Genomic DNA, 57671 nt, shown 5'->3' on the forward strand with positions numbered 1-57671 from the left:
AATTTATTGAAATCGCTGACAGAGGTCAGCGCTATCACACTTCTCTCCCGCGTACTGGGGTTCATTCGCGATGCTATCGTGGCGCGGGTGTTTGGCGCCGCTATGGCGAGCGACGCCTTTTTTGTCGCCTTCAAAATTCCTAATCTGCTGCGGCGTATTTTCGCCGAAGGTGCTTTCTCCCAGGTGTTTGTGCCCATTTTGGCGGAATATAAGAGCCAGCAGGGAGAGGCGGCAACACGCGTGTTTGTCGCCTATATCGCCGGCCTGTTTACGCTGGTGCTGGTGCTGATCACTATCGCCGGTATGCTGGCCGCGCCTTGGATCATTATGGTCACTGCGCCGGGGTTTACCGATACGCCGGAAAAATTCGCACTGACGATCGCGCTGTTACGTGTCACCTTTCCTTATATTTTGTTAATTTCCCTCACCTCGCTGGTGGGCGCGGTACTGAATACTTGGAACCGGTTTTCAGTGCCGGCGTTCGCGCCAACATTGCTTAACGTCAGCATGATCGGTTTCGCGCTGCTAGCGGCGCCGCTGTTTCATCCGCCGGTGATGGCGCTGGCCTGGGCGGTGGTGGCCGGCGGCGTTCTCCAGTTAGGCTACCAGTTGCCATACCTGAAAAAAATCGGCATGCTGGTGCTGCCAAGAGTGCAGTTTCGCGACGCTGGCGTATGGCGCGTGCTGCGGCAAATGGGATCGGCCATTCTCGGCGTGTCAGTCAGCCAAATCTCGCTGATTATCAATACTATATTTGCCTCCTTTCTGGTGTTCGGTTCCGTCTCCTGGATGTATTACGCTGACCGCCTGATGGAGTTCCCTTTCGGTGTACTTGGCGTGGCGTTGGGGACTATTCTACTGCCCTCGCTGTCGCGCAGTTTTACCCATGGCGATCAAGATGAATACTCCCATCTGCTGGATTGGGGATTACGCTTATGTTTCATTCTGGCGCTGCCCAGCGCGGTGGCGCTCGGCATTCTGGCGCGCCCGCTGACGGTGGCACTGTTCCAGTACGGCAAATTTTCCGCCTTTGACGCCTTGATGACCCAGCGCGCGCTAATAGCCTACTCGGTGGGCCTGGTCGGCCTGATTTTGGTGAAAGTGTTGGCCCCGGGGTTTTACTCCCGCCAGGACATCAAAACGCCGGTGCGCGTGGCAATGATTACGCTGGTCATGACACAACTGATGAACTTGACCTTTATTGGCCCGCTGAAACACGCCGGTTTGTCTCTGTCCATTGGCTTATCCGCCTGTCTCAACGCTGGGCTCTTGTACTGGCAGCTGCGCCGACAAAAACTGTTTCAGCCGCAGCCGGGCTGGCTCGGCTTTTTCTGCCGTCTGATTCTGGCGGTCATTATCATGGCGGCGGCGCTGGTTTGGCTGCTGTCGGTGATGCCGGACTGGGCGCAGGGTGCCATGTTCTGTCGGCTGTTGCGTCTGATGGGCGTGGTGGTGATAGGTGCTATTATTTATTTCGCCACGCTGTGGCTGGTGGGATTCCGTCCGCGCCACTTCGCGCGCTCGGTACAGGTTCACTAAACCCTCTCCCGCAAAAGCCAGCCCGCTTAGTGCGGGCTGGCTTACTCAACGATCACGGCGCTCAGGGGCGGTGCTATCCAGGATTAAACCACGACTACATCCGCTCGACCGTTTCGATCCCCAACAGATCTAATCCTTGTTTCAAGGTACGTGCGGTGAGCAGCGCCAGCTGCAGACGACTTTGGCGTAACGCTTCGTTCTCGGCTGTCAGGATCGGACAGTGTTCGTAGAACGCGGAAAACAGCACTGCCAAATCATAAAGATAGGCACACAATACGTGTGACGTGCCGTCACGCGCTACCGTCATAATGGCCTCTTCCAGCTGCAGCAAACAAACCGCCAGCTGAGTTTCCTGTTTCACCGCCAGTTGAATAGAGCCGCTGAGCTGCTGTTCATTCTTGCCACTGCGTTTGAATATTGAGACGACGCGGGTGTAAGCGTATTGTATGTAAGGCGCAGTATTGCCCTCGAAACTCAGCATATTGTCCCAGTCGAAAACGTAATTTGTGGTGCGGCTTTTCGACAAATCTGCATACTTTACCGCACCAATACCCACCGCTTGTGCCAACCTTTCCAGCTCAGCATCATCTATGGTGGGATTTTTATCGGCAACTAGACGGCGCGCGCGTTCCAGCGCTTCGTCCAGCAGGTCAGTGAGTTTTATAGTTTCGCCGGCCCGGGTTTTAAACGGCTTGCCGTCCTTACCCAACATCATGCCGAACATGTGATGTTCAAGTGATACCGATTCAGGTACGTAGCCGGCCTTTCGCGCGATGGTCCAGGCCTGCATTAAATGCTGATGCTGACGTGAATCGATATAGTAAATGATGCGATCGGCTTTCAGCGTTTCATATCGGTATTTGGCGCAGGCGATATCGGTGGTAGTATAGAGATAAGCGCCATCCTTTTTCTGGATGATCACCCCCATGGGCTCGCCTTCTTTATTTTTGAATTCCTCAAGGAACACCACGATAACGCCTTCGCTCTCTACTGCCAACCCTTTGGCCTTCAAATCCGCCACGATCTCGGGGAGCATGGCATTGTAGAGGCTTTCGCCCATGACGTCTTCGCGCTTGAGCGTCACGTTGAGTCGGTCATAGGTTTTCTGATTCTGCGCCATGGTGACATCCACCAGCTTGCGCCACATCCGCCGACAATGCTCATCGCCGCCCTGGAGCTTCACCACATAGCCACGCGCGCGTTCGGCGAAAGCTGGATCCTCATCATAGTGCTGTTTGGCGGCACGATAAAAGTTTTCCAAACTGGAGAGTTGCATTTCTGCTTCACCGCCGTCCTGCACTTTTTCCAGGTAAGCAATCAGCATGCCGAACTGTGTTCCCCAATCTCCGACGTGGTTGGCACGAATAACGTTATGGCCCAAAAACGTCAGCGTGCGCACCGAGGCGTCGCCGATGATGGTCGAACGTACATGGCCGACATGCATTTCTTTGGCGATATTTGGGGCAGAGTAATCCACCACAATTGTTTGCGGCGTGACCCTTGCAACCCCTAGACGCGGCGAAGAAAGTGCCGCGACCAGTTGATTCTCAAGCCAACGCGTGTCAAGAAAAATATTGATAAAACCGGGACCAGCGATGTCGATTTTGCGCGCGATGCCCTTCAAATCAAGCAAGCCGACGACTTTTTCCGCCAGCGCGCGGGGCGGCAGGCCGAGTTGTTTGGCGATCGCCATAACGCCATTGGCTTGATAATCGCCGAATTGGGTCTTGGTAGAGTGCCGAACCTGCGCTTCACAGTCAGCGCTCGCGCCTGCAGCTATCAGCGCCTGCTGGATTTTTTCAGAGAGAAGTGTGTGGATGTTCACCGGAATACCTTTATTGCATTGGTGGGAGGCAGGCAGAGCGCTGACATTCCCTGGCAAGCTGACTACGCCACCATAACCGGGCGGCCACGGTAGTCAGATCCGAAAAATAAACCATGTTTATACCATAAGCGGCGGAGGGAATCAGTAGAGCAGGTAAGACGGATTTAACGAGCGCAAAAGTAAAACAGAGCGGGATGAGGAGCATTAACAATAGCGGCGGCGATAACCAGCAACAGGCATAAAGTTAATAATAGCATTTTATATATATTCGATTATTTATGTGTCTAAAGTAGTTGAAATAACCTGAACGCACAATCCGCTCGATACGCCTTAAGAATATACCTACATTTTACGCCTATAATCACTTTAGAATATAAGATCAAGCTGATGTTTGTAAGTGTCATGTTGAATTAGGACGAACATTACTCTTTCCATTAAGTATGATAACTATTGCCATTAAACGCCTCTTGCAAATTAACAGATTAATGCTCCATTGTTGCGGTCGCCTGCCGCCCAATCGTAGGGGCGAAGCGGCCTGCAGCGCGATGAGCCAGGCAGGCATGGCGCGATACGGGGCAATTCTGCAATTATTGGATTTACAAAATCGATTTAATGTGCTTTGACGCTGAACTATACGCTTTAACGAATAGATGAGGTATCTTGACAAAAATCTATCAATTATATTGCCGTGCTCTGTCATCAAACCGTGACGGCGCAACACTGGTGTCAGGGCTTATCCCAATACGGACGCGTTTTAAATAAAACGAGAAACGATCGTAACATTGTACCGTTTGAACTGACGACGCCGTTGGTGTTAAAAGAACAAGCAATCCATTACGAGCCAATCTTGGCCGCCGCGCCAGGCAGCGCTTGCTCTAAAAGGCCAGCACATCCACGGCCGGCACCAAGCTCGTGCGTGGCGTGGCGAATTTCACGCGCAGACGTGCATTGGATATGACCGCTACCAATGCCACGAGTCCGGCAATATCGAAGTTTGTCGACGGCGATATGAGAGTAATACTATGTTATGGCTACATTTTCGTCCAGGGACGCGAAGGGGATATACCACAAACCGGGGTTAGCAATAAATTGCAATGAATTTCATCCGAGCACACAAAGCAGATCGTACTCACAGGTAAAGGGTAGGTGCTGTAAAAGCTCTTCGCGACGATAGGCACTTCCCACCTGGGTTATGGGGATTGCGCAGCACCAACAGGCGTTTATTGCCGGTTAGTGCTGGATCAGTGCCGGCGCAATTTACACACCAGCGATTGGTATCGTGTCGCATTGGCGACAGCCGCTGTGCACGGCATCGCCTCGTCTTCCGCGGTCAGCACGTGGACTGCCAGATGCAGGCCACTTATCAGCTTCAGCAGAAAAACGAGCCACTGTGCCTTGACCTCCCATTGATAGCGTTCGCGCTCCTCTGGATGAGAATCTTGATCAGATCCGTCGGCGACGAGCCGTATCCAAACATGTCGCGTTCGACGCGGGCGTGCAACGCCTCAATAACACAAGGAGGGGGCGAAAATCGGTGTCGGCCACCCAGAGTAGATAACGTCCCCTCCGGCGGACTTTTGCCATTTATAGCTATCGCTGTGACGCCAGTCGATACATTCATCGAAATTGTATGTTAAAGTCTTTTCCCTGCACAATTAGCCATTTGTTGGCATAGTGTGCTATGCCAGTAATTCAGGGCCGTTAAGAAGAGTAGGATACCATCCTAAATGGAAGTTTGCTGATACAACTGGAGTGCGCTATAACAGCTGAGCAAGCTTGAGCAGGCCGGATTGAGCTCTGTTGTGGCCCAAAAGAGGTGGGGATTGACACCCGGTTTTGAACGCTACAGGCTGTACGGAGCGCGTTGCGTTTCCGGTTCATCCCATTATTGCCCGCGCGACAGCAATTTTGCTACAGCGCTGACGAGTGTGAGGTGATGCTTAATGCTTAATGATGTTGTACAGGTTCTCGTGTCGGACTTTCCGTGGTTGGTGATTGACCTACTTGATGCGGACGGGCGATGCGGACGGGCACGTTGACCTGACGTGTATGCGGTGCATTATGCACCTTGCCGTCACCATGGCGGTCACTTTCACCGCGCCTTCGATATGTGCCTCAATCCTTATCAGGCGCTGCGGCGATTAATCGATTTAGGGGATGGTACGCGCATCCTAAGTTTCGATCAACAGCAAAGCGCGGAAACAGGTTTGGTGTTGGTTTGGTGTTATTGAGGGAACTGACCGAGTTGAGTCGTGATCCAATTATTAAATCTGCATACATTCATGCAAGGCTGGATCCAAGAGCTGCATAGCTCCTCTGGTCAATTTGTCACCTTCGGCATGCGCTACCAGAAAAGCGCCGACAGTAAAGCGGACGAGTTCAGCCGTTATCGGGTAGACGGTAAAATGGTAACCAACATGAAACATGCGCTGACCGTGTTACCCATCGCGACGCGTCCGGCGTGATAACCGATTTTGCCGCACACACGCTAAAACCCATCTGATGTCTGCAAGTAAGAAGCTCCAACCTCTTGTGGGGCGTCTTTTATCTTGCGTTAGCCGCTCTTAGCGGCTTTACTTGGCCCGACGCTATGACGCTGGTCCTCACACCCTTAGCCCACGTGGGCCACCGAACGCATCAGCACACCTGCCGTTATGATGATGGGGCGCAGAGTCGCGATGAGGGGCGTAGATCGGCGTTGAAGGAGCACTTGGGCCACACGCACTCTTTGCTGTCAGGGTTTCTCCGCCACAATAACCGCCCGCAGCGGAGCGGGGTGGCCATCGATGGTCAATCGTGAGTTGCCGGAGTGCAAGAAATTCGCCAGGGATTCGACATCCACGTCGTACGCCGCTGTTCATCAGTATTGGTCACAGATATATCCACCTGACGCACATTTACAAACCCGCATTTTCCAACCAGCCGATCAGAGCGACGGGTGAAGGAATGAAGTGGGCATTGCGCATTTTGGTATAATGCTCTCTGGGGACTAGTACCTGGCTCTGATCATCTTCGATGACAAGGGTTTCCAATATCAGTTCACCGCCGCTGACTAATTGATTTTTCAACTGCAACAGATGATCGAGTGACGAGCGGCAATGATATAGCACCCCATGGAAAACACGGTGCCAAAAGGTGGCCAATCCGGTAACTGCTCAATGCCCGGTCGATAGTGATACCATGAAGCAAATGGCCTTTACGAAACGGCATCAGCTGGCGCAGCAGGGTTGATTCTGCCTGCTATCCGATGGGCAACGGTGGATGGCTGCCAGCGCTTACGCCGTGCAGCAGATCCAGACACGCGGGGTCAGCGTCGGCGGTTTTTCCACCGCCCTAAACCACTGGGTAAACTTGCCGTGTAACGAAGTGTGCTCCCACTCGATCAGTTGTACAGGAAGAGTATTGAGACAGTGGCTCAATGGCCTCTTGGCGATAAGTTGATAACAAAATCGGCAAATTGACTCACTGCCCGCCTCCGGATTAATGGCAATCAATGAGTCGAAATTGAGGCATTGGTTGGAACCAAACCTCGGCATAACTTGAAACCTGCTTCTTCGGCCAGACGCTGTTTATGCATTTCCACCATGTCTAGCATGCTGCTCGAACAATAGTGCGCCGATCCTGAAAACTGAATTTTCGGAAATTGCAAAGTGAAATAGAGTACCACCAGCGAGGTTTTTTGATAGAGACGGTGCATATATCCCCTTCGAAAATCTCTGTTGGCGCTCCGTGCGGAACGCTTCGATATGGCACCGACAGCGGGCTATTATCGCCGGCGAGTTATCCACCGCGATAATGCGGTAATCGATGTGGTTGATGGCGCGGCGCATTGCGAGCGTCTCGACGCCAAGGGCACAGTCGAGATCGTAAATCTGCGTTCCCGCACAGGCAAATCGGCCGACCAACATTCCGATCATTGAAATAATATTGGAATAGCCGGGGATGGAACTCTGGATCATATCAGGAAAGACTTCGGCGACGCGATCATCGAAAGTCCAGTCGCCCAGACTGGCTATGGGCGCTGAGAAAAGGTCATCACGATGGATCATGGTAAATAGGCGTCGTTGTACAAAATTCCATCAGAAAGCGGCGATAAAGCATGTACCCCGCGCGCTGCCGCGTGCCGTTCTCACTGCCAGCTGAACACTACATCCAAGGCATGAACCAGAGACCAAGCAGCACCATTAGCATCAACGCGTATAAGTGGCACCCATGCCGGTGCGGCGCGCTAGTGATATTTCCGCGTCGTTGACCGTAATAGTGCATTCTCGCCCAGCATCGAGAAGTCATACAGCGTGGTATTGTCCTTCACGCAGTTGAAATGACGTGCGCAGTCTGCCAACATACGCATGGAGCATCATGGTGTCTTTCGCATTGCGGCGCGCGCGGTCAAGGTGTAGGAGACGTGCTAGAAGCTACTGTTATGCTGTACCCTATCGCGGGCTCTGCAAATATCTTCCACCAGCACCAGCTCGAAATCTAGCCCACAGGCATTACGTGCGGTGGGTTCCACGCTAATATTAGTGGAAATCCCACTCAAGACAACGGGTTGAATACCGCGTCGGCGCAGCTGCAAGGTAAAATCCCTGCTTGTAAATTGATGAACACCAAGGCAGTATGGTACGAGAAAGACTGAACTTAAACATGGGATATCCGTGAGTCAATGTTGCAAGATACCCGCGGGTGGAGCTTGGTCGGTCAGCTAAGAATATGCTAGCTTATGCAGGATGCAGTAGTGTCGCGGTGAATTTTATCAATATTTAGAGGAAAATTACTAATTTCAGCGACAGGGCGCTGGCAGCGTAGACGGGCTTATACTGTGTCTGAAATTCCTTTATAATGGCCGCCTTTCAAACGCCGACCCGTTCAGCGCGCACCCGCTGGCCGGTGATGCCGGGCAAAGGCTCGGCACTGGTTCGCCTACGCCCAATTCTGACACCCGCTGACGGGCTGAATTTTAAGGATATCCTAATGCGTAGCGTATATTGCGGACAGCTGAACCTGTCACATGTTGGCCAGGAAGTGACGTTATGCGGTTGGGTCAATCGCCGTCGCGATCTTGGCGGTCTAATTTTTGTCGACATGCGTGACCAGGAAGGCTTAGTACAGGTGTTTTTTGATCCCAATCGTCATGACGCCTTCGTCCGCGCCGCTGAGTTGTGCAATGAATTCTGTCTGCAACTGACCGGCATCGTGCGTGCCCGACCGGACAGTCAGGTCAACAGCGATATGGCCACCGGTGCCGTAGAAGTCCTGGCCACCCAACTAACTATTATCAACCGCTCGGAGCCGCTGCCGCTCGACGCCAATCAGAACAATACCGAAGAGCAGCGCCTGAAATTTCGCTACCTCGATTTACGTCGTCCTGTCATGGCGAAGCGTCTCAAAACGCGAGCGCGTATCTCCAGCTTCGTGCGCCGTTTCATGGATGCCGAAGGGTTTCTCGATATCGAAACGCCGATGCTAACAAAAGCGACACCGGAAGGCGCTCGCGATTACCTGGTACCTAGCCGGGTGCATAAAGGCAAGTTTTACGCCTTGCCGCAGTCGCCACAGCTGTTTAAACAGCTGCTGATGATGTCGGGTTTCGACCGCTACTACCAGATCGTGAAATGTTTTCGCGATGAAGACCTGCGCGCCGATCGTCAGCCAGAGTTCACCCAGATCGACGTGGAAGCGTCATTCATGACTGCGGCGCAGGTGCGCGAGGTGATGGAGCGGCTGGTGCGCGATTTGTGGCGCAACATTATCGGCATCGACCTTGGCGTTTTCCCGCAGATGACCTATGCCGATGCCATGCGCCGCTTCGGTTCCGACAAACCCGATTTGCGCAATCCGATGGAGCTAGTGGATGTAGGGGATCTGGTTAAGGACATGGCGTTCAACGCGTTCTCCACGCCCGCCAACGACGCCAATAGCCGCGTGGCGGTGCTGTGTGTGCCAGGGGGCGCACAGTTGAGCCGCAAGCAGATTGACGAATACGGTAAATATATTGAAATCTATGGCGCCAAAGGGTTGGCGTGGATGAAGGTCAATCAGCGCGGCGTCGGCGCGGAAGGGGTGCAAAGCCCGGTGGCGAAGTTCCTGGAACCGCAGGTGATTGAACAAATTCTGGCACGCACCGACGCCGCCGATGGCGATATCCTTTTCTTTAGCGCGGATCGCAAAAACGTTGTAACTGGTGCGCTGGGCGCGCTGCGCCTCAAGCTCGGCCTGGATCTGCAGCTCACGCAAACTGACCGCTGGGCGCCACTGTGGGTGGTCGACTTCCCGATGTTTGAGGAAGACGAAGACGGCAGCTTGGCCGCAATGCATCATCCCTTCACTGCGCCAAAGGAGATCGATATCCATACCATTGCCGCCTGCCCGACGGCTGCAGTGGCCAACGCCTACGATATGGTGATCAACGGTTACGAGGTCGGCAGCGGCTCGGTGCGCATCCACCGAGGCGACATGCAACAGACCGTGTTTAGCATTCTGGGTATCAATGAACACGAACAGCAGGAGAAATTCGGTTTTCTGCTCGATGCGTTGAAATATGGCACGCCACCCCACGCTGGCTTGGCCTTCGGCCTGGATCGTCTGGTGATGCTGCTGACCGGTACCGACAATATCCGCGATATTATTGCGTTTCCGAAAACCACCGCGGCGACGGATATGATGACCGAAGCTCCTAGCTTCAGCAATGCCAAGGCGTTAGCCGATCTGTCGATTACGATCGTTGGTAAGGAAGCGATGAAAAACGATCGGTCTTAATGGTTTACAAACGCCCAATTTCGGTGCTGGTGGTCATCTCTGCCGCCGACAGCGGACGGGTTTTGATGTTACAGCGCCGGGATGACCCGGAATTTTGGCAATCGGTTACCGGCAGTATAGACGCCGGTGAACGTCCGGCGGTGGCGGCGCGGAGAGAAGTGCGCGAAGAAACCGGGTTTGATACTGATGCTTCGGGACTGACGCTCACCAATTGCCAGCGCTGCATTCAATTTGAGATTTTTAGTCATTTTCGTCACCGTTACGCGCCGGGAGTAACGCACAATACAGAATATTGGTTCTGTTTGACGCTACCCTGTGAGCAAGCGCCCGTGTTAAGCGAGCATCGAAGCTGGCGCTGGATGGCCGCCGCCACTGCCGCCTCGCTGACCAAATCCTGGAGTAACCGGCAGGCGATTGAGGAATTTGTTATTTATCCGGCCTGAGAAGGCTTTTCGGAGAGAAATATGGCAGGCCATAGTAAGTGGACCAATACTAAGCATCGTAAAGCCGCACAGGACGCCAAGCGTGGGAAAATTTTCACCAAGATTATCCGCGAATTGGTCACCGCCGCCAGATTGGGTGGCGGGGATGTCAGCTCCAACCCTCGATTGCGCGCGGCGATGGATAAAGCCTTGGCGAATAACATGACGCGTGACGTGCTTAATCGCGCCATCACCCGCGGCGTAGGGGGGGATAATGACACCCAGATGGAGACCATCATTTATGAGGGTTATGGCCCCGGCGGCACCGCGGTCATGGTTGAGTGCCTGAGTGATAACCGTAACCGTACCGTGTCCGAAGTACGTCACGCCTTCACTAAGACCGACGGTAATTTGGGCACCGATGGCTCCGTCGCGTATCTGTTTACAAAAAAAGGGGTGATTTCGTTTTCGCCTGGCCTGAGTGAAGATACCATCATGAATGCGGCGCTGGAAGCCGGCGCCGATGACCTTATTACTTATGATGGCGGTGCGATCGATGTGTACACCACGCCGGAGGCGTTCAGTGGAGTCAAAGACGCTCTGGAAGCGTCTGGTCTGACGCCGGAAGCCTCAGAAGTGACGCTAGTACCGTCCACTCGTGCCGATCTGGACGCTGAGACTGCGCTCAAACTATTGCGCCTTATCGATATGCTAGAAGACTCCGATGATGTGCAGAAAGTCTACCACAACGGTGAGATTTCCGACAATGTGGCGGCGACCCTGTGATGACCGGTTTCTCGCGGCATTGCGCAAGCTAGGCGGCAGCGGTATGACCGTGATATTAGGTATCGATCCCGGCTCGCGTATTACCGGCTATGGTATCGTGCGCCAGGATGGACGTAGACTGGGCTACCTGGGTAGCGGCTGTATCCGTACCAAAGTGTACGGCCTGCCCGGTCGCCTGAAGCTTATCTATGCCGGCGTCAGCGAAATTATCACGCAGTTTCGACCCGACTGCCTGGCAATTGAGCAGGTTTTTATGGCCAAAAACGCCGACTCGGCGCTAAAACTGGGCCAGGCGCGCGGCGTCGTCATCGTGGCAGCGATTAACCTGGATTTACCAGTGTTTGAATATGCCGCCCGTCAGGTGAAGCAGACGGTGGTGGGTACGGGGTCGGCGGAGAAAAGCCAGGTACAGCATATGGTGCGTACCCTATTAACACTATCGGCCAACCCGCAGGCGGATGCCGCCGATGCGTTAGCCATCGCCATCACCCATTGCCACGTCAGCCAGAATGCCTTGCGCATGGGCAGCGAGGGACTTAATTTGGTGCGCGGCAGGCCAAGCTGATGTCGGACAGGTGTGTTTACCTTTATTATGTTATAAGCATAATCATCAAAAGCAATAACCTGACGCGTAAAGGAAGGTCGAGGTGATCGGACGTCTCAGAGGTATCATTCTGGAAAAGCAGCCGCCGCAGGTGTTGTTGGAAACGCATGGGGTTGGTTATGAGATGCAATTACCGATGACCTGTTTCTATGCCCTGCCAGAAACCGGTCAAGAGGCCATTATCTTCACCCATTTCGTGGTGCGCGATGACGCCCAGTTGCTGTTTGGTTTTATCCATAAGCAGGAACAGATGTTGTTTCGCGAACTAATTAAAGTAAACGGCGTCGGGCCGAAGCTGGCGCTGGCAATTCTCTCCGGGATGCCGGCGCAGCAGTTTGTTGGCGCCGTGGAGCGCCAGGAAATTAACGCATTGGTGAAATTGCCCGGCGTCGGCAAGAAGATCGCGGAACGGCTGGTGGTGGAAATGAAGGACAAATTTAAAGGACTGTCCGGCGATCTGTTCGTCTCTCATGGCGTGGGTGATATCCCACCAGCCATCGCCGCGCAGGTCAATCCGGCCGATCCAGAGAGCGAAGCGGTTGCCGCGCTGGTGGCGCTGGGGTATAAACTGCAGGAGGCAAGTCGGATGGTCAACAAAGTAACAAGCGCTGGCGCCGATTGTGAAATGCTTATCCGTGATGCGCTGCGCGCTGCGCTGTGAGGTAGAGGATGATTGAAGCCGATCGACTGATAAGTTCCGCGACGGTGACGGAAGAAGAGGTAATCGACCGCGCTATCCGGCCGAAAACTCTGGCGGACTATATCGGCCAGCCCCACGTGCGCGAGCAGATGGAAATTTTCATTCAGGCGGCGAAAATGCGCGGCAACGCGCTGGATCATTTGCTCATCTCTGGGCCACCCGGGTTGGGTAAAACCACACTCGCGAACATTGTCGCTAATGAGATGGGGGTCAATCTGCGCACCACCTCGGGCCCGGTGCTGGAAAAAGCCGGCGATCTAGCGGCGATGCTGACCAACCTTGAGCCCCATGACGTTTTATTTATCGATGAGATCCATCGGCTTTCGTCGATAGTCGAGGAAGTGCTTTATCCGGCGATGGAGGATTATCAGCTGGATATCATGATAGGCGAAGGACCGGCTGCACGTACAATCAAAATTGAGCTCCCGCCGTTTACTCTAGTGGGCGCCACCACCCGCGCAGGTTCACTGACGCCGCCGCTGCGCGACCGCTTTGGTATCGTGCAGCGGCTAGAGTTTTATCAGACGGGAGATTTACAGCACATTGTCAGCCGCAGCGCTGCCCATCTGGCACTGAACATTACCGAAGGCGGCGCGCGGGAAATCGCGCGACGGGCACGCGGTACGCCGCGTATCGCCAACCGGCTGCTGCGCCGGGTTCGTGACTTTGCCGATGTGCGGGCCGCGGGCCACATCAGCGATGAGGTGACGGTGAACGCGCTGAATATGCTGAATGTCGATACCGAAGGGTTCGACTTCATGGATCGAAAACTACTACTCGCCATCATTGATAAATTTGTCGGCGGACCGGTAGGGTTGGATAACCTGGCGGCGGCAATCGGTGAAGAGCGCGAAACAATCGAAGATGTGCTGGAGCCGTTTTTGATCCAGCAAGGGTTTATACAGCGAACGCCCCGCGGGCGTATCGCCACCGTCCACGCCTATCGCCATTTCGGGCTTGAAGGACGCGGCGGCGAAAACGCATAAACGCCGTCGGCGCTGAGCGCATCAGCAGCCGCGCCCCATCGCGCCGCAGTGGCTTCAGGCGGCGATAGCAGGGCGCTCTGCACCGCCATCGGTGGTCAAGTGCGCACTTTGACGCTCAGGCTGAGCATGAATAGCACCCAGGCGCACAGCACGACAGATGGGCCGGCCGGGGTATCGCAGAGCGTGGAAAAGGCCAATCCGCCGGTGACCGCCAGCGCACCCGCGAGGGTAGCGTATAACGCCATCTGCTCCGGGCTACGCGCACAACAGCGTGCCGCCGCGGCGGGAACGATAAGCAGCGAAGTAATAATCAACGCACCGACAAACTTCATCGCCAGTCCGATGGTCAGCGCGGTGACCAGCATCAACAACAGCTTAACGCGGAGCAGAGGGATGCCGTCTACGTGGGCCAATTCGTGGCTGATGGTCACTGATAACAGCGCGCGCCACTGCCACAAGATAAGCGTCAGCACTACCGCGACACCCGCACCCACCAGTGCAATGTCCTGCGGCGTGACCGCCAGCAGATCTCCAAACAGATAGGCCATTAAATCAACCCGCACCCTCTGCATCAGGCTTACCACGACCAAGCCAAGGGAGAGCAAACCGTGCGCCATGATGCCCAATAACGTATCGATGGCCAACTGGTGGAAGCGTTCCAGCCATACCAGCCCGAACGCCAGCGCCAGCGTAACTGCAATCACCGCGTAAAACGGATTGATGTTCAACAACAGGCCGAAAGCGACGCCTAAGAGTGAGGCGTGGGTGAGGGTATCGCCGAAATACGACATTTTGCGCCATACTACGAAGGCGCCGAGTGGACCGGCTGCCAGCGATAACAGCACGCCGGCGAACCAGCCTGGGAGTAATAATTCAATCATGGCGACAGGCTCTCTGTGCGGGCATCACGACTTCACTCTGCAAGTCGTGGCAGGGTTATGATGATGGTGATAGATCGCGAGCGGCGCTGGTCCGCGCTGGCCGAACATGGCAATAAAAGTCGGGTGGGCCGAGACGACATCCGGCGTGCCGGAACAGCAGATGTGGTGATTAAGGCACAGCACTTCATCGGTTTTCGCCATCACCATATGTAAATTATGCGATATCATCAACACTGCGCAACCAAGGGTCAGGCGAATGTTGTCGATTAAATCATACAGCACCACCTGACCATTGACATCCACACCCTGCATCGGCTCGTCAAGCACTAATAGCTGTGGTGAATTGAGCAGGGCGCGCGCCAGCAGCACCCGCTGCATCTCTCCCCCGGAAAGTTTCTGCATGGGTGCCGTCTGCAGATGTTGCGCCTGCACTTGCGCCAGCAACGGCGCTATATCGCTTTTCTTGACGCCCGGACGCAGACGCATAAAGCATTCCACCGTCAGCGGCAATGTCGGGTCCAGATGTATTTTTTGCGGGACATACCCCATACGCAGTTTTGGCTGGCGCTTAAGAGTCCCTTCGGTAGGAGCGATAAGCCCGAGTACCACCCGCACCAGCGTCGACTTGCCAGCACCGTTCGGGCCTAGCAGTGTAAGAATATGGCCGGTGCGCAGGCTGAGAGAGATATCGTGCAGCACCGCTTTACGGCCAAAGGCGACGCCGATGTGTTTCAGAATTACCAAATCGGTCATGATAATTACGGTTGTTAAATTACCGCGTTATTATAACATAACAATTTGCTTCGTTGCCGATGAGAATATTGCCGTGCCTGTATCCTATCCCGCCGTTTTTCTTCGCGCCGTTGGTCGTACCTGCCGTTTCGTCGGCCTTGGCGCCGCGTTAGGGATGGCGGCGGGCATCAACGCGCAGGCGGCGATTGTTGCCTCGCTCCGCCCGCTGGGATTTATCGCCGCTGCCGTCGCCGATGGCGTTATGCCGGTGGAGGTAGTGTTACCCGATGGCGCTTCACCCCATGATTATGCTTTGCGGCCAATGGATGCGCTGCGGTTAAAAAGAGCCGATGTGCTGGTGTGGGTAGGGCCGGAAATGGAGGCGTTTCTCTCTAGATCAGCCGCCTCGCTACCTGCTGCGCGTCGCATTACCCTGGCTAATCTGCCATCCGTTAAGCCGCTATTGCAAAAAGCCGGTGAAGAAGTGCATGAAAATCATGGCCATCACCACGGCGAATATAATATGCATTTGTGGTTGTCGCTGACCATCGCTCGGCGCACGGCTGAGGCAATCCATGACCGTCTGCTGGAGTTAATTCCAGAAAAGAGACAACAATTGGATGATAATTTGCGAATTTTCAACGCCGTCTTGACAAAAAATGACAAAAATATCGCTACAATGCTGGCGCCTGTTCGCGCTAAAGGGTATTACGTATTTCACGATGCGTATGGGTATTTCGAAACATACTATGGCCTGACGCCATTAGGATATTTCACCATCAATCCGGAAATACAACCCGGTGCCCAGGCTTTACACAAAATCAAAACACAGTTGGTTGAGCAAAAAGCGACCTGTATTTTTGCTGAGCCACAATTCAGGCCAGCTGTTATCAACGCCGTCGCCCATGGGACATCCGTGCATATTGGCACCTTGGATACGCTTGGGATGGGTATCGCCTTAGACAAGGGAAGCTACGCACGCTTTCTGTCGCAATTGGCCAACCAGTACGTGAGCTGCCTGGGGAAGAACACATAAGGATAATTATTAGTGCAGCAGATAGCCCGCTCTTTCGCCCTGGCGTTTGATCATCTGCAGCGACCCCACCGTGTCATGCTGGGGTCGCTGACCATAGTCACTTTAGCCGTCGCCGTTTGGCGGCCCTATATCTATTCCTCGGTAGTGGAACGGCCCGCTAGTCGCATCATTCCGCTGGAAGACCATCAATTACATGAGCTGACGCCAGAGGCCAGTGAACCCCTCGACCAGACCACCACGAACAGCGATGAAGATATTCCAAAGGATGAATTGGACGAACGAGTGGTAGGGGAGGTCGGCGTGCATGAGTATGTTATCTCCACTGGCGATATACTAAGTAGTATCCTCACTCAATACGGCATCGATATCGCCGACGTCGCGGCGCTGGCTCAGCAAAACCCCGTGTTGCGCAATTTGAAGGTAGGCCAATCCCTCTCTTGGACGCTGACCGCCGAGGGCGATTTGCAGCGCCTGACCTGGGATGTTTCTCGCCGTGAGACGCGCACCTATGATCGCGTGAATGGCGGGTTCAAGGAAAGTATCGCCAATATGACAGGAAAGTGGCGAAACACCACCTTGACCGGCCAGCTCAATGGCAGTTTCGTTACCAGCGCGCGCGCAGCCGGTTTGACGTGCAGTGATATCAACGCGGTGATCAAAGCCTTGCAGTGGCAGCTGGATTTTCGCAAGTTGCGTAAAGGGGATCAGTTCTCGGTTCTAACCTCGAGGGAGGTGCTGGACGGCAAGAGCGCCCAAAGTCAACTACTCGGCGTACGCCTACGGACTGGCGGGAAAGATTATTATGCGTTCCGCGCGGATGACGGTAAATTCTATAACCGCGATGCCGCTATTCTCGCCAGTGGTTTTATGCGTTTTCCTACCGCGAAACAATTCCGCATTTCCTCCAATTTCAATCCATGCAGGCTTAACCTCGTTACCGGCCGTATCGCGCCACATCGCGGCGTCGATTTTGCCATGCCTGTCGGTACGCCGGTACTAGCGGTGGGCGACGGCGAGGTGATGGTTAGCAAAAGAGATAGCGCCGCTGGTAACTATGTGACCATCCGCCACGGCCGCCAATACATGACCCGCTATATGCATTTGAAGAAATTGTTGGTGAAGCCGGGACAGAAAGTGAAACGCGGTGATCGCATCGCCTTGTCCGGTAATACAGGGCGCTCAACCGGCCCCCATTTGCATTATGAGGTCTGGATCAACCAGCAGGCGGTTAACCCACTGACCGCCAAACTACCGCATACCGAAGGGCTGATCGGCAGCGATCGCGCCGAATATCTCGCCCAAGTCAAACAGATGTTACCTCAGCTGCAATTAAACTGACATTCCTGTATCGGCTGCTTGTCTTTACAATGCGGTTAGCCATGGTAACAACTGCGCGATGACAAGCATTAAGAAAGGCAGGCATGGAAAATAAGCGAAACGGGATAGATAGAGTTCATCCCGACATTCAAAATGCATCACATACCCTGCATTATTGTGGCGTCTGGCTGGGGATGGGCGCCATCGCCGTCACCTGGACCCGCCACGGCTGCGAGACCGTGCTGGGCGCGTTTGGTCGCGTTGCGCACAAGGCGCGCCTTCGCGTAGAAGTCAATTATGAAATCGCCCTAGAAAACCATTATAGACGACATGTTCACCTGCGTGACTTGCCGCAATCCAAAAGCCAGCGCTGGCGCGCGAGCGGTGGCATGGCACAAATTGCTAAATCGGCTTCAGAAAGAGAGGAGCGCAATATCATTTTTCTGGTGCCTCACGGTTGGGCGGTGGATGTGTCAAGGATGCTAATGACGGCGCGCGGCCAAAATGGCGCCATGCAAACTCTTTATTAGCTCGGTGCGCCAGGGGTACTGGGATATTATTTACTAGATCAGGTTCACGGTACCGAGCACAGTAAGTTTGTGGATTTCTTTGCCACCCAAAAAGCAATGACGCTACCGACTTTCAGCCATCTAATGAAAGTCTGCCGTGCCACGGTCGTTCCGCCATTCCCGCTCTACGACGGCAACATCAGCCTGTTGCATATTATTCTTTCGCCAATGGACGCATTAAACGGATACAAATGATGCTACCGTTGGCGTGCCGCATGAATGAAGCGGTGCACTAGTACGTCAAAACCCTGAGCAATATACCTGGGTGCTAAAACTGCTTAAAACCCGCAAGCCTGGCGCGATCCCAACCCCTATAAGCGCCCCTCTTCGCTGAGAACTCGGAGCAAAAGCGCGAAAACTAGCGTGCTGTCGCGTTTGGCTTGGCATTGTTATGGGATTCACTTTCACTTGAACACGCTCCTCCGTTGCACTATATATATCAGCTGCGCGCAATGCTGCAGCCACGCTGTTGCGCAACTGAATCTGGCCTATCCACAGCAGTGTTTCTCAGCCGAACAGCATATGCACCGTTTCGATGATGAGCTGGAGATTTAAGACCACTAACACTGCTGTGGCCAGCCAGCCGAGTATCATAAAAGGTTTGCAATTGACAAATCTGCCCATTCGCTTTCTGGATGAGGTTAAATACAGCAGCGGAATCATTGAAATCGGTAAGGCGATGCTCAAAAAGACCTGGGTATAGACCAGAAGTTTCTCAACCATATCCCCTTTATCTCCCCATAGGTAGATGCAGGCCACAACCGGCAAAATAGCAATCAGACGCGTAATCAGGCGTCGCTGCCACCGCGGGAGACGGAAATTAATGAAGCCTTCCATCACAATTTGCCCGGTTAAGGTCCCCGTAATAGTGGCATTCTGCCCGGAAGCCAGCAGCGCAACGGCGAATAATGTTGCCAGGGTGGCGCTGGCAATGGCACCAACCATGCTGTGATCCTGCAGGGCATCGTATAGTTGGGCAAAACGGCCGATATCGTCCGGGTCTTTACCAAAAAATAGCGCGGCGCCGAGAATAAGTAGTAAACAATTAATGATAAAGGAGAATCCTAATTGGACATTGGAATCAATTGTCGCGTAGCAGATAGCTTCTTTCACCGCCCGCTCGTCACTGCGGTTGTATTGACGCGATTGCACGATGGAAGAGTGGAGGTAGAGGTTGTGCGGCATCACAGTGGCTCCTACGATCCCCAACGCGATGAAGAAAGCGGAATCACCGCCCGCTACATGCGCGGTGAGGATCTCTCTTTGTGGGATTAACGCGTGGGCAATTTGTGCCAAGTCTGGGTTAGCAAGTGCCACCTCATAGGCAAAAATAATAAAGATTGCGGCAATGAGCGTAAAGACCAGCGCCTCGATTTTTCTGATACCAAACTTCATCAATACCAGCAGGAGAAACACATCTAGCACGGTGATCATCACACCCAACAACAGCTGGATCTTGAAAAGTAAATTTAACGCGATAGCACTACCGATGACCTCGGCAATCTCCGTAGCGATAATGGCTAATTCGGTGGTGACCCAGAGCGTGGCGGCGGTGCGCTTGCCGATCAGGGCTTTCGTTGCCTGCGCTAAATCCATTCCCGTGACTATACCCAATTTGGCGCACATGACCTGGAGCAGCATTGCAATCAGACTGGAGATCAGTATTACGGACAGCAGAAGATAGCTGTAGAGGGCTCCGCCTTGAATCGCAGTTATCCAGTTGCCTGGATCCATATAACCGACCGCGACCAATGCACCAGGCCCCGAAAAAGCAAACAGTTTTCTAAAAAATCCGCCCTTTCCCGTCGGAACGGGGATCGTACCGTTAATTTCTTCCAGACTGTTCTTTTTGACTACTTCCATCTTTTTTCCAAATTAACTGAGAGCGGAAAAATGATTTTATTATAAATAGGAATAAGATTTGTTATCAATTAAAAGCTCGTTTAGGCTCGGTTTACTTCAGGCGGGTAGCGACCTGCGCGCCGCGCCAGTCCTCTCCTCAGCGCTATGGGCTTAATGGCAGACTGCCCCAACGGGCAGGGGAACCTCTACGTCTTGTGAAGAGCCTTGGTGCCATATCTGCCCACTTGTCGGTGGTCGTTTGCAGGACAGCGGCACAGCCATGCGATCGGCGCCTACGGCCATGGCGCTGATACCTCAGCCTACTGGCCTGCGCGCAAGTCGCAGTGTCGTATTGCGCTAGGCGTTCGGCTTTGAGGCTCTCGCTCGCCGATCCGCTTGTGTCAGCCGCCCTCTGTCGGCAACGGCGCTGACGCTAGAAGGGAGGGCAGCCGCGTGATCCTACACTTCCCTGTACAGGCTTGGCGAGACAGGAGATCGCGCAATCCGCTTGTGAGAGGGGCAATCGTAGCGGCCCGTCTTCGGCACAGGCCGTTTGAACGAGTGTCAGCCGGCCTGTGCAAGGCAGGGTCGTTACGGTGACTTGTTTTACAATGCGCGCAAAACCACAATACCAGGTTTGCTTTGCATATTATTCTATAAAGGGCGTACTACCACTCTGCGGTTACGCTACAAAGAAGATGTATTGCGATAATAGAGTTCGTCTCCTTTTTGACATTTAGCGCGGCCTAATCCAAGTCTAGGAATATAGGTAATGTCGCGCTCCAATTCCTCGATAGCGGGAATAAATTTACCGCCGTCCGCTTTCAGATTCAAGTGCTTATAAATCACCTTAGCCATCAGACCAATGTGCGCGCCAATATCCACTGCATTGTGTGGCTGACTGGTAAACCAATACGTGAAGAAATATTTGTGGTTAACAAAAGGACACCTGGCTTTCTCTGTAGCGGGTTTTCGCTAGTTGAAATCCGTTCTGTTTACCGACTGGCTTGAAACAGTCGACGCCGTTAAAATTTACAACCAGCTTTCGGGTTCCGTCGTCGGAGAAAAGATTGCGAAACCTGTCCAATTAATTCTCCGTAGCTATTCACGCTGGCAATCCTGTGGCAATAGGGCTAGGAAATCGCGTTCTCGGATCAATGACTCGATGGCGGCCATTTATTGAGGTCTACTTTATCTTTGGCGCAATAGAAAATTCATCGAATTTTGCGGACGTGTGTTTCCGGCAAAGTCGAATGGACGATTACAAATAGATACATCAGTTATTTTATTATGAAAACCCTGCTCTTTGTAGAATTAAACGCTAGAGAGTTATTGGCGGCTGCTTGTTAGTATGATAAAAATGATGGATCACAGTCAGGTGAAATATTGACAACACTACCGTATCGTATGACAGATTGACGGTAATGACAACGTTGACGTTACTGTATGCCGATAAACCGCTCGCCAGGACGATATTGGATCAGAAAGAAATCGATTTCTTAGAAAGTCGCGTTTTTAACGAAATAATGGTGAAATATACCCAGAAGAGAATAGATCCTCGCTAAGATGTATTACACCAGGTCATTATTAAGGCGCCACGAGTAGTTATAGATAGGCGAGGGCCAAAGCGAAGAGCGCATCCGCCTCAGCCATCCTCGTGTCAAGCAGCGCCGCACTGACTTCCTATGCTTTTCCGACGCGGACGGCGTGTACTCTGTCAGAGGGCAACACCCTCTATAAGCCATTGACCGTTTTGGTACGTATTGCGTGTAAACCGATTGAACAACAGGTGATAGCCAAACGCAAAGAGATTGGGCAGGGATCTTAAGGATGGTGTCTGAATTAATTTTGTTTGCATGCCGAACGCCAACCCCATACGGGCTCAACATTATCTGAACAAGGTCAATAATCAGCCTGATTTTCCCGCGTCAGCGTGATGAGTGACAAACACAGCGATCCGGTGGACGTTCTGATCACGAAATATACTGCCAGCAGTACCTTAGAGGATTTATCCGATAAGGGAAAAGCAATGTGCTGAGAACCATGGCGCTACTGCTTACTGCTCGGTTCACGTGGACTCTATATACATCACGGTGAAATATTCTGATCCAGAGTGACGGTCGCATCTATTTGATCGATGCCGATCAGGTGGTAATTGTGCAACGACAGCGTCTAGCACGCGCGCTATTGGAAAATGCGCTGGAATGCGCTGGAAAGATACTCTAAATAATGATCTAACTGTCGTTAGAAGATGGCTGTTGCGATGACGAATATCGGACCCGTTTATCTGCATTACGTGCGATCCGCGGACGGTCCGTTACGGACGGTCCGTTACGTACGAATAATACCGTGATGCGCTTGCCTTGGGTTATTCCACGCGCAGGATGCGGCTGGTATTGGTGGTGCCAACCATGTCCATCACGTCGCCCTGGGTGATAATCACCAGATCCCCCGAGGCCAGAAACCCCTTATCACGCAACAAATTGGTGGCGTGGGTTGCCGCCGCCACGCCGTCGCAATCGCCGTTAAAGTACACTGGCGTCACGCCACGATAAAGCGCGGTTAGGTTCAGGGTATGTTCATGACGTGAGAGGGCAAAAATCGGTAGGCCCGAGCTAATGCGGGACATCATTAGCACGGTACGGCCCGATTCCGTCATTGAGATAATGGCAGTGATGCCCCTAAGGTGATTGGCGGTGTACATCGCCGACATGGCGATGGCTTCTTCGATATTGTCAAATTGCACGTCCAGCCGATGCTTGGACACATTGATACTGGGAATCTTCTCCGCCCCCAGGCAAACGCTGGCCATAGTCGACACCGTTTCGGAGGGATACTGCCCCGTAGCAGTTTCGGCCGACAACATCACCGCGTCGGTACCGTCAAGCACCGCGTTGGCGACGTCCATGACTTCGGCACGCGTGGGCATTGTGTGGGTTATCATTGATTCCATCATCTGCGTGGCGGTAATTACGGCGCGGTTCAGGGTGCGGGCGCGACGGATCAGTTTCTTTTGAATACCCACCAGTTCAGAATCGCCGATTTCAACTCCTAAGTCGCCGCGGGCCACCATCACCACATCCGAAGCGAGGATGATATCGTCCATAGCTTCCTCACTGGCCACAGCTTCGGCACGCTCGACTTTCGACACGATTTTGGCATAGCTGCCTGCGTCACGCGCTAGGCGGCGCGCATAGTTCAGATCCTCGCCGGTGCGAGGAAAAGACACTGCCAGGTAATCGACGCCGATTTTGGCGGCGGTAATGATGTCGGCTTTGTCCTTTTCGGTCAGCGCTTCAGCAGACAAACCACCACCGAGCTTGTTGATACCTTTATTGTTGGATAGCGGACCGCCCACCGCCACTCTGGTGTAAACCCGAATACCCTGCACCTCCAGCACTTTGAGCTGCACGCGGCCATCATCCAGCAGCAGGATATCGCCAGGCACCACATCGTCAGGCAAGCCTTTATAGTCAATGCCCACCCGTTCGCGGTCGCCCTCGCCGCAGCCTAATGACGCATCAAGTAGAAATTTGTCACCGACGTTCAAGAAAATTTTCCCTTCCCGAAACGTCGAAATGCGGATCTTCGGCCCTTGTAAATCGCCGAGTATCGCGACGTGCCGGTCGAGACGGGCCGAGATTTCGCGCGCTTTCTGCGCGCGCTGGAGATGATTTTCCGCGCTGCCGTGTGAAAAATTGAGACGAACGACATTGGCGCCGGCGGCAATCACTTTTTCGAGATTATTATCACGATCGGTTGCGGGGCCAAGAGTGGTGACAATTTTGGTTCTTCTTAGTCGTCTGGGCATGGATAACTCCGTTAACTTGGGTAAATGGTGTTGTTGCAACAAAAGAGTCTCCGGAGGGGCGCCAGACCGTTGGCCGGTCCACGTAGCAGCCAGACAGCCGGAGAAGGCGCTAAAATTCCCTGGATACCTTCGTTAAGGTCCTAGTTCCGTTTTATTAAAGCGCGATTCTTTAGGGCATCCTTGACCCGTTTTAAGTTACCCTGGAATTTTGCGCCGTGCCGCAGCATAAAGCCGGTTGCCAGGACATCGATCAGGGTTAACTGCGCCAAGCGTGATTTCATTGGCATAAACATGTTGATATCTTCCGACACATCCAGCGCTAGGGTCAATGACGCTTCCAGCGCCAGCGGCGAGCACGGCGAGGTGATGGCGATAACCGTAGCATCATTCTCTCGCGCCAGCACCGAGAGTTCTACTAACATCTTGTGTGGCCGGTATGAGAAATCAGCACCACGACATCGCCTTTGCCGGAATTCATGCAACTCATGTGCTGCAAGGCGATGTACTTCCGAGTACACGACCGGGATATGAAACGGAAAAATTTGTCCATCGCATCATGCGCTACCGCTGCCGAAGCGCCAAGACAAAAGGAGTCTTCTTAGCTTGGGTAAGCAAGTCCACCGCGCGGTTCACCGCGGCGATATCCAAGCTGTTTTAACCTGTTCCAGACTTGCCATCGCAGACTTGAAGTTTTTGGGGTATAGGAATCCACGCTATCATCTTCATCCACGTTACGATTTACACCAGACTCTAGGCGAGATGCAATTCAAAATCAGGATAGCCTTTGCTTCCTAAACGGCGGTAAAAACGGTTGACGGTTGGTTCACTGACCTCTGCCGTGCGCGCAAGGATGGCGATGCTGGAATGGATGGCGGTTTGTGGCAGGATGACTTCTGCGACCTTACGTTCGGATTTGCTCAGTAACTCCAAGTGAGTATTGATCTTTTCCAGCATGTTCATAAGTGTATAGCTCATGGATTTTGCCGATTTCACATAAAGGAGAAATCATGACCGATTTAATGAAATATACTACGAGCCGGTAGTCAAAGACAGCGAAACCGGATGGCCTTAGGTGTTTTGCCAAAGTATGACTCTAACTTTCAAAGCGGTAAAATAACCATAATGTTGTTAATTAATTACACTGTCGAAAACAAAGTCTGCCAAAACACGGGATTCTGGCGCGTTATTTTTGACGTTTCTGTCGATGTCAAAAACACCCTAACTATTTAATAAAATTACCAATCCTGCAAGGAGAAGAACATGGCGGTAACATCCATAGCCCAGGCCTGCGATCTGGTTATTTTTGGTGCGAAAGGCGATCTGGCGCGGTGTAAGTTGTTGCCCTCGTTGTATCAGCTGGAAAAGGCAGGTTCACTTCATCCGGAAACCCGTATTATCGGCGTTGGTCGTGCGGACTGGGACGTCAAAGCTTATACCAAGGTGGTGCGTGAAGCGTTAGAAACCTTCATGAAGGAGTCTATTGACGACAAATTATGGAAGAACCTGAGCGCGCGGCTCGATTTCTACAATCTGGATGTCAACGAGACCAAGCATTTCAGCCGACTTGGTGAAAAATTGGATCAGCAGGCGCGGGTGACGGTGAACTACTTCGCTATGCCCCCCAATACTTTTGGAGCAATCTGCAAAGGTCTGGGCGAAGCTGGTCTGAACGCCGAACCGAGTCGTGTCGTAATGGAAAAACCACTCGGCACCGATCTTGACTCTTCTAGAGCGATAAATAATCAGGTCGCGGAATATTTCAACGAGAGCCAGGTTTACCGCATTGACCATTATCTTGGCAAAGAGACCGTGCTGAATTTGCTGGCGCTGCGCTTCGCCAACTCGCTTTTCGCTTCGAATTGGGATAATCGCACCATCGATCATGTGCAGATTACGGTCGCCGAGGAAGTCGGCATCGAAGGCCGCTGGGGCTATTTTGACAAAGCTGGCCAAATGCGCGATATGATCCAAAGCCATCTTCTGCAGATCCTGAGCATGATAGCCATGTCGCCGCCATCGGATCTGACCACCGACCGTATCCGTGATGAAAAGGTGAAAGTGCTGCGCTCGCTGCGCCCCATTGATCACAGCAATGTCCGTGATACTACTGTGCGCGGGCAATATACCGGTGGGTTCGTGCAGGGGAGAAAAGTCCCCGGCTATTTGGAAGAAGAGGGCGCGAATAAAAACAGCCGCACCGAAACCTTCGTTTCTATACGTGTCGACATCGACAACTGGCGCTGGGCTGGCGTGCCGTTTTATCTGCGCACCGGCAAGCGTTTGCCGACAAAATGTTCCGAAGTTGTGGTTTATTTCAAAGACCCGGCGCTTAACCTATTCCGGGATTCCTATTATCAGCTGCCGCGGAATAAATTGACCATCCGTCTGCAACCTGACGAAGGAATGGATATCCAGATCCTGAACAAAGTACCGGGTTTGGATCACAAACACCGTCTGCAGACTACAAAATTAGATCTGAGCTTTACGGAAATTTTTAACCAGGATCATCTGGCTGATGCTTATGAACGGTTGCTGCTGGAAACCATGCGCGGTATTCAGGCGCTGTTCGTTCGCCGTGATGAGGTGGAAGAAGCCTGGAAATGGGTTGATTCGATTATGGAAGCCTGGGAGGCGGATAATGATACGCCGAAACCCTATCAGGCCGGGACCTGGGGTCCAGCAGCTTCCGTCGCGATGATTACACGCGATGGGCGGTCGTGGAATGAGTTAGAGTAACGGCCGGCGTTAGCCCGCCGTCAGACAACCGTCAGGCAACGTTCCAGCCGCACGCCTTCACGTGCGCGACGTGGTAAATTTATTGAAGGTAAACGGGAGTTAGCAAAACATGAATAACTGGAAAACCAGCGCGGAAACCATCCTGACTCCGGGGGTCGGTTGTGCCCGTCATCATTCAAACAGCGCGCAGTTTGTCATTAGCTCGGTCTGACCGAGCCGCCGCTAAAGGGCCGCCAACTCCGGATCGATTCCATTAATTCCCTAGATTATCACCGTATCGGAGTTGATGCTCGACATGGATTATGGTCTGCATGAGTTCAAGTTTTCCCCGGCGGAAGCCAACGGCGGTGTTAAAGCTCTGCAGGCGTTGCCGGTCCGTTCTCACGGGCGCATTTCTGCCAAACCGGCGGACATTGCGCCAGCAAACTTACCATGATTTCTGATCCTGAAGAGCGTACTGTGTATCAGCGGATCCTGACGGGTGCCCAATGATGCGTTGGAGAGGGGCGACTCTATGTTCATATCACGCAATTGGCAAAAAACGCGGTCGTTTTTCCCGAGCATGACCGCCAGTGCTTTTCGCTGTCGTCCTGGCTGCGCCATCGTCACCGTGACTCTTTTACCCTTAACCAGCGGCATTGACACAGTGATTCATTTCTACTTAACCGCACGCTCGTTGCGGCGAATGCCCTTCCCGACGCCCGTTACCTTTGTATGGCACATTAACCAGTGTAAGTGCTTGTTAATCGCATGGTATCTAGGGCTAGCCACCGGGAGTCCCTTAGCCCTCTGGCGACTGTCGGTGAAATGCTGTCGCGTGGTTTACCTAGCGCCTAAACGTCATTCCAGTTTTTAAATAAACAGTCTGGCCAAGGAACATTCACTCATGCCGACATGAGGGCCTACTCGGGCGGCGTTCGATGCTCGCCGGGAGACTGGTTTAACGTATCGGTAATGTGGCGAATGCGCGGATGCGAAGAGAATGGCAGCGGAAGGTTCTCCATCGGCATATTGCCAAACTGTTCCAGCATGACGATAACAAGGCGCCCGTTGGCGAATCCAGCGCATAGTCCGCCAGGCCGCTCTGACCAAATGCAAATAAGCTGTTGCAGCAACGGAATAATGAATAACGTACAGCCGTGTGCCGACATCCAGGAAATGTGGGCTCCACGAACACGAAACAGAAGTGGGCATTAACGGTGGCGCGATTACTGTGCGGAGTATTTCCCGAGATCCACACTGCGCAATGGAGCAGTATACCATTAAAGCGCATCGGTGAGTTCGCAGGTCATACCGCCCCGCAGAGACATGTCAATTACTTTCTACGGTGATGATTATTACTGGTTATGCGATGCTGGTTATGCGATGATAAGTGTGAAGATCCGGTGGTGCTGAATTATCTCAAGCGGGAAAATACCTACGGCGAAATGGTGATGGCCTGGCATGAAGCGTTCCGGGATCAACTATTCACGGAAATGATGGAGCGCATACCCTTCAGCAAGGCGAGTGAGAGATGGCGCTTGACGGCAATCAATACGCCGCCATATACAATGGGTGCGTTGAAAATCATCCCAGATAACTGCATTATAGCCGTCGCGGAAGATTTTATCCAGCCGCCTCCAAGTATGGCGCCATGTGGTGGGCAGGCCACGCAGGACGAGATGATCTATAAAGAACAAGATGACAACTTTAGCGTGCTATAAGATCACGTTGGAGCGCTATATTCTTATCGCCCTCGGCAGCACCACCTCCGGTGAAATTCCACCGCTCGACACAGACGATCCAAAGGCGAAACCGCACAGGTTTTTGCCACGGCGGCACGAGAATATCCATTGGATCATTATCAGGGCCACGTCTACATCCGCTCCAATCGCGACGGAATGTCGCACTATACGCGGCGCAACCGGAAAACTCTGGCAGGCGTCAATCCCGGTGCGCAAGGACCGTGGTACTGGAAAACTTCACGCTGTTTCGCGATTGGCTGGCGCTAAAGGGACGCCATGTGTGGCTCACCAGCCTGCGTCAAATCCCTTGGTCGACAGGCGAAGAAAGGGATCGCGTTTGATGATCCTACCTACGTAACCTAGCTAAAAGCGCGCAGATGCGTTACGGTTATTCCCCCATGACGACGCCGACGACCTCAGTCAAGAGTGGTACGAGGACGGCAAATTATTCAACAAGATGAATACGTTTAATGATTTTATCGACATCAGCCGCGAACTATTAGGGTATGGCTATGCCGAGCAGGACTTTGCCATGAGCGGCAGCGCTGGCAGGCTGTTGATGTGGCGGTCATTAATTGGCGCCGTAGCTGTTCAATGTGTGGTAGCCCAGGTATCCATTGTAGATATGGTGACCACTATGCTGGATGAATCCATTCTGCTGACGATCTGGCGAATATGAGAAGCGGGGAAATCCGCAGGATGGAGCCTCCTATATTCAGCCATTATGACCAGGTACGTGCGCAGGCTTATCCTCATTTGGGTCTGCATGATTCGCAGGTGCAGTATTGAGAGCCGGCGAAGTGGGTTACCAGACTGCGTAAAGTGAAAACTGACAATCATTGCTATTGCTGTGCACCAATATGTATTCCGGCCACGGCAGAAACCGGTCGCTTCAAAGATTATGAAGGGGTATCGATGGAATATACTTTTATCTGATGCTCACCAAAGGCGGTGTACTTCGCGGGCCGTTCAGGAGAGATGATAGTTGAATCAGCGGAGATAACCGGGGCATCACGAGCGATCTGTGCCAGATACTGGCTGCGGTAGTTACCAAATTTCAGGCTAAAGAGTAACATAGCTTCATTACTTATCGCCACAATCTCCTCAGGGCTCTAGCTGAAATCCTACCATATCTTCCTGTGGCTTAAGCGCATAACGCAGATATTGATTGTCGTACTGATACCAGGGTGCAATTTGCGCGCCAGTTTCAGGGTGTGAAGATTCACGCCGCTCGTCTCCGGCAACATCCGCCTGTCGAATATGGTGTTATGCGCGACTAATAGGCGCTGCTCTGGTAACGGCCGATACGTGCGCGATGCGGGGTTTATCCGCCACCATCTCTTCGGTGATATGGTGGATATCCATCGCGTCCAGTCTAATGGGGCGTCCCGGATTCACCAGATCGCCTATAACATTGCTGATGCCCATATCGCTAAGGTCCAGCGACACAATTTCCATGACGCCTGCATCAAGGCCTCAGGTTTAATCACGCTAAAGGTAATAATAGGTTTTGTGCTGGCACAGTTGCCTTATTATGACGCTTTAAATAAAAACCAGCTGGGAGAGCGGGTTGATAAGAAAGGAAGCGGCGAGGCATTACACAATGCCGGCAGACGTTTTTGCTGTGCTTTTTAGCACGCTTTTCTTGTGGGGTTTTTAACGGTTTCTTCCCTCTCAGTGGCAGACCGGAAATGCTGGATTTATTAACTGCCGATTATCGGTCGTTAGCAACACAAAGTATGCTATTTTGTGCCGCAACAGAATAACCGACATTGCGGTGCCGGGACTGCCAGTAAAACGCGGTGCATGGTGCGCTAAGTTTTCGCATGACGCACATCGCCCTTACCAATTCGGGCACATAGGCGAGGGTTTTGCCTTCAGGAATAGATGACGATGAGACAACGCATGTGGCACATGGCGCGCAGCCCTCTGAAGAGGTTACTTGTGCGGCTTGTAGGGGAGGCGTGAGAAGTTGAGTGAAGCTTGTCGGTAGAAGGCTACGCGAGTACGGAAATAGTCGCGCAACTGTGCGGGTTGGTCCTGCTCCACCTGTTCCTCCACCACCGGCATACTATAGCGTTCTTTGAACGCCACACCAGACGCCGCCAGATCTACGTTAATTTTATCGCGCGTTAACTCATCAAGATTGGCCAAATTGTACGTCATCGTGACTCCTCCCCTCCCGGTTCATTGCAGCTCGGTATTCAAAATAAAGCAGCCGACGACGGTTTGCAAGCCGATGGGGGTGGAATGGTGAATAATAATAGTTTTTATTTTGTCTTTGGCATCTGCGCGGTAATACAGAATGGCGGAATAATAATTAATTAAGCATGCAAATAATAAATCCTTATCAATACAAAATGTTGGTATAATAGCGGAGTTAAACAAATGAGCGCATGGTATAATGATAAAGGATAAGGGCGCTAACCAGTAAACCCACTGCTAGACATACGCCTCCTGTTTGATTATCTCAATGGCACCGGCTGGAGACTATCGAAGCGCCAAACATGCTTACCAGCATAAGCAAATGATTGCACAGAAGATTAAGACGCTTATTCTACATTCCAGATTCCACCTCCTGCGGTGGTATGTCACTGAGCAGCACGAAAAGATGTTCAAGTCAATCCTCGATAAGCTGGCGCTGGTGAACACTAACGCCAGTTGCCTGTCTTTATCAATTAGGATCTTAAGAAAATGAATGGCGATAACAGCGTCAATAACCACAATGTAAACGCCTGCCTCTGAAGAATATCCGCTTCGTGGATCAGGCATTGGATCGATATGCGCTACGCTTTTAAAGCGCGGATAGGGTTCAAGCAAGTTAATGGTGCCATGGATGATCAATTCATGATCATCCATGAGCGGTATTTTATAATTATTCATAATAGATATTTGTCCAGGGCATGACGTAATTGACTATCTGTTACCCAGATAGCGGGAGGCCCATTCTTGACCAGATTGTGAGTTATGTGCTTTGGCGCAGCAGATCGCTGCCTGCTGACAGAAAGGACGTGGTTAATCGACTGTCTTGTTCGTTCAGCAAAATGTCACGCTGAAGTTGATATTCTACGGCGTAGCTCATGCCGTCAGCGGCGGCGAGGAAGGTGATATCTCACCAAAGAGAGTGCAACATCTGCCGATAAACTCCCGATTAACCATCGCATTATCCACCGGCAGAAGACGCAGCCGCCAGAGCTGTACCGGAATATTGCCAGCAGTTTCTGGCCATACGGTTTGCCTGGTAGGAAAAGTAGTTCGGCGGCGGAGAAGGGCTTGTCCTCGTGACCGAACTGCCCATCATCTTCGCTAGATTGGCGGCGATGGCGAGTCCAAGACCAGTGCCCTGCATAGTTATCTCTGGAGAACGGGGTAAACACATCCGCCTGATCTTTCAATTGCCGGACGGCGGTGAAGGTTGCTCTGACTGACTGCGCTATCACCATCCATTATCGTAGGGCGCTAATCAAATATCCCTATGATTTCTAGACGGAGGCTGCTACGCCCACCTTAACCCTTATCGAAAACGGCTTACGCGATTTACCTGTGCAGGCCGAGCAGTGGCAACGCCGCCTTCGCGCCATCCAGTGTCACCTGCGGTAGGCGATGATCTCGCCACAAGGCGAAGATATTTTCAACAACATTTACTTTCGTTATCACGATGCCCCATTGAGTTGCTGACATGACGACGCCAAATATCAAGTTATAACGCCACAACAATGATGTCTAACGGGAAGGGGAGCAGTGAAAGGCAAAAACTATTGCTGATTGTATGGGTAATACTAAAACTGCTAAAGGAGAGCTATCGTCAATTCGATCCGGTCTCGATCACTTATTTGACCATTGAGATCGTCGGCAAAGCTGGCTATTTGTCGAATAGTTCAGTGTGCGGCTGGCGGTTCTTAAGCCTCTTGGGATATTGCAGGAGACATCATGGAATGAGATTTGGTTACTGAACGGAATTTATAACAATTCATCCAGTTGGCGATCTAGACGACTTGCCCGGTGTCAGACGCTATGTGCTGGCGTCATGCGCACGGCGAAACTTATTTGCACCACCGCGGAGGCCGTCTCCCTCCGCCGCCGACGCCTTGTGACGGGGTTACAGCGCTGGACTCTGCCTGTTCACCGCCCTGCCCGCGGCTGTACGCTCTGTTTGCGGCGCTACCGCGGTTGCTGAAGCGTGCCGGCATGTGAACGGTTAGCAGCATTACCGCCTTCTATACCGTAATTGATGGATAATTGATGGAAGGAGACAACATCAATGAGCCACTTGCCGACGAAGTCCGCTCCCTGCTGGATGGGCATTCTGGGGGATAGCTACTTCCCGGCGATCGATGTCTTTGGAGGCTTGAGTCGCATCATGCCGTTGATCGTAAGCGAGGTGTATCTATCGCTTGCGGCGGTGCTGCGTCACTTCTATCGGTTTATCGATTTACCGCAAGGTGGAGTTACTGGTGCGGGTCGGCGAGTACCAGCGTGACTATGATACGTTGTTGGAGGCTGGAGGCGGCGCTATGCTGCCTTGATGCTCTGCAGCGGCACTTATGTGGCTAACCGAAGCAGCAGACGCGGGTAACGATAATGAAACCGGGTAACGATAATGAAACAGCAAGAAAAACTCGTGCTGGTACTAACGGATGAGTCAGCGGACGGTCTGCAATATGTATCGACGATGCACTCTATGACTGCGGCTACCGACGACAGTATGGCAGGACTGGCGTGAATCCGTGTTGAGTCGACCGATTGGACGGCGATCGCAAAACCGCGAATGGCGTCGATTGTCGCCTGGGTCCTCGCGCCGTTGTTGGCGCAGGAACTGATGCTGTCTCTATGGATGCCGCCCCGATCGTGCAGCGTCCTGGGTCGTAACCTGACCGCCAACAGGCCCTTCAATGGGTGTTAATGGTGTTGCCGGCGTGCGTATGGCGCAGGCTGGTCGCCGCAGCGACTCCCGCACGCGGATTGCCGACGCATCGTTCCCGTTTAGGGTGACGCTGAATCTCGGCGAGAGTAATCTGACGCTAAAAGAGCTGCGTCAGCTTGGGCAGGGTGCGGAAATACGACTATACATCGCGGGCTGAGAAATATGCGTTAATCCTGCCAGTGCCATGGTATTACGCATTACATGGAAAGGGGAAAGGATCGTGGAAATAGACGCGCTCATGCAGGATATCGCGTGTAGCTAGAGCAGGACGCAGCCAATGATGCCCAGATGCCCTCGCCGGATTGTGCGGACCCAGAAGTAGGCGATGACGGTGCAGCTCAGTCGTTACCGCCTGACGTCAGCTTCACCTTGACACGCTACCGCAGCGAGTGCGGGTAGGCGTGGGTCAGGTGACGCTGACGGTTGGTGCGCTGCGCTAGTTTTCCACTGGAGATGTCATATCGGCCGGGTGACCGGCTGGTTTTCCACTGCGTCTACAGGAAAATCCCGGGTCAGGGGAACTCATTCGCTGCGAAGACATCCTGCTGATGACACCCTCTGGTATCCTGTGGATCAGGCTAACATTGTCTCATTAACTCACTCACCCTGCTAGCAATCGATCATCCTGCTGGTGGTCCTTTTCCTACTGCTGCTGGCGATGGTGTTATCAATTTTGCGCAATGCGCTGGGGATCCAGTATAGGCGCCACCCAACATGGCGTTATACGGCCTGACGCTTATCATATCGCTGTTCATCATGGCACGCCTTAGCAGTGAAAGCCCAATAGTATCCGGTGGCCGCGCCTGACGACCCGCCGTGGACGCGCGGTTACGACAGCAAAGTGCTGGGCGCCTATCGCCAGTTTTTCTGCAACGCTGATGAGAAAGAAATTCGCTATTTCCACGACCTGACTCTAGCCAAACTTGACCGGAAGAGGTGCGCCGGCGGGTCAGGCCGGACTCGCTGCTCTGCTAGCGGCGTTTACCGTCAGCCAGCTCAGGCAGGATTTTCGCATCATGTATTATTGGCGATGGAAATGATGATGGTCTCGTCGATGACGATTTCACCGCTGTTCAACCTCTTTATTTTTCTGCTGACGGGCGGTTTGGTTGGGACTTGATTCTCTTGAATCTGGTGAAGAGCTTTTATTGGCGTTAGTGGCGTTAGTGGCGTCAGCCGTTGGTATTCTGGTCAGCCTGTTTCGGGCGTTAACGCAAATTCAGGAGGGGGCTATATGCCAGGCCTTGCCGCAAAAGGATCCGCTGGCGCTGCTGCACGCTGCGCCATTTATCCGTTATGATCGCACATTGTTTAGCGGCAGGATGGTCAGTTAATTTTTGCGGCTCGAGTGTGCCGCTAGGGGAGTTGTTGACCTTTACCGTGAATGGATTGTAGTAATGCGTTACAATTGGCGTTAATCGCTACTGCATTAGGTGGTAATCGGTTTTTTGTGTGCCGCGACGGTGGCCTAATTCCCACCAGGTAATGCTGCATATGCTAGTGTCAGCTCGAAGTACGGGCTGTCGCCGGATTTGCGCTACTCCAGCCGGGCCAGATCGCGCGAATTACGGTGGTGATTTTAGGGTAACAGCCGATCTCGTCTGGCGGTCGTTCATGGAGATAATCGACTATCCGTTACCGGGGATCCTCTATGTTGAATCTCTGCACGTGGGGCACGGGCGGCCCACTCAAGCGGTAGCCCATCCGAGAGAAACACGCTAGCCCGGGCCTGACCAAATATAGCCCCGCAACCACCAGCGCTTGGCCGGCGCTCGCGCTGGGCATGAGCCGCTGCGCCAGCCGGCTAGCTTGACGAGGAACGGTGTCTGGCATTGCCACCAGCGGCAGATAGTCTCCCTTTGCAATAGTCTGCAGTCCGCCGGCTAAACCGCCGAGCGCGGAACGCGCCAGGGTGGATACGCCACCCATCACCGGCGCGATGGCAAAACCACCCACCACCGCAAGCGCGCACCACGCACAGCGTACTGCCCGGCAGTAGGATGGGCAGTAGTGGGTCGTAAAGCGTCAGTTGTATATCGCCGGTCATGGCGATGGCAAGGGGTGGTACCGATTAGGAGCAGCGTTGCACCGGTCAGGGTGCCCAGCGCATCCGTCGAGGATGGATTGCCCACCAGGGCATTGGCGATGATGAAACTCATCTCACGCCGCAAAACCAAACTGTTCCTCGCCTTGTGCGGTGGTATAGACACCGGGGATTAGTGCTGCTAAACCATTCTCCATTATTGCCATGTCCAGCCGGCGCTCCTACCGAACCGACGGCGGTCTGCATACCGCCAATGCTGATGCTGCCAGCGGGGTTGCTCATATACCCCGGTAGCTGGCTTCGCTGTGTAAATCCATCATCTGCTGCGGCGTGAGATGGCACGGCGTGGCTAGGTCCACCAGATTCACGCCGTACTCGCCCCGTAACTGACCGGGATAGTCCAGCACTTCGCCAGGTGGCCCGCCGCCTGGCTGTCTCAGAAGTTCCTGCAGCTTCGCCACCAGCTGCGTCTGTCTGATCTGTCTGGAAATCGTAGGCGATGGTCAGCGTCCGATAATTGTTGGTCAGCGAGAGGACGCCGATCAGCGCCCGCGCCCATGACTCTAGCCGCTAGCGCAATGATCCGTTGATTCATCTGTTCATCGATGACTTCCCTGAAGTCCACGTAAACCGCCTGATCGACAATGGGCAAATGCGCCACAGGGAGTATTTAGGCTTGTTGCAGGCGAATATCCTGTTTGCGGGTGTTTTGGAATACTTTTGGCATACTGAAAAGGCTGTCAATGCACAGCGTTTTCCTGTGCCTAGTAATAGGCATGCCAGCGTGCCGCATACGGCTAACTGAAAAATAAGCGAGAGCTTTGAGGCGTGGGAAATGGGGAATGGTGGGCGCATGCTGGAGATCGTTAGCTAGGCAAACATCGCCCGCGGCTTCCTGCCTGGGATCCGGAAGTGATGCATAGCACGCTCAGCATGGCCCACGTCAAGGCGTCGCTGCGATACCAATCCCGATTTTTATGATTCAAATTCTTTGAGATAGTCCAGCGCAGATAGAACGGCGGATCGTTTATTAAATCGGCGCCCTGCGCCGATTTGCACTGTCGTCTTGGTCATGAATAGGCCTCTTACTACTGTGAGATAAGAAAGACGCACTCCTACGACAAAGAGTTATTGCAGTATGGCGCAAGTAGCACGAAAAGCTAAATCCTGCCTTAGCATCTTAGACTTCTATCCCTTTAGCATCTTAGCGCTCGCTGCCGACTAACTTTCCTTAATCGCTTCGCGCCATACTCTTCACTCGCTAGCTGCCAAGGAGGGGCGGGCACCCACGCCAGACCGTCATGCCATCAGTTCGACGGCGCCGCGGTTTTCCATTCTTTTTTATTTTTCGCCATAGAGTAGAAAATGCTCGCTCTCAGTCGCCTTCGCCGCCAGCGGCGGCGAAGTAGCAAACGCGATGCCGACGCGGACGAATTGCCAGAAAGTGCGAACTTGATGTCGTAATCGGAGGCGAGTCAAAAACGGAGTTTGTGCGCACCAGTTGTTGATACTGGCGGCTTGATGCGTAGCGCCACATAAACTCGGTCAGCCAGCGCGTCGAGGGTCAGACCATGACCGTACTCATCTCGATGCCGCGATACAGCACTGGCATTCCAACCTCTAAACTGCTGGTTTCCCGGGTATCTATGACGACATTCAGCCCATTCAGATAACTGGAATCGGTGATGGTGGTCTACTGCAATTCTAATGCGCGCGCGGCCGCCCCTTTGCCCGGCTCAACGTTATAATATACGGTTGTAGCTGCCTTTCTAGATGGTTTACCTAGACGGCGGAGATTTCCGATATCACCACTGAAAACCACGTGCTGTTGACGGTCTGAGCCAGCGCTAGGTTATTGCAAGTGGAAAGCTTTAGCGTCTCCATATTGGCCGACGTTGATACCCAGATAGCGAATAGGTATGCCGGGGAGAGCTGGCGTCGTAGGTGCGTAGCACGTCTGGCTGCCAACCGCCGGCGCGGCGTTTTCAGAACAGCAAGGCTCACGAGATACACCTTTCACCACAGCGGCGCCCGCCAAATTGTTGAAACTCACCACCCTTGATGGCGAAACGCATTTTATCGTTGTACTGACCAACGCCAGCGCTTTACTTTATAAACGTCTGGAGGGGTAAGCTGGGCCGGTTTTTATTTACTCGAGGGTGATATACTTGTGCTCGGACCCTTTTGAGGAAATGTCTTATGCATGCGCACCTCGCTGTGTAAAGCGTCTACGGCGCCGTAGCGGCGGAAAACCGGATTTCGGCGATGTGCATGCTTTCTGGGCCATATTGCCTGCGACGCTGTGCCAATAATTCAGCAATCATAATGCCTATCACAATCGATGAACGCGCGGTAGAGGTTTTTGATATCGATAGCACGATTTATCAACGCTTCGATCAAAATGATGAAGATGGACTGAAAGCGGTTGTGAATTACCTCTGCCGGCGGTTGGAAACCACCAATCTGTGCAAATTTATCACTAATATTTGATAATGATATAATGTGGCATTTGCTGATGGCATTATTATAATGGCGCCTGTTCATACCTGCGCTGGCTGGCAAACCTGTTGTAATCAGGAAAATTCATGGAAAATCAACTTAAGTTGAACAGCAGCAAAGAAGTCATTGCCTTTCTGGCGGAGCGTTTCCCGCTCTGTTTCACGGCCGAAGGTGAAGCCAAGCCGCTTAAGATCGGTATTTTTCAGGACCTTGTTGAACGAGTTCGGGGCAAAGACAATATCAGCAGGACGCAACTGCGTTCCGCATTGCGCCTTTATACTTCCAGCTGGCGTTATCTTTATGGGATAAAGCTTGGCGCGCATCGCGTTGATCTCGATGGGAATCCCTGCGGCGAGCTAAAAACGCAGCATGTTGAACATGCGCGCAAACAATTAGAGGGAGCCAAGGCCCGCGTTCATCTTCAGCACGCTGCCCAGCAGGCGAAGAAACGTGAAAACGACGAGGCCACTGCGACTAAGCGGCCCGTTAACAGTGACGCTGTCATGCCTCGAAAACCACCCCCCGAGCAAGAACGTCCTGAGTCTGCCTCCAGGCAGCCGGCACCGACCGTCAAAACCGTGCCTGTCACCGATATTTCCACTTTGCAAATCGGCCAGGCCATCAAAATCAAAGTGGGTAAAAATTCCATAGACGCAATCGTCATGGAAATCGCCAAAGAAGGGGTACGAGTGCGGCTCTCTTCCGGGATGGCTTTGATAGCACGCGCAGAACATCTGCAGTTCTGATACGGAGGCCACCAGGGTTGAGCACATTTGTCAGAGTCGCCATGATGGCGGGGGTGCTACTAGCAGGCGGGACAATGGCGAGCGGTGACATCACCCGCGCCGATCAGATCCCGGTATTAAAGGAAAAAGCACAGCAGAAAACAGTGAGCCAGCGGGTCAGTGCGCGTTTTACGCGATCGCACTATCGCCAGTTCGATCTGGACATGGCATTCGCCGGCAAAATTTTCAGCCGTTACCTCAACATGCTCGACTACAGTCACAATGTGTTGCTGGCATCAGATATTGTGCAGTTAGCCGCCAAAAAATCACAACTGGCCAATGAGCTTAAAAGCGGTAAGCTGGATTTGCCGTATGCAATGTACAACCTGGCGGAAAAACGCCGATTTGAGCGTTACCAATATGCGCTGGCGCGGTTGGCGAAGCCGCTGAATTTCAACGAAAACGATGCCATCGAAATCGATCGCAGCAAAGCCCCCTGGCCTAAGACCACCGCTGAGCTCGACGCGCTATGGGATGCCCAAGTGAAGTATGACGCACTGAATCTCAAGCTTACCGGCAAAGATGAGCAAGAGATCCGCGACATTTTAACAAAGCGCTATCAGTTCGCCATCCGGCGCCTGGCGCAAAGCAATAGCGAAGATGTTTTCCAGCTGATCATGAACGCTTTCGCCCATGAGATCGATCCACATACCAATTATCTTTCCCCGCGCAACACTGAGCAGTTCAACGCAGAGATGAGCCTGTCGCTGGAAGGCATCGGTGCGGTATTGAAAATAGATGACAATTACATGGCGATAAACTCGCTGGTGCCAGGCGGCCCGGCGGCCAAAAGCAAAGCTATTACCGTCGGCGATCGCATAGTGGCTGTAGGCCAGGCCGGCAAACCGATGGTGGATGTGATTGGCTGGCGACTGGATGACGTGGTGTCGCTGATAAAAGGGCCGAAGGGCAGCAAAGTGCGCCTGGAAATCTTGCCTGCCGGCAAGGGCACCAAAACCCGCATCGTCACCGTTACCCGTGAGCGTATTCGGCTTGAGGATCGGGTTGTAAAGATATCGGTGAAAACCATTTGCAAGGAAAAAGTCGGCGTTTTGGATATTCCCGGTTTTTATGTTGGCCTGACCGATGATGTCAAGGTGCAACTGCAAAAGCTGGAAAAACAGAACGTGCAAAGCGTCATTATCGATTTGCGCGCTAACGGCGGCGGTGCACTAACAGAAGCCGTATCGCTATCTGGGCTGTTTATTCCTAGTGGGCCGGTGGTGTTAGTGCGCGATAACAACGGTAAAATCCGCGAGGACAGTAATACCGATAGTATTGTCTACTATAAAGGACCGCTGGTGGTGTTGGTGAACAGGTTCAGCGCCTCTGCATCGGAGATCTTCGCCTCGGCGATGCAGGATTATGGCCGAGCACTGGTGGTCGGCGAGCCGACCTTCGGCAAAGGAACAGTACAGCAATACCGTTCACTGAACCGCATCTATGATCAGGTGCTGCGCCCGGAATGGCCGTCGCTGGGGTCTATCCAATACACTATCCAGAAATTTTACCGGGTCAACGGCGGTAGCACGCAACGTAAAGGTGTGGTGCCAGATATCATCATGCCAAGCGGCACCGAAACCGTCGAAACTGGCGAAAAATTTGAAGATAATGCGCTGCCCTGGGACAGCATAAACGCGGCCACTTATACCAAGGTCGGTGATTTGAAGCCATTCTCAGCCGGGTTGCTCAAAGCACATCAAGTGCGCATCGCCAAAGATCCTGAATTCCAATATATCCAACAGGATATCGCGCGTTTCCACGCTATGAAGGAGAAACGCAATTGGGTCTCCCTCAATCTCGCCCAGCGAAAGAAGGAGAATCACGAGGATGATATTATCCGGCTTCAGCGGACCAACGAGCGGCTGGTGCGGCAAGGTAAAAAACCAGTGAAGAATCTGGAATCCATTCCTAAGGATTATAAAGAACCGGATCCCTATCTGGATGAAACAGTACAAATTGCGCTGGATCTCGCCCATGCCGAGGCCGTCTACTACGCTACACCGCCGGCAGGGTAGCAACGTCATCAGGCGTCTTAACCGGTGCCCTTTGCCGCATCTCAAAGAAGGGGTCGAAAAGTTTAACAAAATGTAAAGTTATGTCTTTTAGCAATTTATCGACGCGTAATGCTTGAAAAACGCCGCCAAAACTCTAGATTAACGTTGCGCAATGGGCGTGATCATTTCCGAGGGACATGACATTTTATGATGCGTATCGCTCTTTTCCTACTCACTAACCTAGCGGTGATGGTGGTGTTCGGTATTGTGCTTAACCTCACCGGGATTCAGTCCTCCAGTGCCGCCGGATTAATAATAATGGCCGGGCTGTTTGGTTTTGGCGGAGCTTTCGTTTCGCTGTTAATGTCAAAATCCATGGCGCTGCGCTCGGTCGGCGGCGAAGTGATCGAGCAGCCGTGCAATGAAACCGAACGTTGGCTGCTCACTACCGTCCGCCGGCAGGCGCTGCAGGCCAATATTACCATGCCGCAGGTGGCGCTTTATCACGCGCCCGATATCAACGCTTTCGCCACCGGCGCCAGACGTGATGCCTCGCTGGTGGCCGTCAGCACCGGTCTACTGCAAAATATGAACCGCGATGAGACTGAGGCGGTCATCGCTCATGAAATCAGCCACATAGCCAACGGCGATATGGTGACCATGACCTTGATCCAGGGCGTTGTGAACACTTTCGTTATTTTCGTTTCGCGGATCCTAGCTCAGCTGGCGGCGGGGTTCATGTCATCGGATCGCGACGAGGATCAAAGCGGCAATGGTAATCCACTGGTCTATTTTGCCGTCTCCATAATGTTGGAATTGGTGTTCGGGGCACTGGCAAGTATTATCACCCTGTGGTTCTCACGTCATCGCGAATTCCATGCCGATGCCGGTTCAGCCAAGCTGGTGGGGTGTGAGAAAATGATCGCGGCGCTACAGCGGTTAAAGACCAGTCATGAACCGCAGGAAGCCAGCAGCATGATGGCGTTTTGTATCAACGGCCGCAATAAGACATTCAGCGAACTGTTCATGTCCCATCCCTCGCTGGATAAACGGATTGAAGCACTGCGTTCTGGCGCCTACCTGAAATAAGGCGTATCGCGCCTTGCGGTGGCGGGCTGCAAACCACAGAACGTTGGTCGGTTACCGCTCATACTGCTCATGAGGCGGTCGGGAAATGACGATGCTTCAAATCCGTGCCGCGCTGGATTTTCAACACGCCAATCCGTTCGGGATTTGAGACGTCGCGTTTATTTCCTAACACGCCCACCAACACCAGCCTGGTGTGCGTGCCGCTGTCGCAGAACAGGTTAAACATTCACGCCTTCATCAGCGCGCTGACGGTGTTAAAGCGCTGGCCACTACTGTTTGGTCAGCGGCGCGCTGCCATCAGGGTATTGATTGCTATACCGCGGCTCAATTAACGTACCTTGATACTCATCACCGCTGCGGCGCAGAGCCCTGTAGGACACGGGCGTCATAGCATCAACAAACTGTCAGACAGCGCACACAGCAAAGACATCAGACAGAACACCGCAAGGCCACATTGATAGACGCGCCAGTGCCTGTACACCTACACATCGCCGAGGCTGGCGAAGGAGAGCAATGAAACGATGACGCCAGTTGATAGGCATTGGCCACCCAAATCGATGCAGTCGGACTAGCGTGGAATTCACGAGCAATCGTTGGTAAAGTAACGTGACGTCATCCAAGACCGCATAAGACACTCAGCACAATCGGTAGCTCCGTAGCGCTGCGGCAGGGGAACTGCGTCATAGTTGATGTAGGTTATTAAGGTTCGTTCGTCTGTAAAAACACTTTTATTGCAGCCGGCGAGGGTGCGTTTCGCACGGGAAATGCAATCCAATACTAACTAACGCGTGACGACGCAGCCGAACTGCTATTGCGAATTTCACAAGCCGCGGCCTTGTCGCTATACTAGACTGCCATTACAGGATACTTATTAACATAGCGATAGTAGAAGTCGACCGGCAACCCGATTCGGTGTCGTCAGTACTGAGCGGGTCATGATGTCGAAAAGTACCGTGTACCGCTTCCTGCAAACGATGAAATTCCTTGGTTACGTCGCGCAGAATGGCGAATCGGAAAAGCACTCCTTAACGCCCAAACTGTTTGAGCTCGAAACCTCACGCTCACCTCGGCGAGTTGGATGAAGACGGCATCGTCTACGTCCATAATAAAATGATTTGCAGTAAAATTTATGCGCGCGTTGGCCGCCGTAAGCCGCTCTACAGTGCCGCGATTGGAAAAGTGTTGCTGATCTGGCGTGACGTCACTGAGGCAGCGGCATTTCCACTCGTAGCACGTCCCGCGCCGCGGCGCCAGGCGAGGATAACAGGGAACAGGGTGGCCGCGCTGTATCGCGGTACCGATTTTTAATCTCCTTGGCGTTATCATTTGCCGGCATGAGCATCTTGTTTCCAACGATCCGCTTTTTCGAAGCGGCCAAAATGATTATGTCAAAATACTGCACAACGTGGCGCGCGCCATCTCCTGTCGATAGACTATCACGACCATTGTTTTAGCCCCCAAAGACAGAACCGGCTCGCTTAATCCTCCCGTTCGGGTGCTCACGCATATAAGGAAACGATCTTTTCCTATAAAACCAGGAACTGGTGTTCGATCTAGTCGCCTGTCAGCTGGTAATCAAGCAGATTCTGGACATTATCGATACCATTGTGCCGGCGGAGATGAAAATGTCCGCGCAGTTGAAAACATTAACTTTGGCGCCCATCCTGCCTCTCGCGATTGAGAAACCTCCTGCCCTTATCGACATGAAATTCGAGCACGCCTCTCCCCGTTAAAGCCGCTACGTGAACGGGTCTCGCCAAAGGTGAAACTTGTTTAATTTACAAATTTAGTTTAAGAGGATAACATTAGTCGATTATGCATTTCAAGAATAGGGTTTTGAAAAGAGGTAAAACAAATTAAACTGGTCGCGATCCTGCTGCTCTGTTTGGCTCTTTGGCTGTCGGCGCTGAACAGTTTTGCGATCAGGGAGAGGATTTTCAGCGGCATGTACCTGGTGACCCAATGGATGCCTTGGTGCTGTTGTTAATAAGTAAGGTAGCCACTAGTTCAATGAGTGGCAGGTCAGTTCATGAATGCGTTAGGGGTTAACAGCTTGCACAATCGCTATGGCATCCATCCCGGTATTCGTCATCGTACTGGTGGTCTGTTTTTGAACCGTGCCAGTGCCAAAGCAAACGAGCAGATAGCTCTGCTAACCGATCAAGCAACAAAATCAACAAACCGAGCTGAAGGGTGAGCGCGGGCAACATATTCTGCGTGATCCAGCGCTGAGGAACGCACCTCACCGCTGTCGTTTGCCGCCACTACGCAGCCCCTACGCAAAACGCAGTTGGCGGCAACCATCGCCGAATTGCCAAATATTACGGTCATCTTGACCGCGGCACGCTGAGGCAGCTGTTAAAACGCTTTTCCGCGCTGGAGGGTCGCGGCGCCATTGTGTATGGGCGCTTGGTTGTGCCGGCACGGCACTTGAGCATGTGCTCGCTATGAGATCGCAACCGAAGTTTATGGTGCGGCTGTGTGCTATCCACGTCGCGCTGGCACTTCTTCTTTCCCTGCGACAGTGGCTATATCCGCGGTTGTCGGAGATTGGCCCACGCCTTGGGCCGTTTGACGCGGCGGCGCCGGTGTTTATGCACCAAAATGCATGGCGGCAAGTCACATGAGTCCCACCGAGGCGGTGCGTTTTTATCAGGAACTTCAGCAGCCCAGGGTGATCCCGATTCATTTGGGTGTTCGAGCTAGCGGATGAATCCCTTGACGAGTCGCCGCACGAGTTATCGCGTGCCTAGCGCGAGGGAAGTGTCAATAATGCCGGTTTCGCTGTGCTAAAATCGTCGTCAAGATTACGCTATAATATTAGCCCAGGCGTCGGCGGCAATAAAGTTCATCGGTGCTGCGGCCTGAGGTGCAAGGCCACAGGACGTATCTGTGGCGGACAGACGGCCGTTTAGAGCGGGTAGTATGTGACTTGATGGCCCGGTTTCCCGGTTTGACCGCCACTTGGATTCAGTAGAAACGGTTTTGCTTCGTCGCCGGTGCAAACCTGCACGTCAACCTAGACGTGAAAACTTTAGTCGATATCCTGGTCGCCAATTAATACCAATCTGTCGGGCGTTCGACTCCCGCAGATAAATTAGATGAAGCTGTGTAAGAAATAATCTCAAAATCGCAACATACTGGCCGAGCACAGGTTATTTTAAATTTATTAATTGACATATTAGCAGATTGTTCGCATAAAGATTGCACAACATTGGCGATCCTTTATAACACAACATCAGCATCGCGCTGGGGCAAGAGGCGGGACTAATAAGCAGATGCTATCCTGGCATAAGGGCGAGCTGAAGCCATTTGGTATGTCATTGACGTGGTCATACAAATTTAGCACAATATTTCGTTATGTTATGAAAAGAGGTTATAAGTGGAAGGGTGAAAATTGTGAACTAGACGCCTTGATTTCTTACAGTGATGCATAATAGTTATTTCTGAATAATGCATTGGACGTTGGTATGGGTTTTCGCTAGTATTACCGCTATCTGATAATTGTAGACTGTAGCGCTATGACTCCGTAGCGCCATAGCCACGCAGGAATGTGGCCCCCGTACTTTATTGTGGTGGGGTTAGTAGCCCAATGTCTTGATTATGTGCGACATAGCCCGGCCCTGATTAAAAATGGCTTGCCATTGTTTACAGAATATGTAATAACGCAATTGGGTAAAACGAGGTACAGTTCTGTATATGAGTGGCATTTTCAGTAAAGAAGTATTGCATGTAAACGATTTTCGTTGCATACCGCTTCTCTGCCGATCCTTATCTTAGTGCCTCAAGCAGTAACGAATCCAGTTTGTCTCTGTATCGCCAAATGGCGAATTAAACACTCCAAAGGAAATATGCAAGATGGCAAAGATCAAAGGTCAAGTGAAGTGGTTCAATGAGTCTAAAGGTTTTGGTTTCATCACTCCGGCCGATGGCGGCAAAGACGTGTTCGTTCACTTCTCCGCTATTCAGGGTAACGGTTTCAAAACTCTGGCCGAAGGCCAGAATGTCGAATTCGAAATCCAGGATGGCCAGAAAGGCCCTTCAGCGGTTAATGTAACTGCCCTGTAATCCAGTTTGAGTCATTTTACTAACGGGTAACACTAAGTCCCCCTGCCGGCCCGCGTCCGCGGGGGGAGGATTTAACATTGTGGTCGCTACGGGCTAATGCGGTAAACAATTTTCGCCCACCCCTTTCTTGCCAACCCATTAAAAATCTTCTGCACCCTTGATATCTACCGCGTAGTATCGTCTCACTGTTGCTGCTTTTCCCCGGCGCGATGCTCTCCATGTGTAGGCTAGCGGTCTCCGCTGTACCCAAACGCCTGGCCTGTGCTTGTGACCTACGCTACGCCGTGATCTGGTAGAATCATCAGTCCGCTATGCTGATTGCGGCCCGCTGATGGCCGGATTGATGGGATCCCGTTCCTGCTACTTGCTACTGCAGCGAACGCGCTGAACCCCAGCGCCAAGAGCTGTTGTCTGGGCGATGGCCGCAAAATCCAGATAGCGTAGGCAGGGGATATAATCGCCGCGACCCAGCGTGACGGGGCTCGCTCGCGGCATTAAGCGTGGCAGCGAACTGCCCAAGTATTCCAACAAGACTGCGCCAATCAACGTGTACTGCACCGATACGCCGGCCGTCGCGGCGGCAGAATAGCACGGATCAATCTGATACAGTACCGTCACAGTTGGTAACGACGCTATCAAGCTCTCCCAGGACCTCGCTCGCCAGGCCGGCTTATCCAGCCAATTCCACGCTTGAAGCATCTCCTGCATCAGCGACGCTTTGTCGTCAAAACCGTGCGCTACCCCATGTATCGTGGACAGCAGGAATGGGTAAGCTATATCAATGGTGTATACAAATCGGTAAATGAAGCGTCCAGTGTAGCGCGTTTTTACCGCTAGATGGCTTACTGCGCTCTAAATGTTTTCCAACCGGAATCGCCATGTCTTGTTTCCAGTGTCCGCTTTTCCATCTTCCGCTCGTCCTGCACGATAAATACTATCGCTGCGTCAGGGCAGCACTACTTCGATTGTGCTAAAGATGACTGTGTCAACTGCTTGCCGATGCAGTTTAAACGCGGGCAAAGAGCCTAGCGACGCACCATTGATGATGGCAGTGCAGCGCGCCTTTATCAGCCGCTGCGCGATAACGTGATAGAATAGAGCCGATCGCCGCGCTCACGCCGTATACGAGCCCACGCTGGCTGGATATCGGCCGCGGCGTATAAGCGCCGCGCTGGCGGACCTGCTCACGCGCCAGCGGTTAGAGAATGAGGTGTGCGGGATGCGCCGCGCCGCAAAACGCCATGCCAAGGTTCGCTTTTAGCCAGCGCCTGTCGTTTGCCGACATACGCCGAGCAATCCCGCCGAGCTACGACGTACGCTGCAACCGTGTGGCGCACTGCTGACGATAGCGCCCGCCGCACGCCCACCTCTCTCCTCTGTCAGCTCAAAGCGCTCGTTTATCGCGATGTGCAGCTGCACGCGCCAAAGGGAGAAACCCTCGCTGCACCGCCAAGGATAGTGCTCTTCGCTATCCGCTGTGACTGACCGGTGCGGAAGGTGTGGCGCTGCTGCGCATGACGCCTTTCGCTTGGCACGCCACCCAGGAGGTGCTCGAACGGTTGTGGGTCGCGCGTCGTTTGACATCGAAGAAACGGATTTTATCCCGGCGTGGCGGAGAGTCTTCCGTTCGATTAGCGTGACAGAGGAGAGGCCCTGCGTTATTGGCACGGGTGGGGGAAATATTCACTCGTTAAACGCAGTCCGTGTAAACGCAGTCCGTGGAGATGACGGCGCTGTATTGGCGCGGACAACGCCGGGATTACCCCATCAAATTGGCGAGCATGGCTTCGCCGATATGGCTGTAAAGAATTGTTGAGGCCAATGCTAATCAGGATGAAACTACCGATGATTTCCGATTTATTGCCAAGACAAGCCCCCACAAAACGCCACAGTCATATACCGATGGTCGACATAAGTAGGGGACAAGACTGATTAGCAACGCGGTATGAACAATATTGACCTATAGTATCGCCAGACTCACGCCGATAACTAGCGCATCAAGACTGCTGGCGATGGCGGTGGCCGCCAGCAGTCTAAGCTGTATTTACCGACTATGGCCGTCTGCACCGGCTGTACTTTCCGACCCCTTATCACCATTCAGCCGCCCAGAAACGCCAGCCCAACACCACACAATGACCCCAGCGCATAATATGCAGCCCCATCCGATAAGCGGAGTAATGGCTTCTATTACTCCGCAGACCGGTACTCAGCGCTTCTCGCAGCGCGGGCTTATGCAGCGTGCGGGTACCTTGGCCGACTGAAGCCGTAAAGGCGTCCATCTACATGCCAAAGGCAAGAATAAGTGTGGCGGAAATATTCATTGTTAAGACTTAACTTGGCGCCAATATCCACGCTTTCTGCTCTCCTAACCTTACCAACAAATCCGCATATCTATAGTTTCGCCAGCCGATGATGACCGCCCGCGCTACGTTCGCTATAAAGCAAAATAGGCTATTCCCAAATCAATTTAAACAGAATATTCCCCTGTAACAACAACTATAAAATAACAGTGGTAAATATCCTAATGCTTGCTGTTGATTAATTGCGCTCAGTGTGAGGATAATGTCGAGATTTCGCCGTGAACTGACAAGAAAATAAAGAATAAAGTATTTCATTGCGTTGACTAATCTATTTATTCAATACTAAATAATTAATTTAGCCTACCGTAACTCAAAATGGTAAATATTCTAAATATTATCTAATTTGCTGACCTGGATCAACAAACGCTGTTTTTCCATGTCAATAACCGAATAACTATCTTCCGATAAATTCATATTTTGATACGGGAATAACGAATAAATACATTGCCGTAACTTCTGTCTTAAACAGCACACATGGACGACGAATATAGTCCAGATAAAACACCATCAATCCCAGAATTAAAATCAGGATAGAGATAATGATTGCGCACCGGTTGTTATGTTTTTGTACAGCAGTACCAGCAGCCGAACGATGAAAATCAAATCGTCCAACCTACCTTGGCAACGCAGAGATACCCGTAGGGCACAGTGCGTAAGTGACGACTGAGGTATAAAGAACGGCATCAAATAGCTTGCGCGCATCATGTTGATGACCATCGCATAACCAACTACCACAATCATGCCGTCGGTGATATTCAGGCCGTTGGTGACGACTTCTGGAATCGAACTGAGCATGTTGTGTAAGGCGCTTGTCCCGACCGACACGTCCACGATAACCACCGGGATGACGATGCGCATCGCCTGCAAGACCAGTGCCAAACGGTGGATCCAGCTCATCGCCGTTGGGTTGCCGCGTTCGGCGGCATACTGGAAGGTGACGGTGATGGCACGCACGATGATGGCCAATACTTGTCCAGCGGCGGGTTCGCTAGTGCGATACAGGCGCCGATACTTTAATTACCGGCGATAACCAGAATTGTAGAGATGATAGGTGTCAGCGCGGCATCGGGCGCCACTGCAGTCACCAATATTCATCCAGCCTAGCGCGATATTTCCAATACCCCACCGATGATGATACCGGTTGCGAGAATCGATCCCATGCCTGAATACAGGCGATGACGCATATCAGTACAATTTGAAGCGTGGTGATTTCCATTGTATTGCTCCTCTCACCTTGCGTAGTAGAGCGATGCATCCGTTTCCAGGCAAACTTTACACTCTTGGGTAATACGGCGTATGGCTTAATTGCCGAGTTTTTAATTAAGTCCATCATCTTTAAGGGGGAATCTCTGGACACTTTACGAACTTCCAGCTCAATACCGCGTTCGTTAAGCCTCTTCAACGCCTCGATGTCTTTTCGTCTACTGATACGGAATTGTTCATCTGAGCTTTACCTTTGTGGCAGGCCATGCGATAATGTCTATCGGGGTAATGCCGACGACAGACCTCAACCAGAGCTGACTACGATAATGCATTTAGCGCTGGTCTCTTTCATCCAGCGTACCTGGTTGTGGATTAGACTGTCTACACGCCAGATCCATGCTCATATGGTCACCTTGACCAGTTGCCATCGGCGCAGCGGCTGGCGGAACCTGTTCCTCTCACGGACTTCATAATTCTTTATTGATGACAATCCGACTAGCGGCATTAAACGGGCTTGCCTCCAAAGGCATCAACTAGAAATAACACGCCTGCTGCGATGTCAAGATCCACCAGACGGGTGGTATATTTTCAATAAATGTTTCTTCATCTGAGACGCAATCAATCCACAAGTGAATTGTAATTTATTTTAGTGTGTAAAAATAAAAATTGTGACGATGCTCGGTACAGCAAAGTGTAGCTGAGCATAAACAAACAGCTTGAAGTGAAAAGGTTTTGTGCCGAGCAGTGATTCCCTGATACAGTAAGGTGTTTAAATTATAAAGGAGCAAGCAACCCTCCGATGGACTGTCACCGAAGCCATTTCATCATTGTTTGTCCGCTTGCGCGGCCATCATTGTCCTCTCACTGACGCTTCGCGCTGGATCCTACTTTCGTCATGTTTGACACGCTCCCAAAGAAGTATGCCCCTTGGCGGCGCTTGTCCCTGCGCGTTTGCCGGCAAAGATGCGGTTTAACCCTGTAATCTCTACAGCCTAAATACTTTACGGAGCCTGTGATGGAATTCTTAATGGACCCATCAATTTTGGTGGGGTTATTAACCCTAATCGTATTGGAAATCGTTCTCGGCATCGATAACGTGGTCTTTATTGCGATCCTGGCGGATAAACTCCCGCCCCAAAAGCGCGATTGCGCGCGGATGGTAGGCCTGTCGCTGGCGTTGATTATGCGCCTTGGGCTGCTGTCGCTGATTTCATGGATTGTCACGCTGACGTACCCGCTGTTTCATTTGGGCGACTCTTCCTTTTCCGGCCGCGACCTCATCTTACTGCTGGGTGGGATTTTCTTGTTGTTTAAGGCGATCGTGGAGTTGCACGAATGTTTGGAAAATAAAAAGCACGACAGCAGCGTCGGCCGCGGCGGCGCCAGCTTTTGGGCGGTAGTGGTGCAAATCGTTATTCTCGACGCGGTATTTTCCCTGGATGCGGTTATCACGGCGGTAGGAATGGTTAACAATCTGCCTGTCATGATGACTGTCGTGGTAATTGCTATGGCGATTATGCTATTGTCTTCTCGTTCACTGACTCGTTTTGTTAGCCGCCATCAAACCGTGGTGGTACTGTGCCTCAACTTCCTGCTGATGATAGGTCTCAGCCTAATTGCTGAAGGTTTTGGTTTCTATATTTCGAAAGGCTACCTGTATCTTGCCATCGGCTTCTCGATCCTGATTGAGATGTTCAACCAGATAGCGCGCCGCAACTTTATTAAAAACCAGTTCGCCAAGCCGATGCGCGAGCGTACCGCGGAAGCGATTATGCGGTTAATTGAGGGGCAGGACGCAGCGCGAAATCGGCGGGGATGATTCTTTACAAGCGTTCAAGCAGGTGGGTGCATTTGCAAGGAAGAGCGCCATATGATCACCGGCGGTGCTGTCGCTGGCTTCGCGCACCCTGCGCAGCGTGATGGCGGCGATGAATAATGACGAACAAATCAAAGGTAGGCCGCTGGCGCGCAGGCGGGATAGCAACGTCGCCCTCATTGGCCGGCTTGTTGTTATCACGGTGCGATCGAATAGCGGTGGAGTAGAGGATATGCTAACGCTTGACAAAGGGCGCTTTACCATTCGCCAAACGGTGGGATGTCGCATTAAGCATGTGTGGATTGTAAGCAGGCGTGGATTGAATGCCTGGCGTCGCAGCACGGAGAAGAGGAGGAGTAAACCGCTAAACGGCGCCGACGTGGTGCTGAGCATGCGCCTTCGCACGGATCCCACCGTGCGACAATAAGGATGCATTATTCGCAATGCCGCCGCCGCAGTTCTATGTTGCGGCCGCCGTGAAGGATTGCAGATAGCGGACGGCAGCGCCGACGGATTTCTGGTAGGTGTAGGTCACTCTTGACCTTTCAACTGCACCGTGGCTGGTTGCATGCCAGGTCCGCGGCGCATCTCGACTCAGTCGCATTGCACCTTGATGGCCAGGCCGCCAAGGGAGGTTTCGCGGTATTTGGCATTCATGTCCTTGCCAGTTTCATACATGGCTTCAATCACTTTATCGAGGAACACCCGCGGCGCGCTGGTGCGGCGCAGTGCCATACGCGAGGCGTTGATCGCCTTTACGGCTGCGATCGCGTTACGTTCGATGCACGGCACTTGTACCTGGCCGCCTACCGGATCGCAGGTTAGTCCCAGATTGTGTTCCATACCGATTTCTGCCGCGACACACACCTGTTCGGGACTGCCGCCCATCAGCTCCGTCAGGCCGGCCGCCGCCATGGAGCAGGCGACCCCAACTTCGCCCTGACAGCCGACTTCGGCGCCTGAAATGGAGGCATTCATCTTGTACAAAATACCGATTGCGCCGCTGGCGAGGAAATACCGCAGCCAGATATCGGCCGAGACCGGCTCGATGAAATGGTCATAATAGGCAAGAACGGCGGGTACGATCCCGCAGGCGCCATTAGTTGGCGCAGTTACAACACGGCCGCCGGCGGCATTCTCTTCATTGACCGCCAGGGCGAACATATTAACCCAGTCCACCGCTTTCATGGGATCGGTTGAATGCTTATTCCCGGAAATCAACATCCTTCTGAGCGCGGCGGCGCGGCGCGGTACCCGCAGCGGCCCCGGCAGCACGCCCTCCGTATTTATGCCGCGATCGATACAGGCACGCATAGTCTGCCAGATGGCGGTAAAATAGCGGTCTATCTCCGCGCGCTCATGCAGCGCGAGTTCGTTACGCAACACCAAACCGGATACCGACATGGCAGTATCGTGGCAGTGTTCTAGCAATTGCTGAGCGCTAGTGAACATGAAGGGAACGCTGACCTCATTCAGCATCGCTTGGCCAAACTGTGCTTCCTCGACGATAAAACCGCCGCCGATAGAATAGTAGGTTTGCCTGTAAACGCAGCGATCGCCCGCGTACGCGTGGATGCGCAGCCCATTTTCGTGCCTCGCCAGGTTAGTGTGGTGAAACACCATGCCCCCTTCGTGCGCAAAGTCCACTTCATGGGAAGTACCGGCCAACATCAGCCGCTGACGCTGGGCGACGTCGTGTAAAAATGCCGGCGTGGCGTCTATAGCCACCGTATCCGGGCTATTACCGGCCAGGCCAAGGATAATTGCCTTGTCGGTGTGATGTCCTTTTCCGGTCAGGGCAAGGGAGCCGTAAACCTCGACGGCGATTCGCGTGACGGAGGTCAGCAGATGCTTTTCGACCAAATCGTCCACAAATTGTTTAGCGGCTTTCATCGGGCCAACCGTATGAGAACTTGAGGGACCGATACCAATTTTGAACATATCGAAAACGCTGATCACGTTTGCTCTCCTGTAAAATTTTATAAGGCAACAAAAATGACACTGACCTGATTATAATAGTTGAATGGGGTGCGCAGGCGCGTTTTCGCATGAAATAAACTAATGTTAACGACGTTGACGATGCCACGCGTCATTTGCCCCGCTGCGCCAACCATCAAGCGATATTTTTAAGTGCAGTAGTAAGTTAAATGCAATAACATGAATGTATTAATATTATGTTCTGCTTAATGTCGCTTGCTTGGGATTTAGCCAGTTAAATAGAAAAGAACTCTATGCCGTTAAGGGAAGCTAGCTCCCATTATTCGATTGGCAGACGAATGTGTTGGCCGATACAAGATTTGAGCAGTCATGCCCAAGGCCATGGTTCCGGGTGCCAGGAAATAACTTTCCTGGTTCGCGCTTGCCGTTCAATGTCCAGCGTCCAGCCGGATATAGCTCGCCAGCGACAAGGCCTCGGTCAGCGGTATTTTAAAAATTCCTGCCACTTCGGCCTCGCTGGCGACAAAGCGGGCACCTAGAGCCAACAGCCCCATGATCGGGGTGGCCTGAAACAGCTGCTGCTGTTCAGCAGCGATAATTTCGATGGCGATCGCGAAACGTCATCCGCATCCGCGCTTGCCTCTAGGAAACGTCATCTGACTGGCGTGGTTGCTCAGGGACGCGACGCGGCGTGTGAGCAACAATGTGGGCGTGGAATGACAAATAATCGGAATCAGCACCGCCGTACGCCGGTTGTGGTAGGTTGGTGAGTATCTCCGGCAGCACCAGTTGAATCGGGTAATAAATTCCGTTGGCGACGGTGGGTGCTCGATCACGGCGTCAGGTATGCAACTGTACCAGCAGCGGCAGTAGCGAGGCGGCCTTTGCCAGGGTTTCTTGATATTCCGCCTCTTCGTCGCTGTCGGCGATAAGACCACCACCGACGGGGCAGTGTATATGTTGGTCCGCCACCAGAAGGGTTCGAATGGCGATATTGGTATCCATCGTACCACAGCAACTGACATAGCCGATGCTTCCACACCAGGCACTGCGACGCTGGGGTTCGAGCCTTTCGATGATTTCCATTGCTCGCACCTTTGGCGCGCCGGTAATGGAGCCGCCGGGGAAGCAAGCGCGCAACAGATCGCAAGGAGTGCGATCGGCCGCCATGGTGGCGGTGATTGTGCTGACCATGTGATGCACCGCCGTAAAAGTCTCTATAGCAAATAGTGAGGGCACGCGCACGCTGCCCGGTTGCGCTACTCGGCCGATATCGTTACGCAACAGATCCACTATCATCAAATTTTCCGCCTGTTCTTTAGCGGAAGCGGCCAGCCGCCCCGCCTGCTGGCGATCGGCGTCGGCATCCACCAGCCGCGGCAGCGTTCCTTTAATGGGCCGGGTCTGAATTTTGCCGGCGCGCAGGTGCAGGAAACGTTCCGGCGACAAGCTCATCACTGCTTTGTCTTCCAGACGGATGAAAGCTGAAAACGGCGCTCGATTATGGGCTAGCAAATGGCGAAATGCCTGCCATTCATCCCCGTCGCAAGGGGCGCTGAAGCGCTGTGCTAAACAGACCTGATAGCAGTCTCCCGCCAATAAGTGTTGCTGGACCTGGCGAAATTTTTCGCCATATTCGGCGCGGGACATATTGGATCGCCAGGGGCCGAGCAAATGAAACGGCGCCGATGTGGGCGGCGTCGCGGCGGTCAACCGGCTAAGTAAGGGCGCCGGATCGTCGTAGCTCACCATGGTCACCGTATGGCGATGGTGGTCGGCTATCACAGCCCAGCGATAAATGCCCACCGCCATTTCCGGCAGAGGGACGTCCTGTTGCGCCAGCGTAGGCAGAGTTTCAATGCTGCGGGCGAGATCGTAGCCAAAATAGCCTAGCGCCCCTCCGAGGAACGGCAACGACGCGTTGGGCAAATTCGTCATGCCCGTCGCTGCCAACGCCTGCTGGACTAGCGCGAAAGGGTCGTCACGGCGAGACTCGCAGTCATCTCCCCGGCGAATTTCGGTCATACCGTCGCGCGTTACCAGCGTAACCACGGGCGCCGCCACCAAAATATCATAACGACTGTCGGGATGACTGCTGTTGCCGGAATGCAGCAACATCGCCCAGGGCTGTCCGGCCAGCGGAGTAAAGTAGTCCAGCATGGCATCCGGCCGATAGGGTAATGCTGTCAGGTGTGGTTGCATGGTAAGTGCCTATTCCAGAATGATGCGGCAACGGTAATCTGTCCGCGTATGTGGTGATATATAATGATGCGATCCTAGCACACATCCTCGCCATAGCGTAACCACCCGCGTCATGAGATAATCGATAGTTTGTCGCTACCGAGAGAAACTGATGTTAAACGATATGCCCGTGTTAAGCCATGAGCAACAGCAACAGGCCGTCGAGCATATTCAGTGTTAACGGCCCGGGGAATGAGTAGTGGCGAGGCCATTGCGCTGGTGGCGCGCGAACTGCGCGTCTACCACACCGGCGAAAAGGTGACCCTGCTTTAGGGGTGAGGAGAAAACCGAAACCTATGAAGCCCTGGCTAGGCGCCCGGAGGCAGATCCTTACGATAGCTTTCCCGATGACGATTGAGCACAGGGCGGCCCGTCCTTACTAGCGCAGCGATGATTTTGACTTCGATTTTATAGCGCAGATTCATTAGTCCCTTCTGAACCGTACAACGCACCGGTGTTAGCGCGCTGGGTGTTGGCGCGCTGCCAGCCCTCGACTCAGTTATCCCACATGCATTCATCGTGGCAAATTGTGTTAGGCAGGAAAATAGCCGCAGGCGGTAGTGGAATGCGTTTGCGCGCGTGTCCGGACGAGGAGGGAAAACAGCGGAACGCCGTGGGAGACGGCGTTAAAGCCGCGAGAGTCCAAGCGCTTGATGGCAGACACTACTGTGACATCATCGGCGCGCAACAACCGCTAGTGGGTGGAGGCGGGTGCCGGTATCGGTAAGACCCTACGTCTATCTGAATCCCAGTCCTGCGTGCCGATAAAAGGTGAGCATTTCCACCGGTCTGAGGCGTTACAGGATCAGCTCCACGCCCGGGTCTCCTGCGTATCGCGCATGGCATAGCATACCCGGACAACTGGCTTTGTTGAAAGGGCGTGCCAACTGAACGCATGGCACAGCACGTGACGGCAGGGGACGCACTGCCGCCGGAAAGGCTCAACGCGCTGTCTGCACTGATATCCGTGACATGCAGCAACTGAAAGAGCGCTGGAATATGTCATGGCGTAGCGAAGCTGGCGCTCAGCCGCTCAGCGCTGCTGGATGCTGCGTTTGAACGTGCGACGCTGTACCGCGCTAGATTAAAGCGCTTTAAAATACCAGTCGGGTCAGTTATTGGTACGAATGTAACGCGCGTCATTTTGCCTGACGCTAACGCCGCTATCGGTCTCTAACCGTCTTCACGAGGTCATGGAAGAGAAGGGCGGCACGTGAATCTTTATCTCCGCGACGCTATCGGTGAATAATAAGCTGGTTCATTTCAGTGTATGGGATTGGAGAATGCGACATCCCTTTTGTTCACACCAGCCAGTTTGATTATGCCGCTCAGGTACTGCTGTACGTGCCGCGCTTTTACCGGAACCACAGGAATACGGCGCCGCGCAGAAGCTGGCGCGGATGTCGGTACTGGCTATTGTCGCCAATCGCAGTCGCTGTTTTTCTACCTCGCATCAGATGATGCGCGATCTGGCGATGGAGTTTCGCGCCTCGTTGACGCTACCGGTCTTAGTGCAGGGCAAGAAATCCTGCGCCAGTTTGTCGACTACGGTAACGCAGCGCTTGCTGGCCACCAATATTTTTGGGAAAAGCGGACGTGCGCGGTAATATGTTGTTATGCGTTATCATCGATAAACTGTCGTTTACCGCGCTGGACGATCCACTACTGAAGGTACGCATTTGAGAATTGCCAACTGCACGGCAGAGATCCATTCGCGAGGTGCAGATCCCAGAGGCGGTCATTTCCCTGAAATATGGGGTCGGTCGGCTTATATGCGACAGCGATGACTGTGGCGTGCTCATTATTTGCGATCAGCGGCTGGGTGACCATCCGCTCGTACAGCGAGATTTTCTGCAAAGTCTGCTGCCGCCGCGCCGTATCCCCTTGTAGCATCTGGTATGTTATGGTAAACGCTCATTACAGTCCTTTATCACTCCCGCCTGAGGTTTGGTATGTCTACACGCATTTTAGCCCTTGATACTGCGACAGAAGCCTGTTCCGTCGCACTGATGCTCGACGACGAACTGTTGCTGGAGCGCTGCACTGTTGCACCTCGTGAACACACGCAGCGCATCTTGCCCATGGTGGACGGCTTGTTGGCGGAGGCCGGTATTACGCTTGATAGTCTGGATACACTAGCATTTGGCCGTGGACCCGGCAGCTTTACCGGCGTACGTATCGGCATCGGTATTGCCCAGGGGCTGGCGCTGGGCGCCGATCTGCCACTTGTCGGCGTCTCCACCTTGGCGACGCTGGCCGAAGGCGCCTGGCGTCAAACCGGCGCTAGCCAGGTATTGGCTGCTATAGACGCACGCATGGGAGAAGTGTACTGGGCAGCGTATCGACGTGAGGTAGACATCTGGCTGAGCGAGGAAGGCGAAGCGGTGGTGGCGCCGGCGGCCTTGGCAGCGCTGAGCGCGGATCTGACCGGATGCTGGGCC

At 52.9% G+C, this 57671-nt stretch carries 41 protein-coding genes and 18 pseudogenes (2 of these 59 cut by a window edge); 37 read left to right on the forward strand and 22 right to left on the reverse strand.

Translation table 11 applies throughout. The features are described from left to right. Positions 1-1539, forward strand: the 3' portion of a protein-coding gene (gene murJ, locus GPOALKHO_RS01885) for a murein biosynthesis integral membrane protein MurJ (RefSeq protein ID WP_406702735.1). The gene continues 3 nt to the left of window position 1, outside the view; only the last 1539 of its 1542 coding nucleotides appear in the window; its start codon lies off the left edge, out of view; the stop codon is at positions 1537-1539. Positions 1540-1633: 94 nt separating this feature from the next. Here the strand turns inward: murJ and argS are convergent, their stop codons facing one another. Then, entirely contained in the window at positions 1634-3364 is a 1731-nt protein-coding gene (gene argS / locus GPOALKHO_RS01890) for an arginine--tRNA ligase (RefSeq protein ID WP_406703321.1), read from the reverse strand. Between the two features lie 682 nt (positions 3365-4046). Here argS and GPOALKHO_RS01895 point away from each other — a divergent pair. The 3 genes from GPOALKHO_RS01895 to GPOALKHO_RS01905 all read left to right on the forward strand — a co-directional run bounded on the left by GPOALKHO_RS01895 (position 4047) and on the right by GPOALKHO_RS01905 (position 5829). After that, on the forward strand, positions 4047-4322 hold the full coding sequence (locus tag GPOALKHO_RS01895) for a VOC family protein (protein WP_406703322.1): 276 nt from the start codon (positions 4047-4049) through the stop codon (positions 4320-4322). Positions 4323-5472: 1150 nt separating this feature from the next. Next, on the forward strand, positions 5473-5595 hold the full coding sequence (locus tag GPOALKHO_RS01900; protein WP_406702736.1) for a hypothetical protein: 123 nt from the start codon (positions 5473-5475) through the stop codon (positions 5593-5595). A gap of 51 nt (positions 5596-5646) precedes the next feature. Next, entirely contained in the window at positions 5647-5829 is a 183-nt protein-coding gene (locus tag GPOALKHO_RS01905) for a hypothetical protein (protein ID WP_406702738.1), read from the forward strand. A gap of 269 nt (positions 5830-6098) precedes the next feature. On the opposite strand, the pseudogene GPOALKHO_RS01910 reads toward GPOALKHO_RS01905, so the two are convergent. The 3 genes and pseudogenes from GPOALKHO_RS01910 to GPOALKHO_RS01920 all read right to left on the reverse strand — a co-directional run bounded on the left by GPOALKHO_RS01910 (position 6099) and on the right by GPOALKHO_RS01920 (position 8015). Next, positions 6099-6822: pseudogene (locus GPOALKHO_RS01910) on the reverse strand (DUF1698 domain-containing protein). Positions 6823-7004: 182 nt separating this feature from the next. Next, a pseudogene (locus GPOALKHO_RS01915) lies at positions 7005-7413 on the reverse strand (carboxy-S-adenosyl-L-methionine synthase CmoA); the annotation flags it as partial. Between the two features lie 359 nt (positions 7414-7772). Beyond that, positions 7773-8015, reverse strand: coding sequence for an isochorismatase family protein (locus GPOALKHO_RS01920; RefSeq protein WP_406703324.1), 243 nt, complete (start codon positions 8013-8015; stop codon positions 7773-7775). Between the two features lie 320 nt (positions 8016-8335). On the opposite strand from GPOALKHO_RS01920, the gene aspS reads away from it, so the two are divergent. The 6 genes from aspS (at position 8336) to ruvB (ending at position 13618) form a co-directional block, all read left to right on the forward strand. Further along, positions 8336-10120, forward strand: coding sequence for an aspartate--tRNA ligase (gene aspS / locus GPOALKHO_RS01925; protein ID WP_406703326.1), 1785 nt, complete (start codon positions 8336-8338; stop codon positions 10118-10120). Then, complete coding sequence (nudB, locus tag GPOALKHO_RS01930) at positions 10120-10563, forward strand: dihydroneopterin triphosphate diphosphatase (RefSeq protein ID WP_406702740.1); 444 nt, start codon at positions 10120-10122, stop codon at positions 10561-10563. The genes aspS and nudB overlap by 1 nt, the downstream gene beginning before the upstream one ends. 21 nt (positions 10564-10584) lie before the next feature. After that, positions 10585-11328, forward strand: a complete 744-nt coding sequence (locus GPOALKHO_RS01935) for a YebC/PmpR family DNA-binding transcriptional regulator (protein WP_406702742.1) — start codon at positions 10585-10587, stop codon at positions 11326-11328. 43 nt (positions 11329-11371) lie between these two features. After that, positions 11372-11893, forward strand: a complete 522-nt coding sequence (gene ruvC, locus GPOALKHO_RS01940; RefSeq protein ID WP_406702744.1) for a crossover junction endodeoxyribonuclease RuvC — start codon at positions 11372-11374, stop codon at positions 11891-11893. Between the two features lie 82 nt (positions 11894-11975). Continuing rightward, entirely contained in the window at positions 11976-12593 is a 618-nt protein-coding gene (gene ruvA, locus GPOALKHO_RS01945) for a Holliday junction branch migration protein RuvA (RefSeq protein ID WP_406702745.1), read from the forward strand. A gap of 8 nt (positions 12594-12601) precedes the next feature. Then, a complete protein-coding gene (ruvB, locus tag GPOALKHO_RS01950; protein ID WP_406702746.1) occupies positions 12602-13618 on the forward strand; it encodes a Holliday junction branch migration DNA helicase RuvB in 1017 nt (338 codons plus the stop codon). 95 nt (positions 13619-13713) lie between these two features. Here ruvB and znuB read toward each other — a convergent pair whose 3' ends face one another. Both znuB and znuC read right to left on the reverse strand, forming a co-directional pair. Further along, positions 13714-14499 (reverse strand): zinc ABC transporter permease subunit ZnuB, encoded by a 786-nt coding sequence (gene znuB / locus GPOALKHO_RS01955; RefSeq protein ID WP_406702747.1) that lies wholly within the window; start codon positions 14497-14499, stop codon positions 13714-13716. Next, positions 14492-15252 (reverse strand): annotated as a pseudogene (znuC, locus tag GPOALKHO_RS01960) (zinc ABC transporter ATP-binding protein ZnuC). The gene znuB and the pseudogene znuC overlap by 8 nt, the downstream one beginning before the upstream one ends. A gap of 73 nt (positions 15253-15325) precedes the next feature. On the opposite strand from znuC, the gene znuA reads away from it, so the two are divergent. The 3 genes and pseudogenes from znuA to GPOALKHO_RS01975 all read left to right on the forward strand — a co-directional run. Further along, on the forward strand, positions 15326-16267 hold the full coding sequence (gene znuA / locus GPOALKHO_RS01965; RefSeq protein ID WP_406703327.1) for a zinc ABC transporter substrate-binding protein ZnuA: 942 nt from the start codon (positions 15326-15328) through the stop codon (positions 16265-16267). Positions 16268-16279: 12 nt separating this feature from the next. Then, on the forward strand, positions 16280-17605 hold the full coding sequence (gene mepM / locus GPOALKHO_RS01970; RefSeq protein WP_406702748.1) for a murein DD-endopeptidase MepM: 1326 nt from the start codon (positions 16280-16282) through the stop codon (positions 17603-17605). Positions 17606-17688: 83 nt separating this feature from the next. After that, positions 17689-18489, forward strand: a pseudogene (locus tag GPOALKHO_RS01975) (lauroyl-Kdo(2)-lipid IV(A) myristoyltransferase); the annotation flags it as partial. A 171-nt stretch (positions 18490-18660) separates the two neighbouring features. On the opposite strand, the gene GPOALKHO_RS01980 reads toward GPOALKHO_RS01975, so the two are convergent. From GPOALKHO_RS01980 to hexR, 4 genes and pseudogenes are all read right to left on the reverse strand, one after another. Then, on the reverse strand, positions 18661-20016 hold the full coding sequence (locus tag GPOALKHO_RS01980; RefSeq protein ID WP_406702749.1) for an Nramp family divalent metal transporter: 1356 nt from the start codon (positions 20014-20016) through the stop codon (positions 18661-18663). A gap of 666 nt (positions 20017-20682) precedes the next feature. Continuing rightward, a pseudogene (locus GPOALKHO_RS01985) lies at positions 20683-20931 on the reverse strand (N-acetylmuramoyl-L-alanine amidase-like domain-containing protein); the annotation flags it as partial. A 1432-nt stretch (positions 20932-22363) separates the two neighbouring features. Continuing rightward, complete coding sequence (gene pyk, locus GPOALKHO_RS01990) at positions 22364-23806, reverse strand: pyruvate kinase (protein WP_406702750.1); 1443 nt, start codon at positions 23804-23806, stop codon at positions 22364-22366. 132 nt (positions 23807-23938) lie between these two features. After that, a pseudogene (gene hexR, locus GPOALKHO_RS01995) lies at positions 23939-24766 on the reverse strand (transcriptional regulator HexR). A 300-nt stretch (positions 24767-25066) separates the two neighbouring features. Here hexR and zwf point away from each other — a divergent pair. Both zwf and GPOALKHO_RS02005 read left to right on the forward strand, forming a co-directional pair. Continuing rightward, on the forward strand, positions 25067-26542 hold the full coding sequence (gene zwf / locus GPOALKHO_RS02000; RefSeq protein ID WP_406702752.1) for a glucose-6-phosphate dehydrogenase: 1476 nt from the start codon (positions 25067-25069) through the stop codon (positions 26540-26542). A gap of 130 nt (positions 26543-26672) precedes the next feature. Beyond that, positions 26673-27091: pseudogene (locus GPOALKHO_RS02005) on the forward strand (keto-deoxy-phosphogluconate aldolase); the annotation flags it as partial. Positions 27092-27444: 353 nt separating this feature from the next. On the opposite strand, the gene GPOALKHO_RS02010 reads toward GPOALKHO_RS02005, so the two are convergent. Continuing rightward, a complete protein-coding gene (locus GPOALKHO_RS02010; RefSeq protein ID WP_406702754.1) occupies positions 27445-27693 on the reverse strand; it encodes a hypothetical protein in 249 nt (82 codons plus the stop codon). A gap of 195 nt (positions 27694-27888) precedes the next feature. Here GPOALKHO_RS02010 and GPOALKHO_RS02015 point away from each other — a divergent pair, with 195 nt between their 5' ends. Further along, positions 27889-28245, forward strand: coding sequence for a hypothetical protein (locus tag GPOALKHO_RS02015; RefSeq protein ID WP_406702755.1), 357 nt, complete (start codon positions 27889-27891; stop codon positions 28243-28245). A 211-nt stretch (positions 28246-28456) separates the two neighbouring features. Beyond that, positions 28457-29202 (forward strand): annotated as a pseudogene (locus tag GPOALKHO_RS02020) (prolyl oligopeptidase family serine peptidase); the annotation flags it as partial. On the opposite strand, the gene GPOALKHO_RS02025 reads toward GPOALKHO_RS02020, so the two are convergent. Then, positions 29166-29363 (reverse strand): hypothetical protein, encoded by a 198-nt coding sequence (locus tag GPOALKHO_RS02025; RefSeq protein WP_406702757.1) that lies wholly within the window; start codon positions 29361-29363, stop codon positions 29166-29168. The pseudogene GPOALKHO_RS02020 and the gene GPOALKHO_RS02025 overlap by 37 nt on opposite strands. 211 nt (positions 29364-29574) lie before the next feature. Between GPOALKHO_RS02025 and GPOALKHO_RS02030 the strand changes: the two genes are divergently transcribed. Next, a complete protein-coding gene (locus GPOALKHO_RS02030; protein WP_406702758.1) occupies positions 29575-29901 on the forward strand; it encodes a hypothetical protein in 327 nt (108 codons plus the stop codon). Between the two features lie 303 nt (positions 29902-30204). Here the strand turns inward: GPOALKHO_RS02030 and GPOALKHO_RS02035 are convergent, their stop codons facing one another. Continuing rightward, on the reverse strand, positions 30205-30432 hold the full coding sequence (locus GPOALKHO_RS02035; protein ID WP_406702760.1) for a DNA polymerase III subunit theta: 228 nt from the start codon (positions 30430-30432) through the stop codon (positions 30205-30207). Positions 30433-31547: 1115 nt separating this feature from the next. Between GPOALKHO_RS02035 and GPOALKHO_RS02040 the strand changes: the two genes are divergently transcribed. From GPOALKHO_RS02040 to GPOALKHO_RS02065, 6 genes and pseudogenes are all read left to right on the forward strand, one after another. After that, the gene (locus GPOALKHO_RS02040; protein WP_406702761.1) at positions 31548-31694 is read left to right on the forward strand and encodes a hypothetical protein; all 147 of its coding nucleotides are present in this window, start codon (positions 31548-31550) and stop codon (positions 31692-31694) included. Positions 31695-32415: 721 nt separating this feature from the next. Beyond that, positions 32416-32756: pseudogene (locus GPOALKHO_RS02045) on the forward strand (EscN/YscN/HrcN family type III secretion system ATPase); the annotation flags it as partial. A 110-nt stretch (positions 32757-32866) separates the two neighbouring features. Further along, the gene (locus GPOALKHO_RS02050; protein WP_406702763.1) at positions 32867-32989 is read left to right on the forward strand and encodes a hypothetical protein; all 123 of its coding nucleotides are present in this window, start codon (positions 32867-32869) and stop codon (positions 32987-32989) included. Positions 32990-33158: 169 nt separating this feature from the next. Continuing rightward, entirely contained in the window at positions 33159-33347 is a 189-nt protein-coding gene (locus tag GPOALKHO_RS02055; protein ID WP_406702764.1) for a hypothetical protein, read from the forward strand. A 636-nt stretch (positions 33348-33983) separates the two neighbouring features. Then, entirely contained in the window at positions 33984-34310 is a 327-nt protein-coding gene (locus GPOALKHO_RS02060) for a hypothetical protein (RefSeq protein ID WP_406702766.1), read from the forward strand. Next, positions 34300-34524, forward strand: a complete 225-nt coding sequence (locus GPOALKHO_RS02065) for a flagellar biosynthetic protein FliQ (protein ID WP_406702767.1) — start codon at positions 34300-34302, stop codon at positions 34522-34524. The genes GPOALKHO_RS02060 and GPOALKHO_RS02065 overlap by 11 nt, the downstream gene beginning before the upstream one ends. Before the next feature lie 301 nt (positions 34525-34825). Here GPOALKHO_RS02065 and GPOALKHO_RS02070 read toward each other — a convergent pair whose 3' ends face one another. Together GPOALKHO_RS02070 and GPOALKHO_RS02075 are read right to left on the reverse strand one after the other, a co-directional pair. Further along, a complete protein-coding gene (locus GPOALKHO_RS02070) occupies positions 34826-35119 on the reverse strand; it encodes a hypothetical protein (protein ID WP_406703329.1) in 294 nt (97 codons plus the stop codon). 393 nt (positions 35120-35512) lie between these two features. Next, on the reverse strand, positions 35513-35695 hold the full coding sequence (locus GPOALKHO_RS02075) for a hypothetical protein (protein ID WP_406702768.1): 183 nt from the start codon (positions 35693-35695) through the stop codon (positions 35513-35515). 125 nt (positions 35696-35820) lie between these two features. On the opposite strand from GPOALKHO_RS02075, the gene GPOALKHO_RS02080 reads away from it, so the two are divergent. From GPOALKHO_RS02080 to htpX, 5 genes and pseudogenes are all read left to right on the forward strand, one after another. After that, on the forward strand, positions 35821-36039 hold the full coding sequence (locus GPOALKHO_RS02080; protein WP_406702769.1) for a hypothetical protein: 219 nt from the start codon (positions 35821-35823) through the stop codon (positions 36037-36039). Positions 36040-37273: 1234 nt separating this feature from the next. Beyond that, a pseudogene (locus tag GPOALKHO_RS02085) lies at positions 37274-37724 on the forward strand (GAF domain-containing protein). A gap of 95 nt (positions 37725-37819) precedes the next feature. Further along, a complete protein-coding gene (gene proQ, locus GPOALKHO_RS02090) occupies positions 37820-38479 on the forward strand; it encodes an RNA chaperone ProQ (RefSeq protein WP_406702771.1) in 660 nt (219 codons plus the stop codon). Positions 38480-38496: 17 nt separating this feature from the next. After that, complete coding sequence (gene prc, locus GPOALKHO_RS02095) at positions 38497-40536, forward strand: carboxy terminal-processing peptidase (protein WP_406702772.1); 2040 nt, start codon at positions 38497-38499, stop codon at positions 40534-40536. A 186-nt stretch (positions 40537-40722) separates the two neighbouring features. Next, positions 40723-41604 (forward strand): protease HtpX, encoded by an 882-nt coding sequence (htpX, locus tag GPOALKHO_RS02100; RefSeq protein WP_406702773.1) that lies wholly within the window; start codon positions 40723-40725, stop codon positions 41602-41604. Positions 41605-41671: 67 nt separating this feature from the next. Here the strand turns inward: htpX and GPOALKHO_RS02105 are convergent, their stop codons facing one another. Then, positions 41672-41830: a hypothetical protein gene (locus GPOALKHO_RS02105; RefSeq protein WP_406702775.1), complete on the reverse strand. Its 159-nt coding sequence runs from the start codon at positions 41828-41830 to the stop codon at positions 41672-41674. A gap of 650 nt (positions 41831-42480) precedes the next feature. Between GPOALKHO_RS02105 and GPOALKHO_RS02110 the strand changes: the two are divergent. The 4 genes and pseudogenes from GPOALKHO_RS02110 to cspE all read left to right on the forward strand — a co-directional run bounded on the left by GPOALKHO_RS02110 (position 42481) and on the right by cspE (position 45672). Then, a pseudogene (locus GPOALKHO_RS02110) lies at positions 42481-43086 on the forward strand (IclR family transcriptional regulator C-terminal domain-containing protein). Positions 43087-43145: 59 nt separating this feature from the next. Further along, entirely contained in the window at positions 43146-43337 is a 192-nt protein-coding gene (locus tag GPOALKHO_RS02115; protein WP_406703331.1) for a DUF2766 family protein, read from the forward strand. A 1966-nt stretch (positions 43338-45303) separates the two neighbouring features. Beyond that, a pseudogene (locus GPOALKHO_RS02120) lies at positions 45304-45439 on the forward strand (DUF2627 domain-containing protein). 23 nt (positions 45440-45462) lie between these two features. Continuing rightward, positions 45463-45672, forward strand: coding sequence for a transcription antiterminator/RNA stability regulator CspE (cspE, locus tag GPOALKHO_RS02125; RefSeq protein WP_406702776.1), 210 nt, complete (start codon positions 45463-45465; stop codon positions 45670-45672). A 1759-nt stretch (positions 45673-47431) separates the two neighbouring features. Here the strand turns inward: cspE and GPOALKHO_RS02130 are convergent. The 4 genes and pseudogenes from GPOALKHO_RS02130 to GPOALKHO_RS02145 all read right to left on the reverse strand — a co-directional run. Next, positions 47432-47951: pseudogene (locus GPOALKHO_RS02130) on the reverse strand (manganese efflux pump). A gap of 408 nt (positions 47952-48359) precedes the next feature. Beyond that, positions 48360-48446 (reverse strand): DUF986 family protein, encoded by an 87-nt coding sequence (locus GPOALKHO_RS02135; protein ID WP_406703332.1) that lies wholly within the window; start codon positions 48444-48446, stop codon positions 48360-48362. Between the two features lie 258 nt (positions 48447-48704). After that, positions 48705-49248: pseudogene (locus tag GPOALKHO_RS02140) on the reverse strand (PTS sugar transporter subunit IIC); the annotation flags it as partial. A 90-nt stretch (positions 49249-49338) separates the two neighbouring features. Beyond that, positions 49339-49876, reverse strand: a pseudogene (locus tag GPOALKHO_RS02145) (hypothetical protein); the annotation flags it as partial. A 374-nt stretch (positions 49877-50250) separates the two neighbouring features. Between GPOALKHO_RS02145 and GPOALKHO_RS02150 the strand changes: the two are divergent. Next, positions 50251-51157, forward strand: a pseudogene (locus GPOALKHO_RS02150) (TerC family protein); the annotation flags it as partial. A 488-nt stretch (positions 51158-51645) separates the two neighbouring features. Here GPOALKHO_RS02150 and GPOALKHO_RS02155 read toward each other — a convergent pair. Beyond that, positions 51646-53010, reverse strand: a complete 1365-nt coding sequence (locus GPOALKHO_RS02155; RefSeq protein WP_406702777.1) for an L-serine ammonia-lyase — start codon at positions 53008-53010, stop codon at positions 51646-51648. A gap of 819 nt (positions 53011-53829) precedes the next feature. Then, positions 53830-55191: an aminodeoxychorismate synthase component 1 gene (gene pabB, locus GPOALKHO_RS02160; protein ID WP_406702778.1), complete on the reverse strand. Its 1362-nt coding sequence runs from the start codon at positions 55189-55191 to the stop codon at positions 53830-53832. A 151-nt stretch (positions 55192-55342) separates the two neighbouring features. Between pabB and GPOALKHO_RS02165 the strand changes: the two are divergent. The 3 genes and pseudogenes from GPOALKHO_RS02165 to tsaB form a co-directional block, all read left to right on the forward strand. Continuing rightward, a pseudogene (locus GPOALKHO_RS02165) lies at positions 55343-55503 on the forward strand (YoaH family protein). Between the two features lie 724 nt (positions 55504-56227). After that, a pseudogene (locus tag GPOALKHO_RS02170) lies at positions 56228-57120 on the forward strand (ATP-dependent DNA helicase); the annotation flags it as partial. A 62-nt stretch (positions 57121-57182) separates the two neighbouring features. Continuing rightward, a protein-coding gene (gene tsaB, locus GPOALKHO_RS02175; RefSeq protein WP_406702779.1) for a tRNA (adenosine(37)-N6)-threonylcarbamoyltransferase complex dimerization subunit type 1 TsaB crosses the window boundary here: on the forward strand, positions 57183-57671 show its 5' portion. 213 nt of this gene lie beyond the right edge of the window; 489 of the gene's 702 nt are visible here — the first part of the coding sequence; it begins with the start codon at positions 57183-57185; the stop codon falls past the right edge of the window.

Source organism: Sodalis sp. (in: enterobacteria) (assembly GCF_036327475.1).
Lineage (GTDB): Bacteria > Pseudomonadota > Gammaproteobacteria > Enterobacterales > Enterobacteriaceae.

Bases quoted from the DNA above. Each gene is read 5' to 3' on its own strand.
- GPOALKHO_RS01980 (WP_406702749.1), bottom strand. From the start codon at position 20,016: ATGGAAGTAGTCAAAAAGAACAGTCTGGAAGAAATTAACGGTACGATC.
- aspS (WP_406703326.1), top strand. From the start codon at position 8,336: ATGCGTAGCGTATATTGCGGACAGCTGAACCTGTCACATGTTGGCCAG.
- GPOALKHO_RS01905 (WP_406702738.1), top strand. From the start codon at position 5,647: ATGCAAGGCTGGATCCAAGAGCTGCATAGCTCCTCTGGTCAATTTGTC.
- GPOALKHO_RS02050 (WP_406702763.1), top strand. From the start codon at position 32,867: ATGAAACAGCAAGAAAAACTCGTGCTGGTACTAACGGATGAGTCAGCG.
- nudB (WP_406702740.1), top strand. From the start codon at position 10,120: ATGGTTTACAAACGCCCAATTTCGGTGCTGGTGGTCATCTCTGCCGCC.
- ruvB (WP_406702746.1), top strand. From the start codon at position 12,602: ATGATTGAAGCCGATCGACTGATAAGTTCCGCGACGGTGACGGAAGAA.
- GPOALKHO_RS01900 (WP_406702736.1), top strand. From the start codon at position 5,473: ATGTGCCTCAATCCTTATCAGGCGCTGCGGCGATTAATCGATTTAGGG.
- GPOALKHO_RS01935 (WP_406702742.1), top strand. From the start codon at position 10,585: ATGGCAGGCCATAGTAAGTGGACCAATACTAAGCATCGTAAAGCCGCA.
- znuB (WP_406702747.1), bottom strand. From the start codon at position 14,499: ATGATTGAATTATTACTCCCAGGCTGGTTCGCCGGCGTGCTGTTATCG.
- cspE (WP_406702776.1), top strand. From the start codon at position 45,463: ATGGCAAAGATCAAAGGTCAAGTGAAGTGGTTCAATGAGTCTAAAGGT.
- pabB (WP_406702778.1), bottom strand. From the start codon at position 55,191: ATGCAACCACACCTGACAGCATTACCCTATCGGCCGGATGCCATGCTG.
- GPOALKHO_RS02070 (WP_406703329.1), bottom strand. From the start codon at position 35,119: ATGGGTGGCGTATCCACCCTGGCGCGTTCCGCGCTCGGCGGTTTAGCC.
- GPOALKHO_RS02105 (WP_406702775.1), bottom strand. From the start codon at position 41,830: ATGTTTAACCTGTTCTGCGACAGCGGCACGCACACCAGGCTGGTGTTG.
- GPOALKHO_RS02010 (WP_406702754.1), bottom strand. From the start codon at position 27,693: ATGTCGGCACACGGCTGTACGTTATTCATTATTCCGTTGCTGCAACAG.
- zwf (WP_406702752.1), top strand. From the start codon at position 25,067: ATGGCGGTAACATCCATAGCCCAGGCCTGCGATCTGGTTATTTTTGGT.
- GPOALKHO_RS02035 (WP_406702760.1), bottom strand. From the start codon at position 30,432: ATGACGTACAATTTGGCCAATCTTGATGAGTTAACGCGCGATAAAATT.
- GPOALKHO_RS02055 (WP_406702764.1), top strand. From the start codon at position 33,159: ATGGGTGTTAATGGTGTTGCCGGCGTGCGTATGGCGCAGGCTGGTCGC.
- pyk (WP_406702750.1), bottom strand. From the start codon at position 23,806: ATGCCCAGACGACTAAGAAGAACCAAAATTGTCACCACTCTTGGCCCC.
- proQ (WP_406702771.1), top strand. From the start codon at position 37,820: ATGGAAAATCAACTTAAGTTGAACAGCAGCAAAGAAGTCATTGCCTTT.
- htpX (WP_406702773.1), top strand. From the start codon at position 40,723: ATGATGCGTATCGCTCTTTTCCTACTCACTAACCTAGCGGTGATGGTG.
- ruvC (WP_406702744.1), top strand. From the start codon at position 11,372: ATGACCGTGATATTAGGTATCGATCCCGGCTCGCGTATTACCGGCTAT.
- GPOALKHO_RS02015 (WP_406702755.1), top strand. From the start codon at position 27,889: ATGCGATGCTGGTTATGCGATGATAAGTGTGAAGATCCGGTGGTGCTG.
- GPOALKHO_RS02135 (WP_406703332.1), bottom strand. From the start codon at position 48,446: ATGAATTTATCGGAAGATAGTTATTCGGTTATTGACATGGAAAAACAG.